Origin of the sequence: Alteromonas sp. W12 (assembly GCF_001924945.1) — a bacterium.
Lineage (GTDB): Bacteria > Pseudomonadota > Gammaproteobacteria > Enterobacterales > Alteromonadaceae > Alteromonas > Alteromonas macleodii.
Genome location: NZ_LQXH01000007.1, coordinates 230,686 through 288,356, shown reverse-complemented (window position 1 = coordinate 288,356; position 57,671 = coordinate 230,686). Strand labels below are relative to the sequence as shown.

51 protein-coding genes (2 of these 51 only partly in view) are annotated in these 57,671 nt (G+C 45.2%); 31 read left to right on the top strand and 20 right to left on the bottom strand.

The features are described from left to right. Both arcB and AWH61_RS08825 read right to left on the bottom strand, forming a co-directional pair. A protein-coding gene (gene arcB, locus AWH61_RS08830) for an aerobic respiration two-component sensor histidine kinase ArcB (RefSeq protein WP_014950541.1) crosses the window boundary here: on the bottom strand, positions 1-2,047 show its 5' portion. The gene continues 308 nt to the left of window position 1, outside the view; the window shows 2,047 of its 2,355 coding nt (coding positions 1-2,047); its start codon is at positions 2,045-2,047; its stop codon lies beyond the left edge, outside the window. Between the two features lie 99 nt (positions 2,048-2,146). Beyond that, a complete protein-coding gene (locus AWH61_RS08825; protein ID WP_075176849.1) occupies positions 2,147-3,082 on the bottom strand; it encodes an N-acetylmuramoyl-L-alanine amidase in 936 nt (311 codons plus the stop codon). Between the two features lie 662 nt (positions 3,083-3,744). Here AWH61_RS08825 and gltB point away from each other — a divergent pair. The 12 genes from gltB to AWH61_RS08765 all read left to right on the top strand — a co-directional run bounded on the left by gltB (position 3,745) and on the right by AWH61_RS08765 (position 17,340). Continuing rightward, complete coding sequence (gene gltB, locus AWH61_RS08820; protein WP_075176848.1) at positions 3,745-8,211, top strand: glutamate synthase large subunit; 4,467 nt, start codon at positions 3,745-3,747, stop codon at positions 8,209-8,211. Positions 8,212-8,224: 13 nt separating this feature from the next. After that, positions 8,225-9,640 (top strand): glutamate synthase small subunit GltD family protein, encoded by a 1,416-nt coding sequence (locus AWH61_RS08815; RefSeq protein WP_014950544.1) that lies wholly within the window; start codon positions 8,225-8,227, stop codon positions 9,638-9,640. A 200-nt stretch (positions 9,641-9,840) separates the two neighbouring features. Then, positions 9,841-10,290 carry a hypothetical protein gene (locus tag AWH61_RS08810; protein WP_039235270.1) on the top strand — a complete coding sequence of 150 codons (450 nt, stop codon included), beginning with the start codon at positions 9,841-9,843 and terminating at the stop codon, positions 10,288-10,290. Positions 10,291-10,499: 209 nt separating this feature from the next. Then, positions 10,500-11,087: a DUF2726 domain-containing protein gene (locus tag AWH61_RS08805; protein ID WP_075176847.1), complete on the top strand. Its 588-nt coding sequence runs from the start codon at positions 10,500-10,502 to the stop codon at positions 11,085-11,087. A 164-nt stretch (positions 11,088-11,251) separates the two neighbouring features. Beyond that, positions 11,252-11,953: a 5'-methylthioadenosine/adenosylhomocysteine nucleosidase gene (locus AWH61_RS08800; protein WP_014950548.1), complete on the top strand. Its 702-nt coding sequence runs from the start codon at positions 11,252-11,254 to the stop codon at positions 11,951-11,953. Position 11,954: 1 nt separating this feature from the next. Then, positions 11,955-12,902: a cobalamin biosynthesis protein CobD/CbiB gene (locus tag AWH61_RS08795; RefSeq protein WP_075176846.1), complete on the top strand. Its 948-nt coding sequence runs from the start codon at positions 11,955-11,957 to the stop codon at positions 12,900-12,902. Then, positions 12,899-13,822: a cobalamin-binding protein gene (locus AWH61_RS08790; protein ID WP_170870501.1), complete on the top strand. Its 924-nt coding sequence runs from the start codon at positions 12,899-12,901 to the stop codon at positions 13,820-13,822. Before AWH61_RS08795 ends, AWH61_RS08790 begins: the two co-directional genes overlap by 4 nt. 133 nt (positions 13,823-13,955) lie before the next feature. Further along, positions 13,956-14,360, top strand: coding sequence for a rhodanese-like domain-containing protein (locus tag AWH61_RS08785; protein WP_014950551.1), 405 nt, complete (start codon positions 13,956-13,958; stop codon positions 14,358-14,360). A 136-nt stretch (positions 14,361-14,496) separates the two neighbouring features. After that, positions 14,497-14,898, top strand: coding sequence for a DUF2721 domain-containing protein (locus AWH61_RS08780; RefSeq protein WP_014950552.1), 402 nt, complete (start codon positions 14,497-14,499; stop codon positions 14,896-14,898). Next, on the top strand, positions 14,895-15,500 hold the full coding sequence (locus tag AWH61_RS08775; protein ID WP_075176845.1) for a GNAT family N-acetyltransferase: 606 nt from the start codon (positions 14,895-14,897) through the stop codon (positions 15,498-15,500). The genes AWH61_RS08780 and AWH61_RS08775 overlap by 4 nt, the downstream gene beginning before the upstream one ends. A gap of 30 nt (positions 15,501-15,530) precedes the next feature. Continuing rightward, a complete protein-coding gene (locus tag AWH61_RS08770) occupies positions 15,531-16,889 on the top strand; it encodes an NAD(P)/FAD-dependent oxidoreductase (RefSeq protein ID WP_075176844.1) in 1,359 nt (452 codons plus the stop codon). Positions 16,890-16,986: 97 nt separating this feature from the next. Further along, positions 16,987-17,340: a DUF1428 domain-containing protein gene (locus AWH61_RS08765; RefSeq protein ID WP_075176843.1), complete on the top strand. Its 354-nt coding sequence runs from the start codon at positions 16,987-16,989 to the stop codon at positions 17,338-17,340. Positions 17,341-17,395: 55 nt separating this feature from the next. On the opposite strand, the gene tyrS is transcribed toward AWH61_RS08765, so the two are convergent. Then, on the bottom strand, positions 17,396-18,595 hold the full coding sequence (gene tyrS / locus AWH61_RS08760; protein WP_069944833.1) for a tyrosine--tRNA ligase: 1,200 nt from the start codon (positions 18,593-18,595) through the stop codon (positions 17,396-17,398). 316 nt (positions 18,596-18,911) lie between these two features. On the opposite strand from tyrS, the gene AWH61_RS08755 reads away from it, so the two are divergent. Together AWH61_RS08755 and AWH61_RS08750 are read left to right on the top strand one after the other, a co-directional pair. Further along, the gene (locus tag AWH61_RS08755) at positions 18,912-20,237 is read left to right on the top strand and encodes an OapA family protein (RefSeq protein WP_075176842.1); all 1,326 of its coding nucleotides are present in this window, start codon (positions 18,912-18,914) and stop codon (positions 20,235-20,237) included. A gap of 10 nt (positions 20,238-20,247) precedes the next feature. Then, positions 20,248-21,450, top strand: a complete 1,203-nt coding sequence (locus tag AWH61_RS08750; RefSeq protein ID WP_075176841.1) for an anhydro-N-acetylmuramic acid kinase — start codon at positions 20,248-20,250, stop codon at positions 21,448-21,450. A 63-nt stretch (positions 21,451-21,513) separates the two neighbouring features. Here the strand turns inward: AWH61_RS08750 and AWH61_RS08745 are convergent, their stop codons facing one another. Then, positions 21,514-22,767 carry an ArsB/NhaD family transporter gene (locus AWH61_RS08745; protein WP_075176840.1) on the bottom strand — a complete coding sequence of 418 codons (1,254 nt, stop codon included), beginning with the start codon at positions 22,765-22,767 and terminating at the stop codon, positions 21,514-21,516. 246 nt (positions 22,768-23,013) lie between these two features. Beyond that, complete coding sequence (gene fucP / locus AWH61_RS08740; RefSeq protein ID WP_049588118.1) at positions 23,014-24,351, bottom strand: L-fucose:H+ symporter permease; 1,338 nt, start codon at positions 24,349-24,351, stop codon at positions 23,014-23,016. A gap of 499 nt (positions 24,352-24,850) precedes the next feature. Between fucP and AWH61_RS08735 the strand changes: the two genes are divergently transcribed. Both AWH61_RS08735 and AWH61_RS08730 read left to right on the top strand, forming a co-directional pair. After that, positions 24,851-26,170: a carbohydrate porin gene (locus AWH61_RS08735; protein WP_075176839.1), complete on the top strand. Its 1,320-nt coding sequence runs from the start codon at positions 24,851-24,853 to the stop codon at positions 26,168-26,170. 211 nt (positions 26,171-26,381) lie between these two features. Further along, positions 26,382-27,503: an alkene reductase gene (locus AWH61_RS08730; RefSeq protein WP_075176838.1), complete on the top strand. Its 1,122-nt coding sequence runs from the start codon at positions 26,382-26,384 to the stop codon at positions 27,501-27,503. Between the two features lie 100 nt (positions 27,504-27,603). Here AWH61_RS08730 and AWH61_RS08725 read toward each other — a convergent pair whose 3' ends face one another. Both AWH61_RS08725 and AWH61_RS08720 read right to left on the bottom strand, forming a co-directional pair. After that, positions 27,604-28,050 carry an SRPBCC family protein gene (locus AWH61_RS08725; protein WP_014950566.1) on the bottom strand — a complete coding sequence of 149 codons (447 nt, stop codon included), beginning with the start codon at positions 28,048-28,050 and terminating at the stop codon, positions 27,604-27,606. Between the two features lie 201 nt (positions 28,051-28,251). Continuing rightward, complete coding sequence (locus tag AWH61_RS08720; protein WP_075176837.1) at positions 28,252-30,063, bottom strand: trans-sulfuration enzyme family protein; 1,812 nt, start codon at positions 30,061-30,063, stop codon at positions 28,252-28,254. Between the two features lie 155 nt (positions 30,064-30,218). Between AWH61_RS08720 and AWH61_RS08715 the strand changes: the two genes are divergently transcribed. After that, a complete protein-coding gene (locus AWH61_RS08715; protein ID WP_075176836.1) occupies positions 30,219-31,211 on the top strand; it encodes a D-2-hydroxyacid dehydrogenase in 993 nt (330 codons plus the stop codon). 72 nt (positions 31,212-31,283) lie between these two features. Here AWH61_RS08715 and AWH61_RS08710 read toward each other — a convergent pair whose 3' ends face one another. Both AWH61_RS08710 and erpA read right to left on the bottom strand, forming a co-directional pair. Further along, the gene (locus AWH61_RS08710; RefSeq protein WP_014950569.1) at positions 31,284-31,856 is read right to left on the bottom strand and encodes a glutathione S-transferase family protein; all 573 of its coding nucleotides are present in this window, start codon (positions 31,854-31,856) and stop codon (positions 31,284-31,286) included. A gap of 191 nt (positions 31,857-32,047) precedes the next feature. Next, on the bottom strand, positions 32,048-32,392 hold the full coding sequence (erpA, locus tag AWH61_RS08705) for an iron-sulfur cluster insertion protein ErpA (RefSeq protein ID WP_014950570.1): 345 nt from the start codon (positions 32,390-32,392) through the stop codon (positions 32,048-32,050). Positions 32,393-32,640: 248 nt separating this feature from the next. Between erpA and AWH61_RS08700 the strand changes: the two genes are divergently transcribed. Continuing rightward, positions 32,641-33,474, top strand: a complete 834-nt coding sequence (locus AWH61_RS08700) for a polyphosphate kinase 2 family protein (protein ID WP_075176835.1) — start codon at positions 32,641-32,643, stop codon at positions 33,472-33,474. 48 nt (positions 33,475-33,522) lie between these two features. Here the strand turns inward: AWH61_RS08700 and minE are convergent, their stop codons facing one another. The 5 genes from minE to AWH61_RS08675 all read right to left on the bottom strand — a co-directional run bounded on the left by minE (position 33,523) and on the right by AWH61_RS08675 (position 37,624). Then, on the bottom strand, positions 33,523-33,783 hold the full coding sequence (gene minE / locus AWH61_RS08695; protein ID WP_014950572.1) for a cell division topological specificity factor MinE: 261 nt from the start codon (positions 33,781-33,783) through the stop codon (positions 33,523-33,525). Next, complete coding sequence (gene minD, locus AWH61_RS08690) at positions 33,783-34,592, bottom strand: septum site-determining protein MinD (RefSeq protein ID WP_014977272.1); 810 nt, start codon at positions 34,590-34,592, stop codon at positions 33,783-33,785. The genes minE and minD overlap by 1 nt, the downstream gene beginning before the upstream one ends. Positions 34,593-34,622: 30 nt before the next feature. Then, positions 34,623-35,405: a septum site-determining protein MinC gene (gene minC, locus AWH61_RS08685; RefSeq protein ID WP_075176834.1), complete on the bottom strand. Its 783-nt coding sequence runs from the start codon at positions 35,403-35,405 to the stop codon at positions 34,623-34,625. 353 nt (positions 35,406-35,758) lie between these two features. After that, positions 35,759-37,132 (bottom strand): class II fumarate hydratase, encoded by a 1,374-nt coding sequence (locus AWH61_RS08680; RefSeq protein WP_075176833.1) that lies wholly within the window; start codon positions 37,130-37,132, stop codon positions 35,759-35,761. 153 nt (positions 37,133-37,285) lie between these two features. Next, the gene (locus tag AWH61_RS08675) at positions 37,286-37,624 is read right to left on the bottom strand and encodes a hypothetical protein (RefSeq protein WP_014980170.1); all 339 of its coding nucleotides are present in this window, start codon (positions 37,622-37,624) and stop codon (positions 37,286-37,288) included. A 190-nt stretch (positions 37,625-37,814) separates the two neighbouring features. On the opposite strand from AWH61_RS08675, the gene azu reads away from it, so the two are divergent. Together azu and AWH61_RS08665 are read left to right on the top strand one after the other, a co-directional pair. Beyond that, entirely contained in the window at positions 37,815-38,264 is a 450-nt protein-coding gene (gene azu, locus AWH61_RS08670; RefSeq protein ID WP_014950577.1) for an azurin, read from the top strand. A gap of 202 nt (positions 38,265-38,466) precedes the next feature. Continuing rightward, entirely contained in the window at positions 38,467-39,576 is a 1,110-nt protein-coding gene (locus AWH61_RS08665; RefSeq protein WP_249922622.1) for a putative manganese transporter, read from the top strand. Between the two features lie 58 nt (positions 39,577-39,634). On the opposite strand, the gene AWH61_RS08660 is transcribed toward AWH61_RS08665, so the two are convergent. Continuing rightward, positions 39,635-40,342 carry a DUF6776 family protein gene (locus AWH61_RS08660; protein WP_075177110.1) on the bottom strand — a complete coding sequence of 236 codons (708 nt, stop codon included), beginning with the start codon at positions 40,340-40,342 and terminating at the stop codon, positions 39,635-39,637. 106 nt (positions 40,343-40,448) lie between these two features. Between AWH61_RS08660 and AWH61_RS08655 the strand changes: the two genes are divergently transcribed. The 3 genes from AWH61_RS08655 to AWH61_RS08645 all read left to right on the top strand — a co-directional run bounded on the left by AWH61_RS08655 (position 40,449) and on the right by AWH61_RS08645 (position 42,943). Beyond that, on the top strand, positions 40,449-42,125 hold the full coding sequence (locus AWH61_RS08655; RefSeq protein ID WP_039235311.1) for a chloride channel protein: 1,677 nt from the start codon (positions 40,449-40,451) through the stop codon (positions 42,123-42,125). A 1-nt stretch (position 42,126) separates the two neighbouring features. Further along, positions 42,127-42,555, top strand: coding sequence for a CopD family protein (locus tag AWH61_RS08650; protein WP_014950581.1), 429 nt, complete (start codon positions 42,127-42,129; stop codon positions 42,553-42,555). Between the two features lie 196 nt (positions 42,556-42,751). Beyond that, positions 42,752-42,943, top strand: a complete 192-nt coding sequence (locus AWH61_RS08645; RefSeq protein WP_014950582.1) for a hypothetical protein — start codon at positions 42,752-42,754, stop codon at positions 42,941-42,943. 60 nt (positions 42,944-43,003) lie between these two features. On the opposite strand, the gene AWH61_RS08640 is transcribed toward AWH61_RS08645, so the two are convergent. Next, on the bottom strand, positions 43,004-43,705 hold the full coding sequence (locus AWH61_RS08640) for a UPF0149 family protein (RefSeq protein WP_075177109.1): 702 nt from the start codon (positions 43,703-43,705) through the stop codon (positions 43,004-43,006). A 253-nt stretch (positions 43,706-43,958) separates the two neighbouring features. On the opposite strand from AWH61_RS08640, the gene AWH61_RS08635 reads away from it, so the two are divergent. Further along, positions 43,959-45,155 carry an Nramp family divalent metal transporter gene (locus AWH61_RS08635; RefSeq protein ID WP_014950584.1) on the top strand — a complete coding sequence of 399 codons (1,197 nt, stop codon included), beginning with the start codon at positions 43,959-43,961 and terminating at the stop codon, positions 45,153-45,155. A gap of 206 nt (positions 45,156-45,361) precedes the next feature. Here AWH61_RS08635 and AWH61_RS08630 read toward each other — a convergent pair whose 3' ends face one another. From AWH61_RS08630 to typA, 3 genes are all read right to left on the bottom strand, one after another. Then, positions 45,362-46,537, bottom strand: a complete 1,176-nt coding sequence (locus AWH61_RS08630) for a MalY/PatB family protein (RefSeq protein WP_075176831.1) — start codon at positions 46,535-46,537, stop codon at positions 45,362-45,364. Between the two features lie 263 nt (positions 46,538-46,800). After that, on the bottom strand, positions 46,801-47,178 hold the full coding sequence (locus AWH61_RS08625; protein WP_014950586.1) for a response regulator: 378 nt from the start codon (positions 47,176-47,178) through the stop codon (positions 46,801-46,803). Between the two features lie 362 nt (positions 47,179-47,540). Next, positions 47,541-49,373 carry a translational GTPase TypA gene (gene typA, locus AWH61_RS08620; RefSeq protein ID WP_014950587.1) on the bottom strand — a complete coding sequence of 611 codons (1,833 nt, stop codon included), beginning with the start codon at positions 49,371-49,373 and terminating at the stop codon, positions 47,541-47,543. Between the two features lie 457 nt (positions 49,374-49,830). Here typA and glnA point away from each other — a divergent pair, with 457 nt between their 5' ends. The 4 genes from glnA to glnG all read left to right on the top strand — a co-directional run bounded on the left by glnA (position 49,831) and on the right by glnG (position 54,721). Continuing rightward, the gene (glnA, locus tag AWH61_RS08615; protein WP_014950588.1) at positions 49,831-51,240 is read left to right on the top strand and encodes a glutamate--ammonia ligase; all 1,410 of its coding nucleotides are present in this window, start codon (positions 49,831-49,833) and stop codon (positions 51,238-51,240) included. 239 nt (positions 51,241-51,479) lie between these two features. Then, positions 51,480-52,106, top strand: a complete 627-nt coding sequence (locus AWH61_RS08610; RefSeq protein ID WP_014950589.1) for a hypothetical protein — start codon at positions 51,480-51,482, stop codon at positions 52,104-52,106. A gap of 130 nt (positions 52,107-52,236) precedes the next feature. Further along, positions 52,237-53,322, top strand: a complete 1,086-nt coding sequence (gene glnL, locus AWH61_RS08605) for a nitrogen regulation protein NR(II) (RefSeq protein WP_014950590.1) — start codon at positions 52,237-52,239, stop codon at positions 53,320-53,322. Continuing rightward, positions 53,312-54,721, top strand: coding sequence for a nitrogen regulation protein NR(I) (glnG, locus tag AWH61_RS08600; RefSeq protein ID WP_014977284.1), 1,410 nt, complete (start codon positions 53,312-53,314; stop codon positions 54,719-54,721). The genes glnL and glnG overlap by 11 nt, the downstream gene beginning before the upstream one ends. Positions 54,722-54,783: 62 nt before the next feature. On the opposite strand, the gene AWH61_RS08595 is transcribed toward glnG, so the two are convergent. Then, entirely contained in the window at positions 54,784-55,923 is a 1,140-nt protein-coding gene (locus tag AWH61_RS08595) for an HD-GYP domain-containing protein (protein WP_075176830.1), read from the bottom strand. A gap of 205 nt (positions 55,924-56,128) precedes the next feature. Between AWH61_RS08595 and AWH61_RS08590 the strand changes: the two genes are divergently transcribed. The 3 genes from AWH61_RS08590 to AWH61_RS08580 all read left to right on the top strand — a co-directional run. After that, on the top strand, positions 56,129-56,854 hold the full coding sequence (locus AWH61_RS08590) for a 1-acylglycerol-3-phosphate O-acyltransferase (protein ID WP_039226140.1): 726 nt from the start codon (positions 56,129-56,131) through the stop codon (positions 56,852-56,854). Positions 56,855-56,886: 32 nt separating this feature from the next. Continuing rightward, entirely contained in the window at positions 56,887-57,285 is a 399-nt protein-coding gene (gene rraB, locus AWH61_RS08585) for a ribonuclease E inhibitor RraB (RefSeq protein ID WP_014950594.1), read from the top strand. Positions 57,286-57,401: 116 nt separating this feature from the next. Continuing rightward, positions 57,402-57,671: the beginning of a choice-of-anchor H family protein gene (locus AWH61_RS08580; RefSeq protein ID WP_075176829.1), read on the top strand. The gene runs 546 nt beyond the window's last position; only the first 270 of its 816 coding nucleotides appear in the window; it begins with the start codon at positions 57,402-57,404; its stop codon lies beyond the right edge, outside the window.

Here is a 57,671-nt window from a genome sequence, read left to right as displayed (position 1 = left end):
CTATGGTATCAACTAACATCTGTAACAAGTCCATATCTAAAATGTTACTTAATGTTTTGTTAGGTTCAGGGCGCTCTACTTCGCCATCAATTTCAAGCGGTGCAGGTGGTGCATGGAACAGCTCGTTAAACACCTCGATAACGCGAGATTTTTTAATCGGCTTCGCAATAACGTCATCCATACCGTTTTCTAAGTATTCATCACGCTTTTTAATGACGTTTGCTGTTAGCGCCACGATAGGCGTTTGCATAACCAGATCTTCTTCAATAATCGTACTTGCCACATCGAATCCTGTCATGTCAGGCAATTGAATATCAAGCAAGATAAGGTCGTATTGGTTTTCCCTGACTTTGTCTATGGCTTCTTGACCGGTCATTGCTACATCGACTTTCTGGCCAAGCTTCTCGAGCAAGGCTTTAGCGACCATTACGTTCAATTCAATATCTTCTACTAACAAGATATTGAGCCCTGTCACTTGAAGCTGCGCGACTTTCATCGGGCTATTAGAAATTTGAACAGGCAACACAATTTCAAAACGGGTGCCTTTACCCACTTTACTTGAAACGTGAATTTCACCTTTCATCAAGTCGACCATTTGCTTACAAATTGCCAATCCAATACCGGTACCTGTGGCCGATTGGTGGTCAGGGTGATCAACCTGATAGTACATGGCAAAAATCTTATCAATTTCGCTTTCAGGAATACCTACGCCCGTGTCTTCGATCACAAACGTTACGTACGCCTTATCACCATCGGGTTTGGTCGATGAAACCGTGAGGCTCACGTGCCCTTTTTGTGTGAACTTCACTGCGTTAAACAAGATGTTCCACAATATCTGACGAAGGCGCGTACCATCTATTTCAACAAGGCGGGGAAGCGGCTCGTTAATTGTCGTTTTAAGCTCTAGCTGTTTGTCGGCTGCAAGTAGACGAATAATGCTGCTAAGTTCTTCGGTAAAGTCTTTCAACGATATGGTTTTTAGACTCAGCTCAAGCTTATCTCTGTCTAACTTATCAAGGTCGATAATATCGTTAAAAATATTACCTAATGTTATAGCGCTGGCGTATATCGTACTTACCCAGTTAAATTGTTCTTCACTCAACTCGGTATCACGCAGCATACGGCTTAAGCCCACAATACCGTTTAGCGGTGTGCGTAGCTCATGACTTATGGTTGCGATAAAGCGAGTTTTGTCGGTACTTGCTTTTGCAGCAGCATTTTCAGCCTGCTTACGTTCAGTCATGTCTCGACCGAACGACAACAAGCCAAGGCGATTACCATCTTTGTCGAAGAAAGGTACACGCTTCATTTCGAAGTAACGACGACGTCCATCAGCAAAGCGAAGCCACAGCTCTTCTGTGATACTGGCGTTGGTTTCTAGAACTTCGTGATCACTCGCTACAATTTGGCGGGCAAGCTCTTCCTCATATACGTCTTTTGGCGTTAAGCCAAGCAGCTCTTGCTCGGTTTTGCCCGTCATAAGCTCCGCTATACGGTTACAACCAGCAAACCTGCCTTCTTCATTTCGGTAATATATTAAGTCTGGCGAGGCATCGATGATTGAACGTAACAAGGTTGATAAGCGGCGTGCTTGTGCTTCTTGTTCTGATTTATCCTGAATTTCTTTTTCTAAGTCTTTAAACAGCGCCTCACGCTCTTCTTGTGCTTGCTTGCGCTGCTCTATCTCGTGATTAAGCTGTCTGATGTTGCTTTGAAGTTCGCGGTTAAGAAAGACATCTTCTTCACGCAAACTTTCTAACTGGCTTACCACTTCCTTTAAGTTGGTACGTGAGTTTTCTAATTGCTTGATTAACTCACTAAAGAAATAAAGTACCCAAGGCGCAGATAACATGGTCAGTACTACAGCACTGATGAAGTCATCGGGCTGAACCTGGCTTCCCATGCTCACGCGAATTACGTATGAGCCCCCTAGCGTAAACACAAGCGAAAGAACAACAAACAATATGCTGAGCTTTAGAGTGCCAAAACGCTGAACAAATTGGGCAAAGCGAATTGCCCAAGAATCGTTTGGTGAATCTGAATGCATGTACGTCTAATTTAAGCTTATTTTGCGGTTATCCTATCAGGCTTTCCTCTTTTCGGGAATGCGGTTTGTCAAAGCATAACTCTGTGGCCCTGCTCAGAATTAGGATTTGAAAGGCGACTTTTCAGTAATTTCATTAATGTATTTGGTATTCACCCATCCCACCTTCGTGTAAGACACTTTCGCCCACTCCCCTCGCTTTTCCAGTATTTTTAGCACTTCGCCCTTATTCAAACCGTTCTCGACAGTTGGGTACGAAACATCTGGCCCTTTTCTCACATTCAGCGAATTGGCACTTACATTGGCCACCCGCTTTACAGGGCTAGCGAGATCCCGCTGAATTTGGTCATGCGCCTCTCGCTGTGAATTCGAATCACTTGACTCAGTTGCCCACGTTTCACTATCACTTTGCAAAACAGCGGCTTTGAGTCTTTGAAGGGGAAAAGCGGGGCCAGGATCGACCTTTCGTGACGGCGCTATTTCTTCATGCCCGACGATAGTAGAGATGTTGTAGTGGCTACACAACGCTTTACACAGCGATAGCGTCCTAACAATTTGTACGTCGGTGTACTTGTGCCAATAGCCCATAGACTGTTGGTTAATGTGCTGGGCAGCTAATACTTCATTCTCGCCAAAAATTTCGCCAAACCAACTTTCAAAGGTGCCGTCTCCTCTAGCCTTAAGCTGGCCGGCATTGTCTAATTCAATGCCGATAGAGTACTGATTCAAGCCACTACGCCCCTCGTAATAACTTTCTCCTGCGTGCCACGCTATTTTATTAGTCGGAAGCATTTGAACAATGTCACCATTGCGTCCAACGGCAAAGTGAGCTGACACACCGCTATCGGCATTGGTCAAGACATTCACCGAAGATGAAAGGCTACTACCGGCGGTAAAATGAATAACAATAGTATCGGGAGATCCTGATTGAAATCGCCCAGATGTGTTGGGAGAAAGCCTGAAGGTGATATTGTCGCCAGTTAGAATATGATCATCTATACTAAATAAAGGCCGTGGTGAAGCATGTAGTGTATTCATACAATAATCCTTATTGTCTTAACAGCACGCCACCACAGTGAATTTTTATTCTTCGCCTTCCACATAAGCGTACACTCAATTCACACACAGGGCTCTCTATCAACATCCTTCAGCGCACCACGAGCCTTACCTGTGGTTAATTTTCAACCAATATAGCAAACTACTTATATTAGTGGAACCATAGCTTTACAAATTAATAAAAATACACCGCAAACCGCTATTGACAACATAAAACATCAATTTCAAAGCATATTTATTCATTAATAAAACGCAAATGAGAAGTAATATCATTTATAAGGGGTGAGTTATTCACTTTGCAATACTGATAACATTTTTGTTACAAACATAAATGACGCCACGTAAACAACTGATTAATATACATTTAATTATATTTATACTAATTCACTATAAAGCTTATACTTTTAGCGTTTGATTTTAGTTTTTAATGTGGGTATTTTGTACGGCCCGCATCGCAATAATGCATAAAAATGCGGAAACGACTGGAATCCTCTAATAATAAAATAACGACAAGAAAGGCGCACGCCGCGAGCAATACCGCTCGCAGGCATAAAAGACGTCTAATAATGTTGTGATACGCAAACCTAGGCGCATCTACACGCAACGCATACCTTGCCCAGTCAAAAGGTTGAAGGAGTTAAGAGATGAGTTTATATAATCCCAATGATTCCCGGGACAACTGTGGGTTTGGCTTAATCGCTCACACTCATGGGGAAGCCAGTCATGAATTGGTAACTACTGCAATACACGGTCTTGACCGTATGCAGCATCGTGGCGGTATCGCCGCCGACGGGAAAACCGGTGACGGCTGTGGTTTATTACTACAGAAACCGGATGCGTTCTTCCATGCAATCGCCGAAGAAAATGGCTGGAAACTCAGCAAAAAATACGGCGTGGGCATGATTTTCTTAAGTCAGGACCCGGTACTTGCGCAAGCCGCGCGTGAAGTACTTAATGAAGAACTAGAAAAAGAAACACTTTCAGTAGTGGGTTGGCGCGAAGTGCCTGTCGACCACTCAGTACTGGGTGAATTAGCGCTAACGGGTGTTCCACAAATTGAACAGGTATTTGTGAACGCGCCAGCAGGTTGGAGAAAACGCGACCTTGAGCGTCGTTTGTATATGATCCGCCGCCGCGCTGAAAAACGTCTTGAGAAAGATCCCGATTTTTACGTAGCTTGTTTGTCGGGCTTGGTAACGATCTACAAAGGCTTGGTAATGCCAAAAGATTTACCCGCCTTTTATCACGATCTTGCCGATGAGCGTATGCAAAGCGCAATTTGCGTTTTCCACCAACGCTTTTCAACAAATACACTACCACGCTGGCCGCTTGCTCAGCCTTTCCGCTTCCTTGCGCACAACGGTGAAATTAACACCATTAAAGGAAACCGCGACTGGGCCATGGCACGTGCTGCTAAATTCGCAACGCCACTTATTCCAGATCTTAAAGATGCAGCCCCTTTCGTTAATACTGAAGGATCGGACTCATCCTCGCTGGATAACATGCTGGAGCTATTCTTAGCCGGCGGTATGGATTTATTCCGTGCTATGCGGTTACTTGTTCCACCCGCCTATCAAAACAACAAGACCATGGACGATGATCTTCGTGCATTTTACGAGTTCAACTCTATGCACATGGAACCATGGGATGGCCCAGCGGGTATCGTTTTAACTAACGGTCGCCACGTTGCCTGTAACCTTGATAGAAATGGTCTACGTCCTGCTCGTTACGTTATTACTAAGAACGGTTTCATTACCCTAGCCTCAGAAGTAGGTATCTGGGATTACGAGCAAGCTGACGTAATTGAAAAAGGCCGTGTAGGCCCAGGTGAAATGCTTGCTGTAGACACATACACAGGCAAAATCTGGCGCTCTACTGAAATTGATGAAGACTTAAAAGCACGTCACCCTTATAAAGAGTGGCTAGATAAGCATATTCGTCGACTTACACCAATTGAAAAGCTTGATGCGTCATTAATTGGTAAACGCGTGTTTGACGACGATGCCATGGCGGTGTACCACAAGCTACACGCCTACAGCTATGAAGAAATTCAACAAGTTGTAAAAGTACTCGCGAAAGACGGTCAAGAAGCCGTTGGTTCAATGGGTGATGACACGCCAATGGCGGTTATGTCCTCGCGTCAACGTACGGTTTACGACTATTTCCGTCAGCAATTTGCACAGGTAACTAACCCGCCAATCGATCCGCTACGTGAAAACCACGTTATGTCGTTGGCAACCTGTATTGGCCGCGAGCAAAACGTATTTAGCGAAACCTCAGGTTACGCTGACCGCGTATTGTTTGACTCGCCAGTGCTAATGTATACCGACCTTAAGCAACTGCGCGAATTTAACCCAGACAACTACTACTCAGAAGTCGTGGAGCTTCAGTATGCGCCGCAAGAAGGTTTGAAGAAAGCCATCGAGCGCGTGTGTAACGAAGTCGAGATGCTGGTTAAAAACAAGCGTGCTGCGTTCGTTATTCTGTCTGACAGAAACATTAAACAAAATCGCTTGGTTATCCCTGCAGCAATGGCAGTTGGTGCGGTACAACGTCGCTTAGTTGAAAAGTCATTACGCTGCGATGCTAACGTTGTTGTTGAGACAGCAAGTGCCCGCGATCCACACCATTTCGCGGTGTTGATTGGCTTAGGTGCCACTGCGGTTTACCCATTCCTAGCATATGAAACTATTGAGCAGCTTTGTGAAAAAGGCGAGCTAGATATTTCTCCTATGCAGGCCACGTTGAACTACCGTAAGGGTATCAACAAAGGCTTGTACAAGATCATGTCGAAAATGGGTATTAGCACTGTTGCTAGCTACCGTAGCTCTAAACTGTTTGAAGCAGTGGGTATTAACAACGAAGTGATGAAGTTATGCTTTAAAGGTGTGACCTCACGCATTCAAGGTGCGGGCTTCGATGATTTCCAGCAAGATCTTATCAACCTAAACCGTATTGCTTGGCTTAAGCGTAAATCTGTCGATCACGGCGGCTTGCTTAAATACGTGCACGGTGGCGAATATCACGCCTATAACCCAGACGTAGTCAGTACGCTTCAAAAGGCTGTGGTGTCTGGTAACTACGACGACTACCAGCAATATGCAAAGCTTGTTAACGAGCGTGCGCCTGCGCACATTCGCGACTTGCTAGCTATAAACCCTGATTGCGACCCTATTGATATTAGTGAAGTAGAAGCACCGGAAAACTTATTCCCACGCTTTGATACTGCGGCAATGTCAATTGGTGCACTAAGCCCTGAAGCGCACGAAGCACTAGCAATTGCCATGAACCGCCTAGGCGGTCAGTCTAACTCTGGGGAAGGTGGCGAACACCCTTCTCGCTTTGGAACTGAAAAGAATTCTAAAATTAAGCAGGTGGCTTCAGGTCGCTTTGGTGTAACGCCTCACTATTTGGTTAACGCAAACGTTATTCAAATTAAAGTGGCGCAGGGTGCAAAACCGGGTGAAGGCGGTCAGCTTCCCGGCGATAAGGTAAATAAATACATCGCACAGCTACGTTTCTCTGTGCCGGGTGTAACCCTTATTTCACCACCTCCACACCACGATATTTACTCAATTGAAGATTTGGCACAGCTAATTTTCGATTTGAAACAGGTTAATCCAACGGCACTTATATCCGTTAAGCTAGTATCTGAGCCGGGTGTTGGCACCATTGCAACGGGTGTAGCGAAAGCCTATGCCGACCTTATCACCGTTTCAGGTTACGACGGCGGTACAGGTGCAAGCCCGCTAACATCAGTTAAATATGCGGGTAGTCCGTTCGAGCTTGGCTTATCTGAAACTCAGCAAGCACTTATTGAAAACGGCTTACGTCACAAAGTACGCGTTCAAACCGACGGTGGTTTGAAAACAGGCTTAGACGTAGTAAAAGCCGGTATTTTAGGTGCTGAGAGCTTTGGTTTCGGTACAGGTCCAATGGTTGCGTTAGGCTGTAAATATTTGCGTATTTGCCACTTGAACAACTGTGCGACCGGTGTTGCGACGCAGGATCAAAAACTGCGTGACGACCACTTCATTGGCTTACCTGATATGGTAATGAACTACTTCAAGTTTATTGCGCAAGAAGTGCGTGAAATCATGGCGTCTATGGGTATTGCTAAGTTCGACGACCTTGTTGGTCGCACAGAGCTACTTAAAGTTTTAGATGGCATTACCGCTAAGCAAAACCGTTTAGATTTGTCTCCGTTGCTAGCGCAGCCTAAAGCAGGCGACCATACGCGCTTATTCTGCTCACAAACGACCAACGCACCTATCGATAAAGGTGAATTGAACGCGCAGATGCTTAAAGACGGCCAGCAAGCGGTTGTTGAAGGTAAATCTATTACCCTTAAATACCCAATCCGCAATACGGATCGCTCTGTCGGCGCATTGCTATCAGGTGAAATCGCTAAACACCACGGTAACCACGACTTTGAAGATACACCTATCAAAGTTGAACTTACCGGTACAGCGGGTCAGAGCTTCGGTGTGTGGAACGCTGGCGGCCTGCATATGCACCTTGAAGGTGATGCCAATGATTATGTAGGTAAAGGGATGACCGGCGGTAAGCTTGTTATTCACCCACCTCGCAATATCTCTTACGACGCCCACGACAGCGCCATTATGGGTAACACCTGCCTTTACGGTGCAACAGGCGGTAAGCTTTTTGCTGCTGGCCGTGCTGGCGAGCGCTTTGGCGTACGTAACTCTGGTGCTATTGCGGTAGTTGAAGGCATTGGCGATAACGGCTGTGAATATATGACAGGCGGTATCGTGGCTGTACTTGGTCCGGTTGGTGTTAACTTCGGTGCAGGTATGACTGGTGGTTTTGCTTATCTTATGGATGATGGCGACGACCTTGATAACCGTGTAAATGCCGAACTGGTCGATGTAATGCCAATTGAAGATAAAGCGATTCTTGCTGAGCACTTACGTGGCTTAATTAATCAGCATTACGAAGAAACAGGAAGCGAGCACTCGTTGTCGTTGCTTACTGATTTCGCCGCAACGCTGAAACGCTTCAAGCTTATTAAGCCAAAAACCAGTGATGTGAAAAACTTGCTTGGTCACATCAGTCGTTCAAGTGCTGAATTACGTATTCAGGCTCAGTAGGAGGATTTAGTTTATGGCAAAGAACGTATATCAATTTGTCGATGTTGAACGTATCGATCCGCCGAAAAAGCCGATCATGGTACGTAAACAAGAGTTCGCGGAAATTTATCAACCGCTGAGCCAATCTCAAACCGAAGGCCAAGCAGATCGCTGCTTGGACTGCGGTAACCCATACTGTGAATGGAAGTGCCCAGTGCACAACTACATTCCTCAGTGGTTAAGCTTGGCGAACGAAGGCCGCATTTTAGAAGCTGCGGAACTTTCTCATAAAACCAACAGCTTGCCTGAAGTATGCGGCCGCGTATGTCCACAGGACAGACTGTGCGAAGGTGCATGCACGTTGAATGATGACTTTGGTGCAGTGACCATTGGTAGTATTGAAAAATACATTACCGATACGGCATTCAAAATGGGCTGGCGCCCAGATATGTCTGACGTGGTATGGACCGATAAGAAAGTGGCGATTGTAGGTGCAGGCCCTGCTGGTCTTGCATGTGCTGATATTCTGGTTCGTAACGGCGTTAAACCTGTTGTTTACGACAAATACGAAGAAATTGGTGGCCTACTTACATTTGGTATCCCGTCTTTTAAATTAGAGAAAGACGTAATCAAGCTACGCCGCCAAATTTTTACCGAGATGGGTGTTGAGTTCGTACTTAACACTGAAATTGGTAAAGACATACAGTTCCAGGATTTGCTTGATAAATACGATGCTGTTTTCTTAGGCATGGGTACGTACAAGTCTATGCAAGGTGGCTTCGATAACGAAGAAGTTGAAGGCGTTCACGAAGCGCTACCTTTCCTTATCGCCAACACCAATCGCGTAATGGGCCTTGAAAAAGATCCTGCTGATTACATTGATATGAAAGGCAAGCGCGTAGTAGTACTAGGTGGTGGTGATACCACGATGGACTGTGTTCGCACGTCAATCCGCCAAGGCGCTGCCCAAGTTACCTGTGCATACCGCCGTGACGAAGAAAGCATGCCGGGCTCTCGCCGCGAAGTTGTTAACGCAAAAGAAGAAGGGGTTGAGTTTAAATTTAATCTTCAGCCGCTAGACATCGCAGTAGACGAAAATGGTAAAGCGTGTGGCGTTAAGCTGGTTAAAACTGAAATGGGGCCGCCTGACGCCAATGGACGCCGCCGCCCTGTTGAAGTAGAGGGTTCAGAGCACGTACTAGAAGCTGACGCGGTAATTATCGCCTTCGGCTTCCAGCCCAGCCCTGCGCCATGGTTTGCTGACTTCGGCATTATGCTTGATGAAAAAGGTCGCGTACGCGCGCCATCTGCTGGCAAATTTGCTTACCAGACCTCTCACCCGCAAGTCTTTGCCGGTGGCGATATGGTACGTGGTAGTGACTTGGTTGTTACTGCTATCGACGAAGGCCGTAAAGCCGCAGAAGGAATTATGGATTATATTGGCGTTTAACCTTCGCTAATTGAGGCCTATTGTCCATTCACGAAAAGCTCGATAGTTCTGCTATCGAGCTTTTTTATGCACACTTCGATGATACGGAAAACGCTAAAAGTATACGTTAATAGACCAAGGTTTAGTTGAAGCGGGAGCGTTACGACTCTACTATCGTTTAAGCAGTTAAAGACATCGCACATCGGGTGAAGAATCTATCTATGCAGCATTTAAACATTAAGAAACTTACATTGTGTCTAACACTGGCGATAGCAGCGAGCAATGCCAGCTTAGCTGATACCATTGCTGTAGACGCTTCACTAAATGCGCAAGTTAACAACCAAACCAAGAAACAGAGCGTCAACTCTTCACCTAGTAAGCCAAGCATCATGTCTTGCCCTTCTGATTTTCAGCAAGTTAAGATTTCTGATGATGCAAGACAATGCCAAGCATTTGACGAAAGCAAGACAGCAGTAATGGTTTACCACTCTCCTCGCTCCCCGAGTGAATTACTGAATGTTTACCAAACGGCGCACCCCGCTTTAAAAACTCACACGCCAGTTAGCGGCCGCACGTTGTTATCCTCAGAAGATAAAGGGGTCAGAGTAATAATCAGCCCAGATAATACTGGCTCTCAAGTGGATATTCTTGTTACATCCACAACGAAATAAGCCCTTTTAGCAAGACAACTACGAAATCTACTCATGTTGGCATCTGCTTTGCAAAATCATCAATAACTACTCCACGGTAACAGTGAGTGTCATTTTTATGACGCTCAAACTGCAAACGGAGCCCAAGCTTTTTTCGATATAAACACTTTAGCGGGCTTCTTTATTATGCATTCCGTGGGCTTTAACTATTGAAATTTGCGAGGGTTACGATGGAATTGGCAATTATTCTAATGATGTTACTTATTGTCGTTGCACTGGGTGCCATAAAGTTGTCAGACGGCGGTGTCGCATTTCCATTTAGGCGAAAGACGCAATTGTTCACCCCCGTTGAGCACTCTTTTTTAAACCTTATCGAACAGGCTATGGGAAGAGAGTTTCGCATAGTGTGCCGTGTGCGTCTTAACGATTTAGTGGCGGTTCGCCAGTCTGCAAATAAAAAGACGGCAAGCCAAGCCATCAGCAGAGCTTCTAGCAGACAGCTCGACTTTGTATTAGTAGATAAACACGACATGAGTCCTGTTCTTGCTATCGACTTAGTTCATAGCCAAGGCAAAGATGGTTATAAATCACAAAAAGACTGGTTTGTAACCGGAGCACTTGATGCTGCCGGCCTTCCTCATGCAAGAATTAAAGTGAAATCTGGTTATACCGTTGACGATATTCGCGAGTGTTTGGAAAACAAACTCATTCCTTATCGCCGTTTAAAGCAAAAAATGGCACAGCTGCCAACGCATAATCCAGAGCCACCAAAGCGCCCGACTCGCCCAGTGCGTTCAAGCAGACCAGCTGCAGCTTAAGACATAACCCCACTTCCCCTGGCCTTTGTTGCTTTGCTATTTTCTTACTCTCAAATAGCGGTAACAGAGGCATTTTTCTGTCAGTTTGCCCGTTTTCCTTATACAATTAACGCTTTCAGCAGCGTATTCACGCGTTAAATTCCCTCAACACCGTCGGTAAAGTTATGAAAAAAATTGGTATTTTAGGTGCAATGGACGAAGAAGTTGCGCTACTTAAAGCGTCACTTTGGAATGTAAAAGAAACCCAGTGGAAGCACCTGACGTTTTACGAAGGTACACTTAACGACATAGAAGTGGTGCTAGTAAAATGCGGTATTGGTAAAGTGGCTGCAGCAATTGCTACTACTGTACTTATCGAACAGTACGCCCCTGATGCTGTTGTCAATACCGGTTCTGCCGGAGGTTTCGACAAGAATCTAAACATCGGTGATTTAGTGATCGCCAGTCACGTTATTCACCATGATGCCGATTTAACCCATTTTGGCTACAAGCTCGGTCAATGCGCAGGTATGCCTGAAGATTTCCGTTGCGATACAAGGTTAATGGAAGCCGCTCGTAGTGCTGCCACAGGCATTACGTCGCTTCAGTCGACAACAGGTTTAATCTGTACGGGCGATGCGTTTATCGGTAGCGACGAAGCTGTAGCAGAACTGCGTGAAAACTTCCCAGACATGAAAGCGGTTGAGATGGAAGGTGCAGCTATAGGTCAAACTTGCCATATGCTCGACACGCCTTTCCTTGTCATTCGTTCATTGTCGGATATTGCAGGAAAAACGTCGTCAGTGAGCTTTAAAGAGTATCTAGACACTGCCGCTAAACACTCAGCACAATTAGTTATGGCAATGATTAAGGCTCTCGCAAAATAAGATGACAGAGGTAATTAGCGACCCGCAATACCAGTCGCTATTCGTACTTTGGCTGGCTATCGCCGTTGACGCATTATGGCGCTGGCCCCAAAGTACTCATCCATTAACGCTCATGCGCTACCTCGTTCAGCAAATGGGGCGCAAAGTGGTGCCCTCTCGCGAATACGGTAGGTCTCAGCACTATATTTCAGGCTCATTAGCCGCCCTAGTTCTTCTTGCGCCATTGGTAGTATGTGTTGCCATCTTGGTGTACATGGCCCAATACCCCGTATTCTTTGAGGCGATTATTCTTGTCGCACTGCTCGATTACGGTTACCAGCGTCAACAGTATAAAAAAGTGCTGGCGAGTGTGGGAAGAAATAAAAAATCCCTCGCACGTGAAATGGCACAAACCATTACCGCACGTCAATGCGCTTCACTTTCCGATATAGGAATTGCCAAAGCCGCGATAGAATCGCTATGGCTGAAGTTTCTTTATCTTTATTGCGGCGTCATTTTCTACTTTGTAGTGGCAGGCCCCATAGGCGCACTCATTTATCGATTGCTTTTGCTTACATCTTGGCAGTGGCATTACCGAACCCCTGCCATGACTTTCTTTGCCAAACCCGTACGCAAACTGGTTTACTTACTTAATGTGCCGCCCGCGGTCATTGGTGGTCTAGCAACACTACTGGTCAGCCATCCTATTAAAGGGTTTCGCGCCATAAAGCGCTCCCCATTGAAGGATAAAACGTCGCTACTGCTTGCGCTTATGGGCGGTGTGCTTGATATTAAACTCGGCGGACCAGCAATTTATGCCAACAAGAAGATTCGATACACCCGCGTGGGAGGCGCTAACGAGGTAAAGTACTCTCACATGTTGGCGGCCAAAAATACCGTCACTCACGCCATGATTGCGGTTAGCGCCTTCGCATCGTTAGCTATGCTGGCAATGGCCGTAGCCCAATGAAAACGGCAGTTATGATGAAAACCATTTTTTTTGTAATTTTAAGCTATTTACCTCTTCTCACATTTGCTAACTCAGAATCAGATGCCGAGACAATACACCTAGCTCATTCAGATCAATTTGCTTCTGCCGATGTTGCACCAAGCTCGGAATCAAGCGCCTTATCAAATTCCGTCGAGCTAAAGATAGTCAGCCTTGCGCCCCACCTTACCGAATGGGCATTTAGTTTGGGCTTAGGCCCTAACCTTGTAGGTGTAAGCGACTATAGCGACTATCCTGACGCCGCGAAAAATATTAAGCGGGTGGCGGATTTTCAAGGTGCCGATATCGCTACTATTGTGGCGTTAGAACCTGATTTAATTCTTGCATGGGATGGAGGCAATAAGCCGCAAGATATCCATAAGCTTTCCTCGATGGGTCTAAACGTATTTAGCAGTGAGGTCGAAAATATCACTGATATAGCCAGCGAAATTAAAAGGCTTGGGGCACTTACAAATACGCAAAAGCAGGCGACCCAGCTCTCCAATGATTTTCTCAACGAACTAGCCGAACTTCGAAGTAAATACGACAAATCCTCGCTTATACCAGTATTTTATTATTCGTGGACTGCTCCACTTATGACCATCGGTCCCAACGCGTGGGGTAACCAACTGCTGAATGTGTGTGGTGCTCAAACATTATTTGCAGACAGTCCTGTAGACTATCCTCAAGTCGCATTAAAAGATGTACTCACTCGCCAACCTCATGCACTCATTGCGGCATCTAAAAGTACGCATTCAGAACTTGAGGTATTCTGGCGTGATCATCGCTCTTTCCTCAAAGCCCCCTTAATTGTTGTGGATCCAGACGTCACCAGTCGGTTTTCATTGCGATTAATAAATGAACTAAAAGTACTCTGTAAAGGTATTAAAGAAAGCGCATAAGCGTTATACTTAAGTCTAGACCTGCTGGGCTGTTTTCAATTGATACACACCGACTTGGCTCAATTTAAGCGCCTTTGTGTAACAGAATAAGAGCAGGTTCTAATCTTCTATAAAAAGGTAAGAGTTTTTATTCATGCGGATTGTTGTTGCGGGTTTTCTAGTTGTTATCAGTGTTGCATTGTTTGTGTCGCTTCAGTGCACAGCGAAAGCGACCGCGCAAGCCTCTGTTGCCGCATCACCATACCTTATCGAGCGAGTTGCAAACAACGACTGGCTCCTTATTGATGTTCGCTCTCCGCAAGAATTCGCCGATGGTCACATTCCTGGCGCAGTAAATATGCCCCATGAAAATATCAATGACTACCTTAGCGAATTAGAAGGCCACAAAAACAAGCCTATTATCATTTATTGTCGTTCAGGCAGAAGAGCCAAACTGGCAATGAAAGTATTGGAAGAACTCGATTTCTCTGAAGTCATGCATTTAGAAGGCGATATGTTAGGCTGGAGTGCCGCTGGCATGACAGTTGACCGAATGTAGACTCAATATTCCGCCTTCTCCTTCGTATTAGTCTTTTGCACTAAAGATGTTGTAAGTTCAACCTCTTGGCTGATTACTGTGTGTAACTGAGCCCCTGTGATACACTCTTTTTACTCGACGATTGTATGAAACACCCATGAAAATAGATATTGCTACTCCGGCCATGTTATTTCCGGCGATTTCTTTATTGCTTCTAGCCTATACCAATCGCTTTTTAACGCTTGCAACTATTATCCGAAACTTTTCAAAAGAAGAGAGAGATGAGAATACTCAAGCACAAATAAAAAACCTTCGATTACGTATTCAACTTATTAAGCGAATGCAAATAGCAGGTGTGGGTAGTTTTTTTCTTTGTGTAGTATCCATGCTAGCGATATACCTCACCTATCAACAGGTAGGAAACTGGGTGTTTGCTGCAAGTTTAGTATCACTTCTATATTCATTATGGATGTCGGTAAGAGAAATATTGATATCAGTTGAAGCCTTGGATGTGCACCTTGACGGGATGAAAAACGCCCCGCGTAAAGAAAAAGTATGAAGCCCACAAATCATTTGAGCCACATAATTCAAAGTGATATCAGCTACGAGTCTCTAGCGCCTGAGTTTTTTGCAGGGGTGATTGCTCTTGGCAATCACGTGCACGGTGATAACTACCTAACCAACAAGCTACTTGCTGATTACTATGCAAAGAGCTTTGTTGGCAACACTAATGCTAGCTGGGTAGCCCTATACAAACAAAAAGTTGTTGGTTTCAGGCTCACCTTTGCGCATACGCAATGGGAAGCAGATGAGTGGTGCAGCCCTTCCCTTTGGCCAGTAGATCCAAATACCGTGTGTTATTTCAAATGCAACACGGTAGACCCCGCAATGCAGGGCTGTGGAATTGGCAGCAGACTATTAAGTAAATCGATTGAATGTGCGCAAACTCAAGGCGCAGAAGCGGGTTTAGCACATATTTGGTTGGCAAGTCCGGGCAACAGCGCATTTAAGTACTTCACCAAAAATGGGGGGCAGCTCATCAAGAAACACCCCAATAAATGGCGCTACGCATCTATTCACGAAGGCTACGATTGCCCTGTATGCGAGGGTTATTGCGAGTGTGAAGGTGCGGAAATGCTACTTCAATTTCAAGCCCCATAAGTACGCCAAAGGTAAAAACGTTTTTATTCTATGACCTACGATCCTCTTATTTCACGCGGCGTTTCATCAATGTTACCCGCGGCAAACAGCTACTGGCATGCCACACACAAACCACCAACACTGCCGCCTTTAAACAAGAATGTAAACACTGAGTACCTCGTCATTGGTGGTGGTTATACCGGTCTTTCAGCTGCCATCACACTTGCTCAAGCGAAACAAGAAGTCACGCTACTTGATGCGAATTCACCGGGATTTGGCTGTGCGGGCCGTAACGGAGGCTTTATCCTCTCGGGTAGCGGCCGATTGAGCTTAAGCGCCATAGAGGACAAGTGGGGTCGTGACATCGCCAAAGCTATGCAGGGCGAGTTTGATGACGCGGTACACCTGCTTAACCAACGTATTGCAGACTTTGATATGCAGGTCGATTTGGTAGAAGGACCATATTTAAAACTGGCGCATAACCCAAAGCAAGCCGAACTACTCTGTGCCAGTGCTAAGCATCTTGAGTCACACTTCAACGTAACGAGCTCTCCACTTAGTGAAAAAGACCTTACTGCGCGCTTTGGTATTGAAGGGGCGTATGGTGGCGTTGAGCTAAAGGGTGCATGCTTACACCCACTAAAATTAGTAAGCGAATATGCAAGAGTAGCAAAGGAGCTTGGAGCAACGCTTTTTTACGACTCGCCAGCCATTCGCATTGAAAAGCACAAAACCGGATATGTTGTCGCAACACCCAGCGGGTCAGTTTCGGCCAAACACATACTCATTGCTACTAATGCTTATACCCCTAAGCGCTTTCATGACAGCGTAGACAATAAGCAATTTCCTGTTCAGTCGAGCATTTTTGTCACTGCGCCATTGAGTAGCGAACAGCGCGCAAAGTCTGGCCTAACCACGCCAATGAGCTTTATGGATACACGGATGATGAAATACTACTACCGTGTTTTGCCAGATGGCAGATTATTATTCGGCGGTCGTGGTGCCGTAAAAGGTAAAGATGCAGATAACGCGTCAGAGAAACAGCGACTATACCGCGCTATGGTAAAAAGTTTCCCTTCACTTAGCGGTATAGCCATGGATTATTTTTGGAGTGGTTGGGTAAGTGTATCGTTAGACAGCATGCCCCGGATATTTATCGACAATGAGGTTAGCGGCAACAATTCTAACCGCTCTAGCGGTAATATCGGTTACGCCATGGGGTATTGCGGTTCGGGCGTATCTTTTGCCGCGTTTGCAGGGCAGCGACTCGCTCAACGTATGATGGGTAACAATGACGTCGATTTATCGCTTCCCCTTTATCGTTCTCCTTTGAAAACCTACCCCTTTGCAAAAGCAAGAAGGCTAGCACTGCATGGCTTGTACCAATGGGCGAAAATAGCAGAACGCTAGTAATGGTTATAAATTACGATTCACCTTAATGTTAAGCATTGCATACTGGCTATAAATTAGGCTATTTTAGGTATCTATTCTTTGACGGAGTCACCTCATGTCATATATCGATGCCTTTGCTGTAGCCGTTCCCACTGAAAATAAAGCGTTATACATTGAGCACGCCAAACTCGCCGGCGATATTTTTAAAGAGTATGGTGCGACTAAAATACTTGAAGCTTGGGGTGACGATGTCCCTGAAGGGGAAGTCACGTCTTTCCCGATGGCTGTTAAAGCCAAAGAAAATGAAACCGTGGTGTTTTCCATTGCATTTTGGCCTTCAAAAGAAGTACGAGATACTGCATGGAAAAAGGTGATGGAAGATCCCAGAATGCAGGAAAACGAAAACCCCATGCCTTTCGACGGTAAGCGCCTTATTTATGGTGGCTTCGTACCTATTCTTGAATTATAAAAGCAAAAAAAAGCCCGCTTAACTAAGCGGGCTTTCAAAAACTATCAGAAAAACATTAGGCTAGCGTAATACGCGCAAACTTGCGTTTACCCACCTGATACACATTTTCACCTTTTTCGGTGATTACTAAGCGGGTGTCTTCCACTTTATCGCCGTTAATTTTAACTGCGCCTTGCTTAATCATGCGCATAGCATCTGAAGTCGAACCTACAAGGTTAGCTTCTTTCAACAAATTACCAATGGCAATACCTTCATCGCTCAATGCAATTTCAAGCTCGGGCATGTCGTCAGGAATAGCGTTTTTCTGGAAACGTTGAATAAAGTCCTGATGCGCGCCTTCTGCCGCTGCGTCGTCATGGAAGCGTGCAATAATTTCTTTCGCCAGCATGATTTTAATATCACGTGGGTTTTCACCGTTAGCAACGCGAGTTTTAAGCTCAGCAATCTCTTCTAGCGGTCGGAAGCTTAGAAGGTCATAGTAACGCCACATCAAATCATCAGAAATAGACATCACTTTACCAAACATATCGTTTGGCGCATCTGTAATACCAATGTAGTTGTTCAAAGACTTAGACATCTTCTGAACGCCGTCTAGACCTTCTAGAAGCGGAACCATTACAATAGATTGCTGCTTTTGGCCTTGCTCTTTTTGAAGCTCACGACCCATTAGCAAGTTAAAGCGCTGATCAGTACCACCTAATTCAACGTCTGACTCTAGCGCAACAGAATCCCAACCTTGCACTAACGGATACAGAAACTCGTGAATAGCAATTGGCTGACCGTTGTTATAACGCTTTTTAAAGTCATCGCGCTCTAGCATACGAGCAACCGTCTGACTTGCAGCAAGTTTGATCATGCCCGCCGCACCAAGGTCGTCCATCCACTCTGAGTTAAAACGTATTTCCGTTTTATCTTCATCAAGGATCTTGAACACCTGTTCTTGATACGTTTTCGCGTTCTCTAATACCTGTTCTTTACTTAAAGGCTTGCGTGTTACATTTTTACCTGTAGGATCGCCAATTAGGCCAGTAAAATCGCCAATAAGAAAAACAACTTTGTGGCCTAGTTGCTGGAATGTACGCAACTTGTTGATCAACACAGTGTGACCAAGATGCAGATCAGGCGCAGTTGGATCAAAACCCGCTTTGATGGTTAGGGTTTTGCCGGATTTTAGTTTTTCAATTAAATCCTCTTCGGGGAGTATTTCATCAACGCCCCGTTTAATCTCAGCTAGCGCTGTTTGCCAATCTTTCATTTGTACGTCACACTCTTAAAAAAACTGTATATTCAATATTGGCGGGCATTTTACGCGTACAACGGAACCATTAAAAGGTTTGCGCGTCAAAAAACGGATTACAAACAGTCATGTTGTTAAACCCAACAGCTTTTAACGTGGAAATAGAGTGCTGAATTAACGTGGACTGTATTCAGTAAACTCAAGAAATAGTCTTCATGATAAGAGCTATTGGGTGTAACAATTTGCGCTAACAATATAATGAGAAAAGTTGCATTTTTAAGCAACGTATGTGAAATAGTGTTGTGCACATAACATTTCTCAGGTGGGCAGTAGTATGAGAAAGAAATTAGACGCTTCTAAAGCGCTCAATTTATTTAAAAAATTACCGAAACAGCACAGAACTGGGTTAGCAGTAGCTAGCTTATTTCTGGGTGGGCTTATTCTTTTTCCAAGTGAACCAGTAGAAGCCAGTCGCCATCAAGAAGCACACATTCTGGATGCGGGTGTCCGCTATCCGGTGGAGCTTCATATTGCGCCGTCAACCAACGTATTTTCTGGTGAAGAAGAATCTTCATGGCAGACGTACAAGGTGCGCAGTGGCGATACATTAGCAAAGCTATTTAAGCGTGCTGGCTTCACTTCGCGTGACGTATATAACGTAACGCAGGCAGGAGAGCTAACAAAAACGCTGGTTACTTTATTGCCCGGCGATGAACTATCGTTTAAAGCGAATAAAGACGGCAGCTTCGGCGAGCTAAAGTACAAATTGTCTTCGACTGAAACCCTGTTTGTACGTCCAGAATCGTCGGATGAGAACAGCGCCTTAACCGCTGAGCTTGAAAAGCGAGATGTAGACATTCGCTACAACTTCGCCCAAGGTGAAATTCACTCAAGCTTTTGGAACGCCGCCAGTGATGCAGGCTTAACCAGCAACCAAATTATGAATTTGGCGGGTATTTTCGGCTGGGATATCGACTTCGCCATTGAGATCCGTTCTGGCGATACGTTCAACGTAGTATTCGAAGAGCAATACATCGACGGTGAATTTGTCGGTTACGGCGACATCGTTGCAGCGGAGTTTACCAACCAAGGCGAGCATTTTAGCGCTATTCTTCACGAAGATGGCACATACTTCACGCCTGAAGGGCGCAGTATGCGTAAGAGCTTCTTACGTGCGCCGGTGAATTTTAGATATGTAAGCTCTAACTTCACAAAAGCTCGCTTCCACCCCGTGCAAAAGCGTTGGAAAGCGCACCGCGGTACAGATTACGTTGCTGCGGTTGGTACGCCAATTATGGCTGCGGGTGACGGTAAGGTAATTAAAGCCGGATACGATAAATATAACGGTCACCATGTATTCATTCAGCATGGCGAGAAATACACGACCAAATATCTTCACTTTAAAAAGCGTGCAGTGAAAGTGGGAGATACGGTTAAACAAGGCCAAACCGTGGGCTATTTAGGTAGTTCAGGTATGGTTACTGGCGCCCATCTTCACTATGAGTTTTTAGTGGATGGTGTTCACCGAAACCCACGAACGGTAGAACTACCGAAGGCGCTTCCTATTGCTAAGGAAGAGAAAGAAAGGTTTATGGAAATTGCCGCAATACGCCAAGAGCAGCTAGATAATAACAAGCGCATTATGCTTGCAATGAAATAGCGACGACTAAATGGCAAAATATATTGGCCTGATGTCAGGTACTAGCATGGACGGCGTCGACGCCGTCCTGTGCGACATCTCGCAAACGTCTTGCACCACCCTCGCCGCCCATTCAATTCCTTATTCTGCCGAATTACTTACTGCACTCAATGCACTTTGTAGTGAAGGTCCTGATGAACTTAACAGTTTGGCCATCGCTGATAGACTGGTTGCTGAAACCTTTGCAAAGGTCACCTTAGCGCTGCTTGAGAAAAACAACCTACATCCTTCGGATATTACGGCTATTGGCTCGCACGGCCAAACCGTACGTCATCATCCGAATTCCGATGTATTGTCAGCACACTTTGCAGAATCATCCATACGCGGCTTCACCTGTCAAATAGGCGATCCTAATACCATCGCTGTTCTTACCGGCATTGATGTTATTGCCGACTTTAGGCGCAAAGATATTGCCCTTGGTGGTCAAGGAGCTCCCTTAGTGCCCGCTTTTCACAATGCAGTATTTGCCAGTGATGATAAACACCGAGCACTCGTTAACATTGGCGGTATAGCAAACGTTTCACTGCTTGCGCCAAAACAAGATGCTTCGCCACCTAAAGGGTTTGATACCGGACCCGGTAACACCTTGATGGATCAGTGGATAAGTCTTCATTTAAATAAAAGCTTTGATAAAGATGGAGCATGGGCTGCGTCAGGGCATTGTCACTCAGGTCTGTTAGACAGGCTCTTACTGGATGATTACTTCGCTTTGCCTGCGCCTAAAAGTACTGGCAGAGAGTATTTCAATATTAATTGGTTAAGCAATGCGCTCGCCGATTACTTCCCTTCTAGTGCAGAGCTGCAAAGCGAAGAAAAGAACAATAATTTAGCCCCTAAAGACGTGCAAGCATCCTTACTTTCGCTAACAGGTAGCACTATCGCTCAGGAAATTGTGAAGCATTTTCCTAAAACAAATAAAGAAGGCGCAAAAAGCGAAGTTATAGTGTGTGGCGGTGGCGCTTTCAATAAAGCATTAATGCATAACTTGAGCAATGCTTTAAGTGATTATGTAGTAACAGACAGCCATGCTCTGGGCATCCATCCACAGCACGTTGAAGGCGCAGCATTTGCGTGGTTTGCACATGCGTATATGAATGATATTCCAGGCAACGTGCCTGAAGTCACAGGGGCTTCGAAAGCCACGGTACTCGGAGCGTTATATAAAAAAGCATAAGGGCGACAGGCTATCACCCTCAAACGCTTTATTGGTTCTGTTTATAAAAGCAACGTCACCACCTTAACTTGCCGTAACAAACATATTCGCCATTACCAATACCAATGCGTAACCCACGCTATACGCTGCAAGAAGAAGCAACACGAACTTGCCGTATTTGGCGAACGTCAGGCCCTTAACCTTACTCATGGTAACAATACCTGCTGATGAGCCAATAATAAGTAACGAGCCCCCCACACCTACTGCATACGTGAACGCCATCCACTCAGCTGTCGACATGGCAATGTCCGCTTTTAACAACGCAGCTGTTAATGGCACATTATCTATAATGGAAGACAACACCCCCATCACAAAGTTGGCCCCTGTTGAAGGCATTACGCTATATACATGTAAAAGTGCGCCCAATGCGTCAATGTGATCGAGCATACCGACAAGCAGCAACACCCCAAGGAAAAACAGAAGCGTGTCGAATTCTATTAGGCGAATATAGTCCAAGATAGGATCATCATATTTTTCTTCTCCCATAAAGGTTGCCACTAGAAACATAACCGCCATACCCGCTAAAAACGAAAGCATAGGTGGAATAGCAAAAAGCACATTGGCAATTAACGTCAGTACAATAGTGGACAGGAATATTCCCGCAATTACGTAATCAACCGGCCTAAGTTCATGGCGTGTTTTTTTTATTTTAACCTCCCCCTTCATACCTATACTCAACAGTAACGCTAGAAATAGTACTGCTGTGAGTGAAGGAATAATAAGTAAGAGCAGCTGAGTTATAGTGACCTTATCATCCAAGAAAATCATAAGAGTGGTGACATCCCCGGTTATTAGCGACACGCCCCCAGAGTTCACCGCAAATACCACTAGCACGGCAAATCGCATGGTTTGGTTGAAGGGCAAACCCAAGGATAAAACCATGGCAATAGACACCAAAGTCGCTGTGATGTTGTCAGCTAATGAGGAGAAGCAAAAACTAAAAATAGCGGTAAAGAAAATGAGTTTTTTAAGGGTTATTTTTTGCGGCATGATAATGTTTAACATGTTTTCAATCATGCCTTTGCGGTTAAGGTAAGCAACGAAAGTCATTGCCGCTACAAGGAATAACCAGAGGGTGGATATTTCGCTTATGTTTTCTATGAGGTGTTCATTGAGCTCTGCTAGGTGAGGGCCCCTATTCGCATCTATGAAAAGAAGGATCCATGCGAATGTTCCGAAAAATAATGTGGTTTTGGCCTTATTCACGTGAAGCACTTCTTCAAATACCACACCCAATAATGCCATTACCGCTATGCCAATGAGCACATAGTCCAGCATACGTTTTACTCCCAAATTGTCAGGGGTGAATTATACGATTGCTGTTCATGCTTTAGCAGGTGTTCTGCGCTATACAAGGGGAAAAATCAGTTATATTCAACATGCACTAAACTGATGAAAATACGGTGAAAAAATGCTGTTAACTAATTGAGTGCATTCCTCAAAAAAGTGGAATACATAACGTATTCAATATACAAAAAAGGCCAGTGATAGAATCACTGGCCCGTACACGTTTCTGAAGAAATACTATTTAGCTATTCCCATTTCCATCTTTTTAAGGGCATCTGCGTCTATTTCGGACTGAGGCTTAGCGCTGCTCTTTTTGGCGCGCATGTCGAAGTAGCCATAGCCACCTACTAGCAAGAAGCAAATAGCTGGAACAATATATGACACAACAACACCTGCGCTATCAATAATGGCGGCTTGGAACAGCGGCATAATAGCTCCACCAAGAATGGCCATTACAAGGCCTGCTGCGCCTAGCTTAGTGTCTTCCCCCAGACCTTCAAGCGCAATGCCGTAAATCGTTGGAAACATGAGTGACAAACAGGCAGAGATAGATACCAATGCGATTACGCCTGCTAAATTAGGAGACTGTGTCATGAAGATACATAGCGCCATGGCAATCAGTGACATGATCATTAGCAGTCTAGCTGGATAGAGGTACTGCATAACCCACGTCATCACGAAACGAGAAATTAGAAATACAATCATGCTGTATTGTAAAATTTCACCACCACTCACTTCGTTACCACCTGTCGCTTTCATTGCATATTGGATGGTGAAGGTCCACACGCACGTTTGTGCTCCGACATTAAAAAACTGAGCCAAAACGCCAAACCGATAATGCTTGTTGGCTACTAACCGCTTAAGCGAAGCGCCCAACTTAACGTCTTCCACACTAGACTCAACCGATTCTTGAATTGGCGCTTTGATCAGGAAGATTGCAACCCAAACCAAAACGAGTACACATGCCATACCTACATAAGGAAGCATTACCGCATCAAGCTCAGCCCCTATCACGTTTTTAAGCTCGCTTACCGACATGGCGGCACGCTCTTGTGCAGATGCCTGATTCAGGTTTGGTAATATAAGCGTTGCAGCCAAAAACACACCTAAATTAGTACCAACGGGATTAAATGCTTGAGCTAGATTTAAACGGCGTGTCGCACTTTTTTGATTTCCCATCGCCATGACGTAAGGGTTCGCCGACGTTTCCAGAATGGATAATCCACCAGCCAATACAAAAAGTGCAGCAAGGAAAAAACCGTAAGTCATGGTTTGACTGGCTGGATAAAACAGAAATGCCCCCGCGGCCGCGCAGCCCAGTCCGGTCAATACACCTGTTTTATAAGAAAAGCGCTTGTTGATAAAAGCAGCAGGAATGGCTAAGCAAAAATACGCGCCATAATAGGCAAATTGAACCAATGCCGATTGCAAAGACGACATGGTAAATATTTTACTAAATACCTTTACCAAAGGGTCTGTCATGTTCGCAGCCACACCCCATGCAGCAAAGCAAATCGTTAACAATACAAAGGGAATCAATGTGTCTTTGGAAACCAAAGGGGCGTTGTTTTTCATAAGAACGGCCTTTCGCTTGTAAAAAATTAGTTAACCAATTTAAGCATTGCTCTTTACCCCTGTCAATAAATCAATTTGATTTACTTATTTCAAATTGCGTTAAAAATTAGACTTTATATGTAGACGACCGTTAACAGAAAATGCGTGACTATTATTAAACGGATAAAACCGCCTTTGAAAATTTCTTAATAGACAATGACATAACCTAGATAGCACGCCTCACTGAACGCTTTCTACTCACCTTGAAATATTGCCATCGCATCTCCCCACTATTAACGAAAAACACACAAATGTAGCAAAAGAAATAAATAAACAAGGTTGATTTAATAGCAAAGGTTAGTTAGATTTCGTTCAAAACAAGCATATGTTAACGCGTTGTAACGTTAGCTAACTCTGATTTATCTTGCGTCAACAAGGAGTTAGCAACAAATGCGTAGATGTCATCAGTCACACGCTTATAACAAGCTGCGGTTGATAAACATTTTTAATTGAGAGAATAATGATGAAAACACCTACAGTTACCCGTCGCTTTTCTGGATGTAAGACAGGCTTGCAAACAGCGCTCCTCGCAAGCACCGCCATTGTTGCCGCCACTGCGTCAGCATCACAAAGTAAGTTTCAAGACGCGTTTGACTTTCAAGCAAGTTATACGGGTGAGTCAGCCACCAATATTGAAGGTGGTGAACGCAGAGGCAGTGCCTATGCTGGTCAGCTCTTTGTAGGTGGGGAATTAGATTTAAATACGCTAGCGGGCTGGAAAGACACCAAAATCCATATTGCCATGACAAACCGACACGGCAAAAACTTAGCCGAGCACTACATTGGGAACAGTACGTCCGTACAAGAAATCTTTGGCGGCCAAAATACCCGTCTTGCACGGTTTACGATTTCTTCCTCGTTTTTAGATGGTGATTTAGAACTGGAAGGTGGCCGTACAGTAGCGAATATCAGTTTTTTAGGCTCTGAACTTTGTCAGTACTTTCAAACCAATGCTGCTTGTGGGAACCCAACCTTTGTATTTAGAACCAGTAACTTTACTTGGTGGCCGGTTTCGAGTTGGGGTGGCCATGCGAAATACTGGCTTTCGCAAAAAACGTACTTTCATACCGGCGTCTATGAAGATAACACCAGTCATCAAGACTTAGGCGATCACGGCTTCGATTGGGCGACTAATGAGGCTACAGGTGTTGTTGTGCCCTTCACTCTGGGATATCAAACTACGTGGGACAATGACGAACTTCCAAGACGCTACGAAATTGGCGGTTGGTACGATGGCGCAGACTACACCGACCCAGTCTTTGATGAGGAGGGCAACTATGCGGCGCAGTCAGGCAATGATTACGCTGTTAGAAACGGTCGTTCGGGTATATTCGCACGTTTTGAACAAACTGTTACTCGTCCTAACCCACTAACGAAAGAAGGGTTAACACTATTCGGAGCCGTGCTAACCGGTACATCGGGCGAGCTGATTGAAGACTACTATATAAAAGCGGGCTTTGTATTGCGAGGCACACTGGCCTCACGCCCTGACGATACCATTGGCTTCGTATTTACCCGTCAACAGTACAGTGACGAAGCGCTAGAGGATCAGCGTATATTAAGAAGCATAAACGGCGGGGTTGGCACACCAGCAAGCAGCCAAACCATGTTAGAGCTAAGTTATGGTTATCAACTCAATGACCACGTAAGAATTCAGCCGAACGTTCACTACATTATCAACCCCGACCAATTCGCACAGCGCGACAGAGTCATGGCACTTGATGATGCGATTGTTCTGGGCCTAAGGTTCGACGTAAACCTAGCGGCTTTGATACTTTAAATCTCCCTGCAATACACTTTACAGCGCCTTCGGGCGCTTTTTTTCAAACCGATGCCATTCCCTGCCGTTGAGTTTAATTAGTTTCAAGGACAACTTTCTACCAATCCAACTTCTCGCTATCTCTGTATTCACTACTATCTTATAGCGTTTTGAGCACCAATACGCTTAGCGCTTCAACATCAATCTATTCTACGTTGAATAAGGAATAAGAATGACAGACTCAGTACTTTTTAGCTCGTTTGATTGGGCAGAGAATACATTGCAAAACCGCATGGTATTAGCCCCTATGACGAGAGGTAGAGCTGGCGCCGATCGCATACCCAATAAAATTATAGGCGATCACTATGTACAACGCGCAGATGCAGGGCTCATTATTACTGAAGCAACGGCCATTTCAGAAGAAGGCATAGGCTGGGTTGATACCCCTGGAATTTATACCGACAAAATGGTCGAGGGCTGGCGCTCGGTGGTCAATAGAGTGCACGAGGCAGGGGGAAAAATCGTTTTGCAGCTCTGGCATACTGGACGCGCATCACACAGCGATTTCCACAATGGAAATTTGCCCCTGTCTGCATCAGCAATAAAAATTGAAGGGGACGAAATTCACACGCCTAAAGGCAAGAAGCCCTACGAAGTGCCGAAGGCGATGACCTTTGACGATATAAAACGCACAGTACAAGACTATAAAAAAGCGGCCATTAACGCCAAGGCAGCCGGATTCGACGGTGTGGAAGTTCATGCTGCAAATGGCTATCTCATCAATCAATTTTTGGATAGCCGCAGCAATCAGCGCACCGATAATTATGGTGGTAGTGTCGATAACCGCTACCGCTTTTTGGCCGAGGTGATGGATGCAGTATTGAGCGTGTGGGATAAAGAGCACGTTGGCGTGAGATTATCGCCAAACGGGGTGTTTAACGATATGGGGGCCGATGATTTTCGTGAAACCTTTACCTTTGTTGCTCAACAGCTAAACAAATTGGAGATAGGTTATTTACACGTAATGGATGGCTTGGCCTTTGGCTTCCATGAACGAGGCGAAGCCATGACCCTTGCTGAATTTAGAGCACTATTCGACGGTATGATCATTGGAAACTGTGGCTACACCAAAGAAGAAGCCGAGAAACGTTTATCTGATGGCGATGGTGACATGATTGCGTTCGGAAGACCTTGGATCACGAATCCAGATCTTCCGACACGATTTAAGCATAATTACCCTCTCGAGTCCTTTGACGATCCATCATCATGGTACGGAGGTGGTGTTGAAGGCTACAACGATTTTGAAACCTACCGCGAGAAGAGTGGGAAAGACGCGATGACTTCGCTGACCTGATTGTCTTTGGGCAGAGCCTAGCGCTCTGCCCTTTTCAAAAGCGTTATTTGAAATAACACGATGCGTAATGCTAACGCGTTCTCACTATTTAAATATGGCCTTAGTTAAACGACTTTTTCTTAGCGGCTAATACGGCAAGTTTTTCTAGGCACGACATCCACGCGTAGTTGTGCTGATCGCACTCTTGCTTATTGAGAAAGCCTTGCTGAATGAGAACCAACCTTACATTCCCCTCTTCAGTCTTTTCGAAGTGAATGTCCACTGATGTCATCACCGACTCTTCCATATCATCTTCCCACGCCCAAGAGAACGACAGCTGCTCGTTCGCTAAAATAGTCACGTACTCACCAGTCAATGACATTTCAATACCGCTGGGATCCATCATCTTTATGCGATAGCGACCGCCTTCCTTGAAATCACTCATGATTTGTGTGACCGAACAATCGCCCGGCGCAAACCACTCACTAAGATATTCAGGCTCGTGAAATGCTGCAAAAACAAAGGGCAATGATGCATCTAGCGTTACATCAATTTTAAACTCGTGCATAAGGCTGCCTTAGATATTCTTTGACGTTAAAGATCTGTGTCTATCTTACCTTATAACAAAAGTTAGGCGCTCTAGCGTCATTTACCTTTGCTATAAATAAAAAAATCCCGAGCCCGCGTAAGGAAAGGCCCGGGAGAAGGAGAACATCCTCAATATTTTTTATCGACAGCTCAAAGCAACTTCTTGAGCTAAAAAATGAACCTACGCACCTTTCATCAGTGAATCCATACTGGCCTTGCTGCCAAAGTGCTGTGAACTTACTCTTTCACTTACCGACAAATACAGATTGTCGATGTCGGCATTTGCCATAAACTTTTCACAAAATCCTGGAACATGAGGCTCGATAAAATGTTTGGCGGCTAGCATAAAGTGGGCAATGAGCTGTTTAACGTTGTCGGTACCCATGGCGATACGCATAGTGGTCAGTTCTATCCCTGCTTTCTTCTGCTCGTCTGAGCTGAGCTCAGAGTGAGAGGTCAGCGCCGGGCATAAAATTATCGTATTATTCTGGCCAATACTCACTTGGTGGCTGAATGCAGGCTCTAGGGCATCGAAGAACCGCACAAATACATCGCGAGGAAGGTTTGCCGGCGCCATATCAACCGTGAATAAAGTACACGGCCAGCCGTGTGTATGCTGCTTTTCACGCAAACCGGCATTACTGTGTTCAGGCAGTGCGTGACAGTTAACGCGAATTTGATCGTGGGCATTCAAAAATGCAGTAAACACTTGCGTATTGATGACCTTGGTCATCATGCGCTGCTCTAAGGTCTTCATGCCGTTTAATACATCAAAGGCCTTTTCAGAATCTAAGAACGCACCTTTGATGTAGTACACATCCCAAAACATGGTCTGTGACCAATCAACACCATTTGCTGAACTGCCTTTTGGCTGGAACATGCGGTGCCCTTCGCCAATAACTACGCCTGCTGTGGTAGCACCGCTACCACACAAATCTTTAGTGTAGCTGTGGATCACATAGTCAGGTCGTGCAGCTTTGTTTTTATGCTGAAGTGGCTGGTGCAGTACAGGTGTCGCAAGGGTGGAGTCCAACATCACCAACGCATCTTGTGCATGCGCTAATTCACAGATCCCAGGCACATCCAATACGTAACCATGTGGGTTACAAGGCGACTCTAAATACACGTGCATTTTCGCACCATTGTTCAAGCGCGACGCATGTTCAGTTTTAGTTTGCTGCATGAACTCTGCAAAGCTCTGTGCGTCATAACCGTCAAACCACGCGATCTGTATGTCCATTCGGTTGCTGCGGGCGAAATAATCATGAAGTAGCTGGTACACTCCGCCGTACACGTTCCTCGAAACAATCAGTACATCGCCATGACTAAGAACATTTGATAAACACGCATCAATGGCAGCCATGCCCGAGTTGAAGTTCCAGGCTAGATATTCGGCAGCGTAAGGACCCGCTTCCATATCCACAATGGCGTTAGCAAGGGAAATATTCGTTGGGTTCAACAGACGTGAATAAATTTGGTGAGTAAATTCTTTGCCTTGAAACGCGTCGTCGACCCATTCAGTACAGGCATACACATATGTCGCTGTTCTTACCACCACCGGTGTTGCAGAAAAAAGTGCCGTGACATTGTCGAACAGTGGATAGTGCCCTTGCGAGCCATTGCCACTCGACAAACTTTGGTACGTGGCACGAAATGGGTTTTGCAACGTATCCAGTATCTTCGCAATTTGAAAAGACAGAAACTTTTTAGCGTTGAAATAAGCCAGTCTGTCTTCTTTATCAAGTCCTTGTAGCGTATTACTCGTAATATCCCATAGCTGCATAACGCTGGCTTGAGCACCATATAAGTGATGAGCGGTGTTGGCGAGTGCCCTACCGTAGTCGCTCTCAGCATTTATACCGAAATGAGATAATTGTTCCTCAACTAAAGCCTGCGTTGTTTCGGCTTGGGTCGTGTTACGCTTAGGTGAAAGCACCTTAGCGTGCGTTACATCAACATCTGTTGAGTTTTGGAATTTGTTTTCTGACTGCATAGCGATTCCGTTGCAAATTGACTTCAGGTGCATGTACATGACACCAACACTGTTTACAAAAATGTAAAACTTAAATCACATTTTTAGAACAATTGGCATTACGATTATGCAGTCAGACAGAGGAAAGAAAAGTTTACTTTAGGAGTGTTAAGCAAATGACAGCAAGGAGTTCAAAGAGGATTGAACTGACTATTTTGAGCGATGAGTCGAATGATATTGCCGAAGCGATTCGCCAAAGAATAGCAGATAATAACGACTTCATAGGCGCTGATGGTCTCCCGCTTTTAACGCTTAAAAAAATTGCTCAATGCCCAGAAGATGTAAATCCAGAAACCGTTACGGTACTGCTTGCAGACCCCGACCTTGCGTCTCGAATCATTGATACATGTTCAGCACTCACCTGGTGTCAGTCTACCTGGGCAGGCAATGCTCCCCTTCTAAATGCCGATAAGAAGAACTACATACTTACCGGACTAAAGGGAATTTTTGGTAAGCTAATGCGGGAATATGTTTTTGCTTACTTGCTTGGGCATGCCAGAAACGTAAAGGCTTTTGAGCAAAACCAGCGTGCCGCCCAGCCAATTTGGGAAGCATCAAAGCGTATGCCGCTAAATGGACAAACACTTGGCATTGCTGGACTGGGCAGTATTGGGCAAGCATTGATTCCCGTTGCTCACGCATTGGGTATGAGCGTTGTGGGTTTAACCCGAAGCGGGCAAGCAGTTAAAGGTGCCGATGCTGTTTATACACCCGACACTATCGAAGCGTTTGCCAGAGCATGTGACCACGTGGTGAATTTAATGCCCGACACGCCATCTACGCAAAACATGCTTTCTCACGAATTTTTTAGTGCGCTGAAACCCCACAGTGTATTTATTAACGCAGGGCGAGGCAGTGCGGTTGACGACGATGCGCTCTTGCAAGCTTTAGACAACGGCGCATTGGCCCATGCAGTATTGGACGTCTTTCGTAACGAGCCTCTCGACCCCGCTCATTCGTTTTGGCAGCACCCTCGTATTTCAGTAACCGCTCACACTGCAGCGGAATCACAGCCAAGCGACGTAGCCGACGTGTTTTTAGAGAATGCGCTGCGTTACATCAACGGTGAATCGCTTAATTATCAGTTTGATTTTGCAAAGGGCTATTAGTGTTTAAATAGCCCTTCTCGTCATCCATTCAAGGCTAAAATACAGCCTGTCTGTAGCTAGTTACGCTGACGCTTAAATTCTAGGGTCAGTTGCCGTTATCTCAATGCGATCATGGTGCTTTTCATGAAACGATAACAGCTGAGGATAATCCTTCATGCTGTGTAGCTCACGGAAAAGTACCCAGTCAATCATGCTGTACAAACAGATTTCGGGATAAGTCCAACCACTAAATCCACCCGCATCAAGCTGGTTTGACAGCGCATCTAACACAGCTTCAATTCGCTCGTTTTGAAGACGGTAATACATTTTGTCTTCGCTAATATCAAAGTCTGAACGTTTCAGCAGCATAAGCTGAACAAAGGAGTCGTTAGCTGCATCAATCAGGGTTAGTTGATTCTCTTCTTCCCAACTTAACCCTTCGTGATCAAGCTTATCGGCAAGGTAGTTATAAATAATGCGAGAGTCGAAAATCATTTGGCCGTCATCTTCAAGACAAGGCACTTTAAGCGTAGGGTTGCGAGAGGCGAGCAACTCGCGATCTTCACCTGAAAAAATTTGAAGATTAAGAAATTCATGTTCTGTAGACGCAAGTACGATGCGAATGCGGCGCACGTAGGGAGAAGTGGTGGAGCCATATAATTTCATAAACGCTGTCCTAAACCGTAGTCGTTCTATGAAATCAGTGTAGCCGGAATTTGAAAATAAAAGGAAGTGTTGAGAACAAGACAACCGACAGGCATACAAAATGATGCGATGTATGCCTATCGTATTAACATCAAGCGCTCAAAGCTGAACGTTCAACGCTTAAAAAGCGTAGTAGTGTATAGCTTAAGCCCTTAAACGCTAAAGCTTGCACCACAGCCACAAGTCGTCGTGGCATTTGGGTTTTGAACTAAAAACCGTGAACCTTCCAGACCATCTACATAATCGACAATGCCACCAACCAAGTATTGTAAGCTCATCGGGTCGACAACCATAGTTACGCTGTCTTTTTCAATGGTCATATCGCCTTCGTTCACCTTCTCATCGAACGTGAAACCATATTGGAAGCCAGAACAACCACCACCTGTTACGTATACACGTAATTTCAAATCAGGATTTTCTTCTTCTGAAACAAGGGCTTTCACTTTCGCTGCTGCAGCGTCTGAAAACTCAATTGGCAACGCCGTTTCTACAGACATACCCACCTCTACATTAACCTCGTGCTTTCGCACTTTGTGCTTGGTCGCAATTATCTAATACTTGCGGATAGTTAGCAATTATTGGGGCAAAACTTAACGATTCAAGTTACTGCACATTAACGGCATTTCTGTTAAGTGACACGTTGAGATAGAAAAGTTAAGTAAACTAGTTAACACTAACAGATAGAAAATAGCGGTGTGGTCAACGTATCTAAAATATTGACGATACACGAATAAAGGGGCGGCATATGAGTACAACCGACAACTCCCAATTACCTTCTTCCACCCCAGTGCTGTTTGACGATTTCGGACAGTCTCGCTTTACGAGCAAAGAAGAATACAAAAACGCGTTAGTGAAACAGCAAGAAAAACTCTTTCACGTTCAGCAATCTTACTTTCATCAGAAAAAACGAGCACTCATTGTGTTTGAAGGATGGGATGCGTCAGGGAAAGGCGGCGCTATAAGGCGTATTACTGAGAAATTAGACCCTCGTGGCGTGAGTGTATTTCCTGTGGCAAAGCCCGCAAAGGAAGACCAAGACAAACACTTTCTCTATCGCTTTTGGCAACACATCCCCTCCCCTGGCACACTTAAAATATTTGACCGCTCACATTACGGAAGAGTGCTTGTAGAAAGAGTAGATAAGTTGGTTGATAAAGAGGTATGGCAGCGCGGTTATGAAGAAATAAACGCATTTGAGAAAACGCTCAGTGACAGTGGGGTTCGTATTATCAAACTCTTTATGCATATTTCGTCAAGCGAGCAGCGCGAGCGATTTGAAGAGCGGCTGCACAATCCTTTCAAGCGCTGGAAGTTAACCGAAGAAGACTTGCATAACCGCAAGATGCGAAACGCCTACGTAGAAGCTACAAATGACATGTTCAAGCACACCCACACGCGTTATGCGCCATGGCATGTAATTAACGGAGAGTTTAAGTGGCAAGCAAGGGTTAACGTACTTGACGCCGTTATCGACAAACTCAGTGAAGGCGTAGATATCTCTCCGCCTCCACTTGATGAGCGTTTAATCGCGCTAGCCTCCAAACAACTAGATGTCGATGAGGATCTAATGAGCGGCTAAGGTGAAAGAACGCTGGCAGGCAGCCATAACTAATTAAGCGATTAAGCCTTAGTTATTGCTGTCTGGCAAAGTCACGTTCAATTCAAGTACGCTGCAATCATCGTTATTGTCTAGCTGTACTGATACTTGATCGTCAGCAATCGTCACGTATTTGCGAATTACCTGAATAATTTCCTGCTGCATCATTGGCAAGTAATCAGGCTCTGTCCGCTTTTTACGTTCGTGCGCAACAATGATTTGTAACCGCTCTTTGGCGACCGCTGCGGTGCTTGGCTTTTGCTTCTTTTTGAGCAGGTCGAAAATTCCCATTACTTCCCTCCTAGCAGACGCTTAAAGAACCCTTTCTTCTCTGCTTCTAGGAAACGATGTGGAACAGTTTCGCCTAGCAGACGTTTTACAGCGTCAGCATAAGCTTGTCCTGCATTAGCTTCTTCGTCAAGAATAACCGGCTGACCTTGGTTAGATGCTTTCAGCACCGATTCAGATTCTGGAATAACACCCAATAGTGGAATCGCCAAAATTTCTTCAACGTCTGCAACACTTAGCATTTCAGCACTTTCAACACGACTTGGGTTGTATCGGGTTAATAAAAGGTGTTCTTTAACCGGTTCGCCCTTTTCTGCGCGCATCGATTTACTTTGAAGAATACCCAAAATACGATCTGAATCACGTACAGACGACACTTCAGGGTTAGTAACCACAATGGCTTCATCAGCGAAATACAACGCCATCTGTGCGCCTTGCTCAATCCCCGCTGGCGAATCACAGATAATAAACTCAAAGTCTTTCTTAAGCTCATCTAATACGGCCTGCACACCATCAACGGTAAGCGCGTCTTTATCGCGAGTTTGTGATGCCGGAAGAATGAAAAGGTTTTCCGTTCTTTTGTCTTTAATTAGTGCCTGTTTAAGTGAGGCCTCTTTATTAATGACGTTTACAAAATCGTAAACGACGCGGCGTTCACATCCCATGATAAGGTCAAGGTTTCGCAAGCCCACATCGAAGTCGATCACTACCGTTTTATGGCCTGCTAACGCAAGTCCCGTACTTATTGCTGCACTCGATGTAGTTTTGCCTACACCACCTTTTCCTGAGGTTACTACGATAATCTTTGCCATCTATTCTTTCCTATTAGTGCGTACAAAGCATTAAGCCAACGGCTCTATACGTAATGTTTCGTCTTCTAAATATACTTGTGCAGGTTTCTTCCAACATTCACCTTTCACGGTTTCGTGCATAATGAATTGCCCTGCAATTGAAATAAGTTCCGCGTCTAACGACTGGCAAAATACACGGGCTCCCGTATTGCCTTTTACGCCTGCCAACGCGCGGCCGCGCAGGGTGCCGTAAACATGAATATTACCATCGGCAAGCAGCTCAGCCCCCTCGCTTACAGAAGCCGTTACCACCAAGTCTCCGCCTTCGGCATAGACTTGCTGACCAGAACGTACCGGACGGTTAATTACTTTGGCAGGTTTGAGCGTGGTTGCGGCTGCAGGAGCCGGTTCACTTTTTGGCGGCGCTGAAACGGTTTGATCTTGTTGTGCGGTTTGAGACGGGTTTTCGCCGCTTCCGTTATTGTTTTCACTTCCGCTCGCTTTGTTCGAACGAAGTGCGCTGTCTGTAAATTTGCTTTGGCTTACATCGGCTAACCCCAAATCATTGATGGTAGGCTTCAGCTCTGCCACCTCACCTTTCACGGCCATGGGCTGTAATTGCAATCGACGACATAGCGCCACCAGCAGCTCGAACTCTGTCGCAGATAAAGGCTTTATCAAATGTAAAATCAGTGAGGAACGGGTAAAGAACTGCGGCGCGCTCGCGACCTTCTGAGATAACTGAGCTTCAAAATTATCTGGCTCAAAATCTATTACTTCTAACACAATACTGGTGAGCGTAGTGCCCTTCATGCGAAAGCAAGTTTCTGTCATTTTTTCTTCCCGAAAAGGCGTCACTTTCCTCATAGCAATTAGCCATGACAATAAGCAAAACCTATTAGCGCTAGTGTCTGTTGCTGTCTTACGCAGCTATACAATTTATTTATTGCGTCACTGTATCAAAAATCCCGTTCGCATACAGCAACTGTATACCGGTTAAAACACGTTTTACCCTGATAATAACCCTAGAACAAGCCAAGAACGTGCCAATCGTTGAGCAGTTTTTAATCAAGCGTGGATCATGCGAGTTTTTAGTGCGTCCTGTTTGTATACAAACATCTCTTTCACCACAAAAAAAGTGCGATCGTAGATCGCACTTTTTATCATCTTCGTTCTCTCACAGCGCTTTAAGGTGTGGTAAGTTTTTTCGGGTCTAGTAGTGATTCTAGCTCGCCTCTGGGGATATCTGTCATCGCTTCAGCCACATCAATAACAGGCTTGTTTTCTTTGTAGGCTGTTTTTGCTATTTCTGCGGCTTTAGCATAGCCAATAACAGGGTTGAGCGCGGTGACGAGCACGGGGTTTCTGTAAAGCGCAGCTTCAATGTTATCTTGATTTACAGTAAAGCCCTCGATCGCCTGCTCGCCGATTAGCGTCGCACTGTTGGTCATTAGCGACAGACTTGAAAGCAAATTGCTGGCAATCATTGGTAGCATTACATTTAACTCAAAATTCCCAGACTGCCCACCTACGGTAATCGCCGTATCGTTACCTATTACCTGTGCTGAAGCCATCGCCACTGCTTCCGGAATAACCGGGTTTACCTTGCCGGGCATAATCGATGAACCTGGCTGTAGCGCAGGCAGCGCAATCTCACCTAAACCAGCCAAAGGCCCAGAATTCATCCAGCGCAAGTCATTAGCAATTTTCATGAGGGTGACGGCTAAACTTTTTGTCGCACCGGAAAGCGTCACTGCTGTGTCTTGAGAGCCAATCAATGCAAAGAAATTGTCAGCGGGCTTAAACGCAATGTCGGTCAGCTCCCCTAGCGCATCTGAAAATGTCGTAGCAAAATCCGCATGGGCGTTTACACCTGTTCCCACGGCAGTGCCTCCTTGGGCAAGGGTTTGAATAGCTGGCTGCACAGCGCGCAGGGTTTTAATCTGCTGCTTAAGCTGAGAAGCCCAAGCCAGTAAGCTTTGATCCATGCCTACAGGCATCGCATCCATGAGATGAGTGCGTCCGGTTTTGCAGTATTGCGCTACCGACTTTGCTTTAACTTCAATAGTACGAACTAAACTTTCAACGGCCGGTATAAGCTCGTTTGACAATGCAATAGCCGCGCTAACATGAATGGTGGTAGGGATCACATCATTTGAACTTTGCCCGTAATTTACATGATCATTCGGATGAACCTCTTCGCTAGAATAACGAGAGGCTAAGCGAGCAATGACCTCGTTGGCGTTCATGTTTGTGCTGGTGCCTGAACCAGTCTGAAATATATCAACGGGAAAATGCTGCATCACATCATCAAGTGCCAACAGCTCATCACAGGCTTTAACTATCGCTTGGCCGCGATCTTTATCCAGCACTTTGAGTTTCATATTGGCTTGTGCTGCGGCCTTTTTTACTGTAATCAACGCGCGTACGAAGGCTTCGGGCATGCGCTGCCCGCTTACAGGGAAGTTTTGAATGGCACGCTGAGTTTGCGCGCCGTAGAGTGCATTTTCGGGGACCTGTAGCTCGCCCATACTGTCGCGTTCTGTGCGTGTTGCTGTCATGACTCGTATCCTTGTGTTGATATAGCTAGTTTTTCGGCGTGGTTGCCACGCTTTTATCAGAATCCTATTAGGGCTAGTGGCATTAGAAAACTAGGCCCTAGTAAGTGAATTATAAAAAATGGTGCACTAGCGCTTGCAGACCTTTGCTATACATCAAAGATCAACAGGCTCTCTGGTGTTCATGTCTATTTTTATTCTCGCAAGCGCAATTCGATCACTCTCGTTACACGCGTAGCGCTCAGCTTTAAGCAACGGCTTGTACAAATGCTCTAAACAACTATGCCGCCATTGCTGACTGACCTGCGGATCGCACAGGGTTTCATAAAGCACCTCAACCGCATTTTTATAGATAGAAAATTTGTCTCTATCACTTGGCAATAAGTTGGCAACGAAAGTTACGCCATCTAGATAGTTTCTTAAAAGCGTTGAGTTCAGCTCATTGTCGTTGTATCCAAATCGAACGTGTTGAACTGCATTTCGTATCGAAGACATGTGCATCCCTTGTGCGTGAAAAAACAAAAAAGCTCGATAAACATAAAAGCGCTTTCTTTATATACCACTCAATATAAATGATAATCGTTAGCATTTACAATGATCCAGTGCTATTCTTTTTCGTAAAGAAAATTGGATCTTCCAATTCCACCGATAGGTGAAGTTAACCAAAATTCAAAGGACATTATTTATGATCAAGAAGTTACTTGGTGGCACAGCCCTTTTTCTTATGGCCTCTGGTGCATTTGCTAACGAATGCGAAGTGACTGTGGAATCAAACGACGCCATGCAATTCAATACGTCGAACGTTGTTATCCCGGCGAGTTGTAGCGAGTTTACCGTGACTTTGAAGCACACAGGTCAGTTACCTAAACAAGCCATGGGCCATAACTGGGTGATGACAACAAAAGCCAACGGACAAGCAGTGGCAACAGACGGTATGAGTGCGGGTTTAGACAACAATTACGTTAAGCCAGACGATGAGCGTGTAATTGGTGCGACTGACATTATTGGCGGCGGTGAACAGACTTCTACGACCTTTTCTGTTGAAGGATTAAGCAAAGATGAAGAATACATGTTTTTCTGCTCGTTCCCTGGTCACATCGGCATCATGAAAGGCACAGTTACGCTTTCGAGCTAAGGCGTTGCGAAAACTAGGCGTGCTTAACTAGGCACGCCTTAAACATGGATAACAGTAGGTCGAGGGTGTAGTTGTAATGGATACGGCGTCTCACACATCAAAAAGCGCTAAGGCGGTGGTCCGGTATAAGCACTTACCTTCTTTTACTAGCGCCCTATTAAAAAACGTTTTTTTTCCTCACTTAACCAATAAACGGCTGTTGATGCCGCTGTTTATAGCCATTCTTCTTACTTATAACAGCACCCGTGCGGTTACCTTATCGGTGTTGTCAGATGCATTTTTTCAAGTGGCAGCGTTTGTATATGCATCGCTTGCGCTTTATTACGTCGCCACATTGCGCGTTTCGGCCGAAGCCATTGGTAATTATATGAAAGCGCACCCTGTACATGAGGTAGGATTATCTGCCCTACTTGGTGCTCTGCCTGGCTGCGGCGGTGCTATTATCGTTGTCACTCAGTACACGCGAGGTGTGACAAGCTTTGGAGCTGTGGTAGCAGTGCTAACCAGCACTATGGGCGATGCCGCATTTCTGTTACTCGCCCAAGCACCGTTAGATGCCTTAACCGTAATGGCCGTCAGCGTCACGGTGGGTGCAATGACGGGGCTAGTGGTCAATAAATTTCATAATTACCAGGCTCCTGAAGCCGATGGTGCGCTCCAACAATCGCAAAACTGTGATAAACCCAAAACAGTAAGCCACAAAGCCATATCACTTTCTAAAGTATTCTGGATGATTGCGAGCTTACCCTCGTTGGCGATTGCGCTTGGTTTGGCCTTTCAACTTCCCGTACACAGTCACCTTGCTATCAGTGAAAGTACGCTAACGCTGATTGGTGCCGCGTTATGTATTTCGAGCCTTGGACTATGGTCTTTGTGTGGTTCGGGAAGCGGATACGCTTCGATTACGAAAGAGGATTTAATTCCGCCTCCGCCTAAATGGCAAGAGAAAGCCGCACTAGACACGCAGTTTGTATTGGCATGGGTAGTACTCGCTTTTCTTATGTTCGAGCTGTCTGTTGTCTGGTTTGGGCTAGACATTGCAGGGCTGCTTCAATCCATGGGTCCCGGCTTAGTTGGCCTGGCGATCATCATCGGGTTCTTACCTGGCTGCGGTCCGCAGATATTGGTAACCAGCTTATACCTTAATGGCGCAGTTCCATTTTCAGCACAACTTGGCAATGCAATAAGTAATGACGGCGACGCGTTGTTTCCCGCCATTGCGCTTTCACCCAAAGCAGCGCTTATTGCCACAGTGTACTCTGCTATTCCTGCATTTCTTGTGGGTTATGGCTACTGGTATTTGTTTGAATAAAGCTTTCGATGCGTTAAAAGGTTGAATTAACGGATAGGCTAGCGCTGCCCCACAGCGATTACTCTATTTCGACAGAAAGCGCTTCATTCCACGGCACGCTTATCTCATAGTTGCCTTTACGGGTTTTGTATTGGTAGACCGTTGTAGAAAAACTAATGGATTCGGGGTTTATATCTTCCTCGATAGTGAGAGTTACGTTAACGGCTTGGAAAAAGCGAAAGCGGTAATTGATATCTTCTGCCAGCAGGCTCGATTCGCCCGATTTCAGCGTGATCGCTTCACTGTTTCGCTGACCGACTACGGCGATATCTAAATTGCCATTTATCACTGCTTTTTGCTGTTTAGACTGCAGCAGAACCAACCTAAGTTGATAGGTATTGTCACTTAACTTAAAAACTTCTACCCCTTCAATGGCAAAACCTTCGTCGGTTTTCTCAGGCGCCACGACGCGTTCATAGAAACTCAGTAATTCCTGTTGCGCCTCTAGTTCTTTTTTCTGTTCGCCTAATGTATTGGTAATGCTCTCTGTCTCGAGCGTGGCAAGCTCCATGGCGACTTCCAGCTGATTCACTTTGGTAGTAAGCGCATGGTTTTCTTCAGACAAAATAGCAATAGTTTCTTGCTGAGCCTGTACTTTCTTGCTGTCGCCTTCGTCAATAATTCGCGCTAGCTTATAGCCGAACCCAACCATGGCAAACATAATAAGCGCCACTAACAGTGTCCACTTGTAGTTGCCTAAAACTTCTTTTAACTGATCTGTCGTCATGATATCTACATCAACAAAAAACACCGTGCGCTAAGGCGCTCTAAACATTATGAATTTTAGGTGTTTATGGTAAGCTTCTTTTTACGTTAATCTACTGTACCACAACATGCGCTTGCAGGCTTTAAGAGAGGAAGTAGCTCATCCACGCACATCCATTCAGTTGTGCATGCTGGGCATTGTAGGGGGAACCTGCGCGGCGCTTATCATTATACTGTTTCGGCTGTGCGTAGAATGGCTACAAGAGACAGGTGTTTCGTCGCTTCAGTCGGTGCTTACCTATGACTGGTTGGTTTGGCTTATCATGCCATTTATCAGTGTAGGGTTAATTCTATTTATCGCCTTTCTTACGGGCTTCAAGCACTACCGTTTAGGTATTCCCTTCGTTATTCATCGAGTGAAGTACTATTACGGTCATATTCCATTTAGAACCACCATTAACCAGTTCTTTGGGGGCATGCTAGCCCTGGCCGGCGGTTTCGTTGTTGGTCGAGAAGGCCCTTCCGTTCATTTAGGCGCGTCAGGCAGTAGTTTCTTAGGGCAATGGCTTCGCTTGCCTTATAACAGTATTCGAATACTTGCAGGCTGCGGCATTGCGGCAGGGATATCGGCATCATTCAACACGCCGTTTGCTGCCGTAATATTCGTGATGGAAGTGGTACTTAGGGAATACAAAATACATATTTTTGTTCCTGTCATGCTGGCTGCTGCCTGTGGCTCGGTGCTCACTCGCATTGTATTTGGGGAAGTAAACGAGCTTTCGTTTTTATCGTTTAATGCATTTAGCCAGTGGATGTATTTTTACTTGGTGCTGCTAGGCATTCTGTTAGGCATGCTGGCCGTTTTATTCAATAGCCAGCTCATGCGGGTGATGACGTGGTTCAGGCCGGTTTCCATGGTGTGGCGTTTAATACTTGCTGCGCTAATTACCGGTACCATTGGTATGTTTATACCTGAAGCCCTTGGCGCCAACTTTATCGATGTTGAGCACTTATTTGATAGCTCCCCCGGCGCGCTGCTGTTGGTTTCTACTTTGGTGTTTAAAGTTATCTTAGCGGTATTTGCTATTGGCCTCGGTATTCCAGGAGGGATCATTGGCCCTGTGATGGTTATTGGCATGCTCGCTGGCGCCGTACTTTTATTGCCACTGTCGTACTTTATTGACGTACCCGAATTTACCAACAGCTTCGCCCTGTTAGGCATAGCAGGCATGTTGACCGCAGTATTGCACGCGCCTCTTGCAGCGCTTTCCGCGGTTATGGAACTATCGTACAGCCCGCAAATTATTCTACCAGCCATGTTGGTAATTGTGCCTGCTTACGTGACTTCTACGCAGTTCTTTGGCAACCGCTCTATTTTCATACGCCAGCTTGATTATCAAAATCTCCCTTACGCTATCTCGTCTATTCGTGAAGCGCTTGAGAAAACGGGCGTACTTGCAGCGATGAATACTGAGTACAAGCTATTTCACGATGCGCCGGAGCAAGCGTTAATTAACTACTTAGAAAGCGATCCAACAAAAATTGTCATTCAGAAGTTAAAATTTGAAATAGATGTGCAGTATAAGCTGGTCCAATACAATGTGAGTTTGGAACACGATGCAACAGCGTTAAACTATTACGAAATGGAAGGTATTAGCGCGCAGTCTACGCTGCACGAAGTATACGAACACCTTAAAAATTCGCGCTCTGGCGCAGTTTATATTTACGATCAGGAGCTAAACGATATTATTGGCGTAGTAACGTGGAATATCTTACAAAGCTTCTTACAAAAGGCTCATTATTAGTATGTACATTTTATGGTTTAAAGCGCTGCACATCTTTTTCATGCTGGCTTGGATGGCAGGACTTTTCTATTTACCGCGACTTTTCGTGTATCACGCGACAACGAAATCTCAAGTGGTAAAAGACGAATTTAAGGTCATGGAGCGCCGCCTGTGGTTCTTTGTTACTCCATTCGCCTTGTTAACTCTGGCATTCGGCGTTGCGCTTATTGTCAGCTATGGTGGAACTTGGTTTAAAATGTCGGGGTGGCTTCATATAAAGTTGCTGCTGCTTCTTGCTATTTACGGCTATCACTTCTATTTGTTTAAGTTAATGAAGCAATTTGCACGCGACGAAAATAGACACTCTCCGCGCTTTTATCGCTTTTTAAATGAAGCGCCGGTGCTTATCATTCTCGCCATCGTTTGCCTGGCTGTGGTAAAACCTTTATAAAAGTTTCAGCCAAACTAAATAGTAAAGGCGCACGTACAAAGTTTTTGAAAAGTCAGTACTCAAGGAACCAGTACTGCTGTGTAGTGTGAGAAGTAATTTTAAGCTTGTTGTTGAGAGTGTTGTAAGCATTGCACATAGTCGCCCAGAACCTGCTGTTTCTCGGGTTTAACGAATTGTTTTTATCGGAATGCTATACATGGATGACAGTAATCAACACCTCAAGCATTTGCTCAAACAGACAGACATTGCCTTTAAGGCGCTCATGAGGGAGCCTGCTTCACGGCTTCTTAACGAGCAATACGAAAAGGCAAAACTTGAACTAGACAGCTATACCGCTTCGCTTAAACACACGTTGAATCAACGGCATCAACAACAAAGACAGCGCTAATTTTGAATTAGCGTTTTTGTTTTTTGCTTCTCCTGCAGCTCCCAGTTATCAAGTTTTCCCCTAGGTTACTTTGTTGAAGGTTTCAAATTGATTGGGTAACGCGCCTGCTAGCTCCCCTGACAACTTAGTGTAATCTGCCAGCACCGAAGGAAGCTGTTTAACAAGCATGTTTATATTACTTTCAAGCTGAGCAGCTTGTTTGTCGTTTCTGTAAGACAAGGCTAATTCAATATTAGCAAGCGTTGAGAAAAGCTTTAAACATCGAGACAGGCGAGCTTCTGCAGGTTCTGTTTTCTCAGGCTCGTTATCGTCACAGTCTTTCTTGTTCGCCTTACTTTTTTCTAAATGCTTTTCCCAATGGTTCCACGCATTTTGCCACACAGGTTCTAATTGCTTGTGCACGTGTAAAAGCCCATTTAGCCAGCTTTCGAGTTCTTTCGAAGGCCTCGTCGTTCCTTGCACCTCTATCGCAACGTTCAATTCACTAGGCATGGGCGACTTTTCCTGACGCATAAAATCCAAATGCGCCCGCAGGCCATTCATTAATGTATCAGCAAGCTTATCTACATCTTTGTCTACAAGGTGGCTGTCACTAGACTGTATGAGCCACGGCATCCACTGTTCGGGCATGGGAATTTCTGGTGCGGAGGCAACGGCAAAGATCATTCCATCTACGTAATAAGCATCCGGAAGCACATTTTCGAAACTGGGAAGCGAAACAATATCGCTGATTGTGTTTATTGGAAACCCATCTTGCACCATTACCATCCTATTTTAATTTGCGTTCTCTTTTATGAAACGGTAGTCTGCGCGGCCACTTTGTAGAGGGCATGTTTTGTAACCTTTTATCTACCCAAAATAATGGGAAATAAGGTAAAGAGTAAACAACAAACTTCTACACTGGGTACGCGACAATAGGTTTAAAACCAATCTGTTACTGTATTGGTTTAGCGGTACTGTTGCGTGCTCGCCTACCTATTGTCATGATAGCAAAACTTAACTAAGAGTCGTTGCAATGGCAAAAGATAAATCAGGATACATCATCGCGGCCGCCTTTATTGGCCCTGGAACAGTAACTACGGCAAGTCTGGCAGGTGCAAACTTTGGCTTTCACCTAGTATGGGCGCTCCTTTTCTCCATATTCGCAACCATAGTATTGCAAGACATGGCTGCGCGTTTAGGTGTGGCCAGCGGCCAAGGCCTAGCCAGTGCAATGAAAAACATGGCTTACAAGCCATGGCTAAAGAATCTTTTTATCGTGCTTATTGTCAGTGCTATCGGCATTGGCAACGCAGCCTATGAATCGGGCAACCTAACCGGCGCTGCAATCGGGCTAGACGCATTTATCAGTATAGGCATTGGCCCCTGGGCCAGTATTTTGGGCACGATCGCTATAGTTTTACTCTGGTCGGGCAGCTACAAGTGGATAGAGACAGTACTGGTTTATCTCGTCTTTATTATGGCTGGCGTATTTCTTATCACGCTGTTGGTAGCCAAACCTGATATCGCCGCGATGTTTAGTCAGTTAATGTCTCCGCGGCTGGACGCTGACGCCATTACCACGGTGCTGGCGCTTATTGGTACCACCATCGTACCTTACAACTTGTTTCTTCACGCGAGCCTAGTTGCAAAATCATCGAAAGGCCAAGATAAACAAGACGCGGTCGTTGCGTGCCGAAACCAGTCTGCTAGAGCTATTAGTATGGGTGGGCTTATTACGCTTATCGTAATGGCAACAGCAATGATGGCGTTCTTCAATCAAGCTGCCACTATGGACGCTTCAAACATGGGCGAACAGCTTAAACCGGTTTTAGGTGACAAAGCTCAGTGGTTCTTTGCACTAGGGTTATTCGCCGCAGGCTTAACCAGTGCTATCACTGCGCCGCTAGCAGCCGCTTATGCGGTAACAGGAGCGCTGGGGCTTTCTGACGATATGCAAAGCAAGAGCTTTAAAGCGGTATGGTTTATCATCATTGTAGTGGGTGTCAGCGTTGCAGCACTTGGCTTTAAGCCCCTACCCGCCATCCTGTTTGCTCAAGCGACTAATGCTCTTTTACTGCCAATTATTGCCATATTTCTATTGGTCGTTATGAATAAAAGCACCGCACTGGGTGAATTTAGAAACACATGGAAAAGTAACCTAGCAGGCTTTCTAGTTGTGGGTACTGTGATTGGTTTAGGCCTGTATAAACTAATCGGCGTATTTAGCTAGCTGCAAAAATGGGGTCAGAGTAATTTTCTCCCTTTGTATGTCGTTGTAGTGTGCACTCGCAGATAGCAATGAAATTACGTGACTAACAAACTTACTGCATATGAGAAGGGCCAAAGTAATACTTTGGCCCTTTTTAATAGAAAGCGTAGCTGCAAAAAGTACTCTGACCCCATTTGGGGGCTGAAAAAGTACTCTGACCCCAATTTTTAGCTGGCGAGGCGTTGCAGAATATCTTGGAGCATCGCTTTGCTGCAGCCAAAGTTAATTCTGAAATGGTCCGCCTTGTGAAAATCGATGCCTGGTGACGGGCCTACGCCTTTCTCTTCGGCCCACTGCTGGACGTTCTCTACACCTAGTCCACTGGCGTCTACCCACGCAAGGAACGTCGCATCGGCTTTGAGCATTTTAAGCCCGTCAATACTGTTTACTGTGTTAAACACCATATCTCTGTTTTCACGCAAGTAGGTAAGTTGCTGCTGATGCCACTCATCACATTGAGTGAATGCTGCTTCTGTAGCCGCTAAGCCCAATACAGTAACCCAAGGTACGATGCCCGCGGCGGCGTTGGTAAATGCCTGACGCAGTTGGCGATTAGGGATGATGGCAAAAGACGTTCCCAAACCAGCAATATTAAATGTTTTACTGGCAGCCATTAGCGTAACGCTATTTTCAGCAAGGTTGGACTCGCGGCCTGCCGGTATGTGCTGTTTGCCTTCTTCTAGAATAAGGTCGCAGTGGATTTCATCAGAACATAGCTTAACGTTGTTCGCGTTACAGATCTCAGCAATGCGATCTAATTCAGCTTTAGTAAGCACCGAACCTACCGGGTTCATTGGGTTACAAAGAATAAACAGCTTACATTTAGGATCAGCCGCTTCTCTTTCTAATGCTTCAAAATCTAACGTATAGCGCGCACCTTCAACACTCGAGATAGTTTCAGAACTTGTGCCGTCGTCATTTTGCACTACCGTGCCTATATCTACCCGTTCGAGACCATTTAGCATTGGGGCAGCCAGTAGAGGCGGATAATTAGGTGTTTGAATAAGTACTTTATCACCGGGTTCACAATAGGCTTTACACGCTACGTTAAACGCTGGCACAACGCCTGGTGTCCACACTAGCCACTCGGGTTGAATTTCCCAATTATGCTTATCTTTAAGCCATCTCACTACAGCCTGAATGGCGCCTTCGTGATGTGCAGGCAGTATGTAACCCATGTTGCCATGCTCAACCTGACCCGAAATGGCGTCTAGAATTGGCTGCGCGCAACGAAACTCAGTATCGGCAACCCACGCAGGAATGATGTCTTTCCCTTTGTACTTTTGCCATTTAAACGAAAACGTGTCTTTTCTGGGAGGGGTATTATCGAATAAGGCGCTCACATTACATCCTGTTGCATAAAAACTTATGCCAACAGTGTAGAATTTTAGCGCCTCATAAACTAGGGGCGTGAGATGAATTAACCCGAATTTTCTATATCGAAATGTACTTTAATAGAGATAAATTAACACGTTAAAGCCAAAGGTAAATTACGCTTTGCTGTCCTAACCTGTTTTACGTTGCCATCGTTAACCACGAAGTAGATTTTTGGCTCGCATGCACACCTTTAGCGTGCGATACATAAAATGAAAAACAACCTACAGGCTTAGCTGGCCTGCGACACCGCCTCTCTCGATTTTTGAACTAGCTCTTCCATATTGAGTGGCTTAGCAAGAAAACCGGTAACCTGAAGTTTACGCGCTTCTATCACTAACTCTTTGTTAGGGTCGGCAGTAATGAGTAAAAATGGAACGTCCAAACCCGAAGACTGGCAGGTTTTTAGAAGACTTAGTCCATCATAATCCGGCATTACTTGGTCACTGATGATCAAGCTGATAGATTCCGCAGTTTGTTGCAGCAAAAAATCCCTTGCAAATTTACTACGTGTAAATGGATACACGGTAGCGTCTAACTGCGTTTCCAACGCGTCAGTAATTAGGTCAAGCGTGATAGGATCATCTTCAACTACTGCTACAGAAAACACTACCCTTCCCCTTTTTGTTAGGTCATTAGCCGTAAATATTACAACGACTTAGCTCACGTGTTAAGACGTCAGTCAATTGTACCAATCCGCATAGATAAATGCTCGCTGGGTATTGATCTATGCGGACTGATATTTTCAAGGATAGAATCTCTGAACGCTTTTGACCACTAACCTTTGGTCGATATTTAAACTTTTTCTAACGTTTTAGTGATAATGCTAGAAAGCAGCTTTTCTGATGGGAAGTGACGGTGTGTAAGTTGAGACACGATTTGAACGATTGCAGGCCAAACTCATCGGCAAAATGGAAAAAAAATGCCAGCTGACGCTGGCATTTTCAAAATCAATGTAAGTCTTAGAAGCTATTAAGACTTAGGTGCACGTGATGCACGCTTACGCTCGTTTTCTGTAAGAAGCTTCTTACGAATACGGATAGATTCAGGCGTTACTTCTACTAGTTCGTCGTCATCGATGAACTCAAGCGCTTGCTCAAGTGACATTCTGATTGGTGGAACTAGTGTTTGCGCTTCGTCAGTACCTGATGCACGAACGTTAGTAAGCTGCTTACCTTTAAGGGCGTTTACAGTAAGGTCGTTGTCACGGCTGTGAATACCGATAACCATACCTTCGTACACTTCAACACCGTGACCGATGAATAGGCGACCGCGTTCTTGAAGGTTAAACAAGGCGTTAGTTAGTGCTTTACCGTTTGCGTTAGCGATTAGAACACCGTTCTTACGCTTACCAATGATACCGCCTTTGTACGGGCCATAGTGATCGAACGTGTGATATAGCAAACCAGAACCCGACGTTAACGTCATGAATTCTGTTTGGAAACCAATTAGGCCACGGCTTGGAATGATAAAGTCGATACGTACACGACCTTTACCATCAGGAGACATGTCAGTCATTTCTGCTTTACGCAGACCAAGCTGTTCCATGATTGAACCCTGGTGCTGTTCTTCACAGTCAATAGTCAAGGTTTCGTATGGTTCTTGCGTTGCGCCGTCAACTTCTTTCAGAATTACTTCTGGACGAGACACTGCAAGCTCGTAACCTTCACGACGCATGTTTTCGATAAGAATACCTAGGTGAAGTTCACCACGACCAGATACGCGGAACTTGTCCGGATCAGGCATTTCTTCAACGCGCAGTGCAACGTTGTGTACTAGTTCATCTTTAAGGCGCTCTAGAATGTTACGTGACGTTACATACTTACCTTCTTTACCTGCAAATGGCGAGGTGTTTACCTGGAACGTCATGGTTACTGTAGGCTCGTCAACCGTAAGTGGAGGAAGTGCTTCTACAGTGTTGATGTCACAAATGGTGTCAGAGATCTTAAGTTCGCCAAGACCTGTGATTGCAATGATGTCGCCCGCGTGAGCAGATTCAACTTCGTGACGAGCAAGGCCAAGGTAGCCGTAAACTAGGCCTACTTTGCCGTTGCGCTTTTTGCCATCAGCAGTAACAACCGTTACTTGTTGGTTTGGCTTAACAGAACCACGCTTAACACGACCTACGCCGATAACACCCACGTATGAGTTGTAGTCAAGCTGAGAGATCTGCATTTGGAATGCGCCGTCGATATCTGCATCAGGAGGAGAAACCTGGTCAACGATAGTTTGGAACAATGCCGTCATATCGTCTTCTTTAGTATCTGCATCTAGTGATGCCCAACCGTTAAGTGCAGACGCATAAACAACTTGGAAATCTAGCTGTTCGTCAGTTGCACCTAGGTTGTCGAATAGGTCGAAAACTTGATCCATAACCCAGTCAGGACGCGCACCAGGCTTGTCGATTTTGTTGATAACAACAATTGGCTTAAGACCTTGAGCAAATGCCTTTTGCGTAACGAAACGGGTTTGTGGCATCGGGCCTTCTTGCGCATCTACAAGTAGAAGTACAGAGTCAGCCATCGACATTACACGCTCTACTTCACCACCGAAGTCAGCGTGTCCTGGAGTGTCTACGATGTTGATACGGTAGTCGTTCCAGTTAATCGCTGTGTTCTTAGCTAGGATGGTAATGCCACGTTCTTTCTCGATGTCGTTCGAGTCCATTACGCGCTCTTCTTGCTCGCCTCGAGATTCAAGGGTGCCAGACTGCTGTAACAGTTTGTCTACCAGGGTGGTCTTACCGTGGTCAACGTGGGCGATGATTGCGATGTTACGCAATTTATTAATATCAGTGGTATTCATGCTTATATAGAGCCTGTGTAAATCAACGTCTACTTCAATTCAGTGGAAAGGAGTATGCGTTAGATTTGTTGCAAAAAAATGCAGATAGAAAAATTTGCGCGGATTGTACAGAAAAACCACGACGTTTGCGCATCTTTTTTTTGATGGAAACGAGTTTTATTGGTTTTCAAACACTTGTTCAACAAATAACCAGCCCCGTTGCACCTAATTGATCATATTTGGTGGCTATACGCTACAAAGTAATCTAGGCTGATTGACGTACAAATGAGCACAAAACGCCATATTGGTGCAACATTGCACCAATATAATGCAATTTAATTCAAACGGAAGTGATAGATGCCCGTCTATGCCACAGAAATCGGTATACATATAGATGGCATGATAATCGCTTTCACTTTTGCCACTGTTGGAGTGAAGCTGATCATTCCGCATTTTTACATTAAACCTGGAGGACACGATGTCAGTAGAAAAGGCATTAGAGCTGATTAAAGAAAGTGAAGCGAAGTTTGTAGATTTACGTTTTACCGATACAAAGGGTAAAGAACAACACGTATCTATTCCTGCGAGCGTTGTTGATGAAGAGTTTTTCGAAGAAGGTAAAATGTTCGATGGTTCTTCTATCGCTGGCTGGAAAGGCATCAACGAATCAGACATGGTTCTTCTTCCAGACGCAACAAGCTGCGTAGTTGACCCTTTCGCTGAAGAGACACAAGTAAACATCCGTTGTGACATCGTTGAACCTTCAACAATGGAAGGTTATGAGCGTGACCCTCGTTCAGTTGCTCGTCGTGCAGAAGAATTCCTAAAATCAACTGGCATCGGTGACACATGTTTCTTCGGCCCAGAGCCAGAGTTTTTCCTTTTTGATGACGTACGCTTCCACACTGACATGGCGGGTTCTTTCTACAAGATTGACTCTTCTGAAGCAAAGTGGAACTCTGGCGAAGAGTTTGAAGGCGGCAACATGGCACACCGCCCTGGCGTTAAAGGCGGTTACTTCCCAGTACCACCAGTGGACTCTGCTCACGATATCCGTGCTGCAATGTGTCTAGTTATGGAAGAGATGGGCCTTGTTATCGAAGCGCACCACCATGAAGTAGCAACTGCTGGCCAAAACGAAATTGCTTGCCAATTCAATACGCTAGTTAAGAAAGCTGACGAAATTCAAGTTTACAAGTATGTTGTTCACAACGTTGCACACGCATACGGTCAAACAGCTACCTTTATGCCTAAGCCGCTTGTTGGCGATAATGGTTCTGGTATGCACTGTCACCAATCTATCTCTAAAGATGGCGTAAACATCTTTGCAGGTGACAAGTACGCTGGTCTTTCTGAGGAAGCACTTTACTACATTGGTGGTATCATCAAGCACGCGCGCGCAATCAACGCGTTTGCTAACGCTTCTACTAACTCATACAAGCGTCTAGTTCCTGGATTCGAAGCACCGGTAATGCTTGCATACTCTGCACGTAACCGTTCTGCATCTATTCGTATTCCTCACGTAACTAGCGATAAAGCACGTCGTATTGAAGTACGTTTCCCTGACCCAACAGCTAACCCATACCTAGCGTTCACTGCTATGCTTATGGCGGGTATCGACGGTATTAAGAACAAGATCCACCCTGGCGATTCAATGGATAAAGACTTGTACGACCTACCGCCAGAAGAAGCTGCTGAAATTCCAACAGTTGCAAGCTCGCTAGAAATGGCACTTGAAGCTCTTGATAACGACCGTGACTTCCTTAAAGCTGGTGGCGTTATGACTGACGACATGATTGATGCATACATCGATCTTAAGTCTGAAGAAGTAACGAAACTTAACATGACTACTCACCCTGTTGAGTTCGACATGTACTACAGCGTGTAATTTCGCACTGTATAGCAATTTATACTAAAGCCCGCTCTGCGGGCTTTTTTTATGCGTACGATTTATCTACTATGTTTTTATAGCTATGCTAATAAATACTCTTTCATGCTGTATCAACTGCGCACAGGGCTTTGCCCGCTTGCATCTGCATACAACTAGAAAGGTTATCCATAAGCCAAACATAGCAAGCTATATGAATTAGCCAGCTAGCCAAAACCACATTGATTAGGTAACGACACGTGCACTACATGACGCGACACATTTGCTTAATTTCGCTATTACTAAGTAGCGGCAATGGCTTACTGCCTGTGCAAGCGGAAATGCTGAGCCAAGAAAGTACCCAGCAAGAAGCACAAGAAAGCGAAACCGGACAAAGCAGCAATGCAACATCAGCCGCAGCTACCTCTCCAATGACCATATACAAGGTGGTAGGTAAAGACGGCTCTGTGACTTACACCGACAAGCCGCAGCAAAACGCAGAACCCCTAGCTTTCGATGTAAAAACGCAAAACGTAGTAACCGCGGCAAAGGTTACCCCACCTCCCCCTGCGAAGCCGGCTGCCCCCAAGCCCAACTATCGCGTAGTCATTAAGTCACCTGCACCAGAAGCGACAATTCGCAATAACTTGGGTGAATTCACTATTTCTGCCGCACAACCTGGTGCACCCAAAGCGCCAATCTACCGATTAATCTTTGACGACGCCCCATTAGCTAGCAATAGTTCAGGCGTCTTTAAGCTTACTGGTATCCATCGTGGGGCACATACTTATAAAGTTGAACTCACGAACAATACGGGCAAGACTCTTGCATCGTCTCCATTACAAACCCTTTACCTGCATCAGGCATCGGCGTTAATTAATAACTAATAGCGTGCAACCACTGTTATGTATGCGCACCATAGAGGTTCAGTGAACATTTCTTCTTGAGCTCTTTATTCGCGCAACGCATCATTGCAAGCTACAATGCACAATTATGGTGCAAAGGAGACGAGCTCGGATGCATTCCACCGAGTTAGAAACACAACAGCTAATCAATAGCCTAAATACCGCACTGGTAATGGTAGACAACAAACTTACGATTGTTTATGCCAACCACGCTGGTGAAGCTTTGTTTGAGACTGGATTAAAACAACTTATTGGGCATCCACTTCAAGATTTTTTCTTGCCGGGCACAATAGAAACCACCCGACTTAAAGCTGCCATCAGAAAAGGTGAAGATTTCACCGAAAACGAAATTAAGTTGGCTTTTCGAGATAACCGCTATGTATCTGCCGACCTAACCGTTACCAACTTGCACTTCGAAGACGGCCCACGACTGCTATTTGAAGTTAAAAAGATTGACCAGCAAAAGCGAATTTCTCGAGAAACTTTACAAAACGCGCAGCATTACGCAGCACGGGAATTGGTTCGCGGCCTTGCACACGAAATCAAAAATCCTCTTGGTGGTATTCGCGGTGCAGCACAGCTATTAGAAAAAGAGCTGATTGACGAGCATAAAGAATTTACAAGCATGATCATTGAGCAGTCTGACCGTCTGCGAAACTTAGTTGATCGATTGCTTGGACCAAATTCACTACCTCGATTTGAAGAAAGCAACGTGCATCAAGCGCTTGAAAAAATACGCAGCTTAATGCGCTTTGACTCAGACAATCCCATTACCATAGTTCGCGACTATGACCCCAGCATTCCACCGCTTATGTTAGACCCTGACATGATTCAGCAAGCGGTGCTCAACATTGTGCGCAACAGCGTTCAGGCATTAACCGAGAGCCAAACCCCCAACCCACAAATTAGGTTAATTACGCGAATAGAGCGCCAAATGACAATTCAAACGAAGCGTCACGCGCTGGTAGCAAAAATAAAAATTATTGATAACGGCCCGGGTATTCCGGCTGAAGTAAAAGACACACTTTTCTACCCCATGGTCACAAGCAAGCAAAATGGCTCTGGGTTGGGTTTGTCTATTTCACAGACCCTTATAAACCACCACGGCGGCAAAATAGATGTAGATAGCTACCCTGGTCACACTGAGTTCGTAATTTACATACCAATAGATCGTAAGGAGACAGACGATGACGAATGAGTCTGTGTGGATTGTCGATGATGACAGTTCTATTCGTTGGGTGCTGCAAAAGGCCTTACAAGCAGCAGATATCAGCTGCTTAAGTTTTGAAAACCCTGAAGATTTATTGCTTCAACTTCAAAGCGGCCAAGCCCCTGAAGTCATCATTTCAGACATAAGAATGCCACAAATGGACGGCATGACGTTACTGAACGAAGTGCATGCCTCGCACCCTATGCTCCCCGTTATCATTATGACGGCGCATTCGGATTTAGACAGCGCAGTTAACGCATATCAAAAAGGCGCCTTTGAATATTTGCCAAAGCCATTTGATATCGACGAGGCAGTAACCTTAACCCAGCGGGCGCTGGCACATGCCAGAGAGCAGTCCACCGTATCTAAAGCGCAAGTTGAAGACGTAGTAACGGAAATTATTGGCGAAGCACCTGCCATGCAGGAAGTGTTTCGTGCCATAGGTCGCTTGTCTCGCTCTTCAATTAGCGTGCTAATTAACGGGCAATCAGGAACGGGTAAAGAACTTGTGGCGCACGCCCTTCATAGGCACAGCCCAAGAGCAAGTAAACCTTTCATCGCCCTTAATATGGCCGCCATTCCTGCCGACCTTGTAGAATCAGAACTATTTGGCCATGAGAAGGGCGCATTTACCGGAGCCCAGGCAGCTCGTCAAGGCCGCTTCGAACAAGCCGACGGCGGAACATTGTTCTTAGATGAAATAGGCGATATGCCGTTAGATGTACAAACCCGCCTTTTACGTGTGCTTGCAGACGGCCAGTTTTATCGTGTCGGTGGCCATCAGTCAGTGAGTGTGGACGTACGCATCATCGCTGCAACTCACCAGAATTTAGAACAAAGGGTTGCTGAAGGTAAGTTTAGGGAAGATTTGTTCCACCGCTTAAACGTTATCCGAGTGCACCTTCCTTCACTTAACGAGCGCCGCGAAGATATTCCACTACTGACCCGTCACTTCTTGCGCCGAGCAGCCAAAGAACTTGATGTAGAAGCTAAAAGCATATCGAAAGACGCTGAGCGCGTAATGTCTCAGCTACCATGGCCTGGAAACGTAAGGCAGCTAGAAAACGTGTGTCGCTGGTTAACGGTAATGGCGAGTGGTCAAGAAGTGCTGCCCAGCGATCTGCCACCGGAAATTCACAGCGATAGCAGTATTGAAAAACCTAGCGCTGAATCGGGTGAGTGGCCAGATTTGTTGGCAAGCTGGACCGATAAACAGCTTCGCGACGGCCATCACAATATTCTTAACGACGCGATGCTGACGTTTGAGCGTATTATGCTTGAGCGAGCACTTCAGCACACTCATGGCCATAAACAAGATGCGGCCAAACGCTTGGGTTGGGGAAGAAATACCCTAACAAGAAAGTTAAAAGAACTGGGTGTGAACTAACCCTAATGACTACGCCGAAAGCTAGCAGGGAACTCGCTGCTAGCTTATAAGCGGCTTGCGATCTAATGTCCTTTCGTCAGTAACGCCGTCATTCCCTGATTGAAATGCCTTACCCACTTCATACTAAACTGGCCTTTGGCGCTTCGATTTATTTCTATTACCGCTTCTTTTTTAGAAAGTACGTTATCTTCATTGTGCGCTCTTGGGTGTGTCATTGCATCGTAGGTATCAACAATGGCAAGTAACTTCGCACCTTCACATATATCGTCTTCTTTTAGCCCCAATGGATAACCTGTTCCATCAGTGCGTTCATGGTGCTGCATCACAATTTTGCGCGCCATATCCCATTGGTCTAGGTGCTCTAACAAACGGGCACTTTTATACACATGAGAGCGCATAAGATTAAATTCGATATCGCTTAGCGCATCGCCTTTGTGCAGAAGCTTCAATGGCATGAAGGCCATTCCGAAGTCATGTACATAGCTGGCTACGGCAAGCTGATCTTCGTCGATAGGGTTTTCGGCCACATCGTTAATATACATAGCGAGTTTGGCAATGCGATCACCACGACCAGACCAGTAGTTAGAGCGGCGTTCAATGGTTTGCATTAAGTCGCGGAAAAATAGAATATCTTGCTTCTTTTCACTACTAATATCTTTAGGGATACCTGTAGCCGCTAACGTAGGGGGCTTTATCTGAACGTTTTGTGGGTCGTCTTCATCCGCAACAATATCTAACGCTGGGTTAAGTAATAAGACCGCTTCGGTAAGGCGTTTTTCATGCTCAGCAGTATTTTCAGGTGTCACACGACCGATAGCTAAAACCAGCTGATTGTGAAGATTGTCATCGTACTCGGCTTTGCCATTGGCCATTACAGCCTCTACAAAGGCTTTTACTCTGTCCATAGTAAGCAATACCAAGTCACTCATAGTACTTGTGTACGCCACCTGCCCTTTGCGCAAATAATCTAGCAAGTCTTCTACATGCTGCAAAAGCGGGATCATGGGAGAGAAGTTAACCAGGCCTAAATCACCTTTAATGGTGTGGATTGAGCGAAACAGAGCACGCTGCAATTCGTTGTCTTCCGGACGAAGCTCTAATTCAATCAAGGTTTGTTCACTTGATTCATAGAGTTCGTTTATTTCCTCCATAAGGTCAGCAAGAATATCTTCTTCTAGGTCGTCTGGAGTAAATGTCTGCATATAGTGGTTACCGAGTTAGGTTCGATTGCGCTTTTTATTATTGTAATTGGGTATCGGCAAAATTTCCTCATACTAAAGGTGAGAAACATAGCCACTTTTCCAACTTATTGCTCAACTATACCTTCCGCACTGTAAAAACTCATCGGACAAGTGTACGCTGAAACTTCATCTATACTGCGCGCGTCAATTGTATCTAGGAGTTGTTTTGATCGCTTTATTCCGCATTCCGGCACTTTTTATCGCCTTTTTACTCATTAACATCGTTCTGCTAATTGTTTGTATCGCACGACCTTTTCACAAAGATAACGTGCATATTGCGGGTAGTATGTATTCACTTATGGCTAAGGTCGTAGGTCTCAAAATTATTATAAAGAAAGATCCTGCGGTTAAAATAAACGAGCCCTACGTTTACATCGCCAATCATCAAAACAGTTTCGACGTTATCACTATCTGTAAAGCTGCACTGCCTGGCGTGGTAACCATTGGCAAAAAGAGCTTAAAGTGGATCCCTATTTTCGGCCAAATCTATTGGTTGTCAGGCAATATCATGATTGATAGAAAGAACTCAGGTAAGGCCCGTAATACACTCGACATTGCTGCAAAACGCATTGCGAAAAAGAAAACGTCGGTATGGCTATTCCCAGAAGGTACACGAAGCTATGGCAGAGGCATATTACCTTTTAAGCAAGGTGCATTTCGCTTAGCTAAGGCCACCAACGAACCGGTTGTTATGGTAACCGCCAGCAATTTGCACAATAAAGTAAAATGGAACCGTTGGGATAACGGCATTGTGCTTATTGATATTGCCGCCCCTCAGGCTTTGAGCGAGGACAAGACAATTAAAGAGTGGATGGTGCATTTTAACGATGAAATGAAACAAAAGTTTGATGCGCTTAATACACAGGTCGATGAACTGGAAAAAAGCAGGTAAACTTGCGTCAAAATTGCTAACGAGTGTTTATTATGACCCAGTTCGATGAAAGAGAAGAGTGGTACGAGTTTAACCAAGAAACTATTGATGCCCTTCTAGAAGACGGCAGCCAAGCCGATGCCGACTATACCATTGAGCACCACTTCGCCAGCACTGACTTCGACGTGCTAGAAAAGGCAGCTGTTGATGCGTTTAAAGCTGGTTTTGAAGTCACCGACGCAGAAGAGCTTATTCTTGATGATGGCGAAACCATTTTCTGCTTCGACGCGGTTGCAGAGCGAAAGCTAGATATTGAAAAACTCAATGCGGACTCTGACACCTTGCTTAAAATTGCCGACAAGCATGATGTAACCTACGACGGTTGGGGTACTTACTTCGAGCCGCGTGAAGAAGGTGAATACGAAGAAGAAGATCACTACTTCGACGACTGATCTCTAAGGCACCCTCACCGCTTTAACTGAGAAGGCGTTAAGTTCCCCTTCAGCTTTTGTTCATCTTTTTCCGTCAACAATGACACTGTCATTATCGATTGGAAAAGGATGGACAGATGAAAAAGCTACTTTTCTCACTTACTACATATTCTGCTATTGCAACATTACAGCTTGCGCTTATGTCACCTGTGCATGCCAGTACCGAAAATAGCGCACAAAACAAAAACGTTACCTCTAACGAATACCGTTACAACAAACCATTTGTTGCAGCTCAATCGCTGCTGCCTAAAACCTCAGGTGCATTGACAAGCGAAGAAACAATCTCTCAATCTGTTGATGACGTTGAGACTGATCAACAGTCCCTTGCCAAGGCGGGTAAGCATCAA

Excerpts from the sequence above, each read along its gene's own strand:
- AWH61_RS08825 (WP_075176849.1), bottom strand. The coding sequence starts at position 3,082 with ATGAATACACTACATGCTTCACCACGGCCTTTATTTAGTATAGATGAT.
- gltB (WP_075176848.1), top strand. The coding sequence starts at position 3,745 with ATGAGTTTATATAATCCCAATGATTCCCGGGACAACTGTGGGTTTGGC.
- AWH61_RS08815 (WP_014950544.1), top strand. The coding sequence starts at position 8,225 with ATGGCAAAGAACGTATATCAATTTGTCGATGTTGAACGTATCGATCCG.
- AWH61_RS08810 (WP_039235270.1), top strand. The coding sequence starts at position 9,841 with ATGCAGCATTTAAACATTAAGAAACTTACATTGTGTCTAACACTGGCG.
- AWH61_RS08805 (WP_075176847.1), top strand. The coding sequence starts at position 10,500 with ATGGAATTGGCAATTATTCTAATGATGTTACTTATTGTCGTTGCACTG.
- AWH61_RS08800 (WP_014950548.1), top strand. The coding sequence starts at position 11,252 with ATGAAAAAAATTGGTATTTTAGGTGCAATGGACGAAGAAGTTGCGCTA.
- AWH61_RS08795 (WP_075176846.1), top strand. The coding sequence starts at position 11,955 with ATGACAGAGGTAATTAGCGACCCGCAATACCAGTCGCTATTCGTACTT.
- AWH61_RS08790 (WP_170870501.1), top strand. The coding sequence starts at position 12,899 with ATGAAAACGGCAGTTATGATGAAAACCATTTTTTTTGTAATTTTAAGC.
- AWH61_RS08785 (WP_014950551.1), top strand. The coding sequence starts at position 13,956 with ATGCGGATTGTTGTTGCGGGTTTTCTAGTTGTTATCAGTGTTGCATTG.
- AWH61_RS08780 (WP_014950552.1), top strand. The coding sequence starts at position 14,497 with ATGAAAATAGATATTGCTACTCCGGCCATGTTATTTCCGGCGATTTCT.
- AWH61_RS08775 (WP_075176845.1), top strand. The coding sequence starts at position 14,895 with ATGAAGCCCACAAATCATTTGAGCCACATAATTCAAAGTGATATCAGC.
- AWH61_RS08770 (WP_075176844.1), top strand. The coding sequence starts at position 15,531 with ATGACCTACGATCCTCTTATTTCACGCGGCGTTTCATCAATGTTACCC.
- AWH61_RS08765 (WP_075176843.1), top strand. The coding sequence starts at position 16,987 with ATGTCATATATCGATGCCTTTGCTGTAGCCGTTCCCACTGAAAATAAA.
- tyrS (WP_069944833.1), bottom strand. The coding sequence starts at position 18,595 with ATGAAAGATTGGCAAACAGCGCTAGCTGAGATTAAACGGGGCGTTGAT.
- AWH61_RS08755 (WP_075176842.1), top strand. The coding sequence starts at position 18,912 with ATGAGAAAGAAATTAGACGCTTCTAAAGCGCTCAATTTATTTAAAAAA.
- AWH61_RS08750 (WP_075176841.1), top strand. The coding sequence starts at position 20,248 with ATGGCAAAATATATTGGCCTGATGTCAGGTACTAGCATGGACGGCGTC.
- AWH61_RS08745 (WP_075176840.1), bottom strand. The coding sequence starts at position 22,767 with ATGCTGGACTATGTGCTCATTGGCATAGCGGTAATGGCATTATTGGGT.
- fucP (WP_049588118.1), bottom strand. The coding sequence starts at position 24,351 with ATGAAAAACAACGCCCCTTTGGTTTCCAAAGACACATTGATTCCCTTT.
- AWH61_RS08735 (WP_075176839.1), top strand. The coding sequence starts at position 24,851 with ATGATGAAAACACCTACAGTTACCCGTCGCTTTTCTGGATGTAAGACA.
- AWH61_RS08730 (WP_075176838.1), top strand. The coding sequence starts at position 26,382 with ATGACAGACTCAGTACTTTTTAGCTCGTTTGATTGGGCAGAGAATACA.
- AWH61_RS08725 (WP_014950566.1), bottom strand. The coding sequence starts at position 28,050 with ATGCACGAGTTTAAAATTGATGTAACGCTAGATGCATCATTGCCCTTT.
- AWH61_RS08720 (WP_075176837.1), bottom strand. The coding sequence starts at position 30,063 with ATGCAGTCAGAAAACAAATTCCAAAACTCAACAGATGTTGATGTAACG.
- AWH61_RS08715 (WP_075176836.1), top strand. The coding sequence starts at position 30,219 with ATGACAGCAAGGAGTTCAAAGAGGATTGAACTGACTATTTTGAGCGAT.
- AWH61_RS08710 (WP_014950569.1), bottom strand. The coding sequence starts at position 31,856 with ATGAAATTATATGGCTCCACCACTTCTCCCTACGTGCGCCGCATTCGC.
- erpA (WP_014950570.1), bottom strand. The coding sequence starts at position 32,392 with ATGTCTGTAGAAACGGCGTTGCCAATTGAGTTTTCAGACGCTGCAGCA.
- AWH61_RS08700 (WP_075176835.1), top strand. The coding sequence starts at position 32,641 with ATGAGTACAACCGACAACTCCCAATTACCTTCTTCCACCCCAGTGCTG.
- minE (WP_014950572.1), bottom strand. The coding sequence starts at position 33,783 with ATGGGAATTTTCGACCTGCTCAAAAAGAAGCAAAAGCCAAGCACCGCA.
- minD (WP_014977272.1), bottom strand. The coding sequence starts at position 34,592 with ATGGCAAAGATTATCGTAGTAACCTCAGGAAAAGGTGGTGTAGGCAAA.
- minC (WP_075176834.1), bottom strand. The coding sequence starts at position 35,405 with ATGACAGAAACTTGCTTTCGCATGAAGGGCACTACGCTCACCAGTATT.
- AWH61_RS08680 (WP_075176833.1), bottom strand. The coding sequence starts at position 37,132 with ATGACAGCAACACGCACAGAACGCGACAGTATGGGCGAGCTACAGGTC.
- AWH61_RS08675 (WP_014980170.1), bottom strand. The coding sequence starts at position 37,624 with ATGTCTTCGATACGAAATGCAGTTCAACACGTTCGATTTGGATACAAC.
- azu (WP_014950577.1), top strand. The coding sequence starts at position 37,815 with ATGATCAAGAAGTTACTTGGTGGCACAGCCCTTTTTCTTATGGCCTCT.
- AWH61_RS08665 (WP_249922622.1), top strand. The coding sequence starts at position 38,467 with ATGCCGCTGTTTATAGCCATTCTTCTTACTTATAACAGCACCCGTGCG.
- AWH61_RS08660 (WP_075177110.1), bottom strand. The coding sequence starts at position 40,342 with ATGACGACAGATCAGTTAAAAGAAGTTTTAGGCAACTACAAGTGGACA.
- AWH61_RS08655 (WP_039235311.1), top strand. The coding sequence starts at position 40,449 with ATGCGCTTGCAGGCTTTAAGAGAGGAAGTAGCTCATCCACGCACATCC.
- AWH61_RS08650 (WP_014950581.1), top strand. The coding sequence starts at position 42,127 with ATGTACATTTTATGGTTTAAAGCGCTGCACATCTTTTTCATGCTGGCT.
- AWH61_RS08645 (WP_014950582.1), top strand. The coding sequence starts at position 42,752 with ATGGATGACAGTAATCAACACCTCAAGCATTTGCTCAAACAGACAGAC.
- AWH61_RS08640 (WP_075177109.1), bottom strand. The coding sequence starts at position 43,705 with ATGGTGCAAGATGGGTTTCCAATAAACACAATCAGCGATATTGTTTCG.
- AWH61_RS08635 (WP_014950584.1), top strand. The coding sequence starts at position 43,959 with ATGGCAAAAGATAAATCAGGATACATCATCGCGGCCGCCTTTATTGGC.
- typA (WP_014950587.1), bottom strand. The coding sequence starts at position 49,373 with ATGAATACCACTGATATTAATAAATTGCGTAACATCGCAATCATCGCC.
- glnA (WP_014950588.1), top strand. The coding sequence starts at position 49,831 with ATGTCAGTAGAAAAGGCATTAGAGCTGATTAAAGAAAGTGAAGCGAAG.
- glnL (WP_014950590.1), top strand. The coding sequence starts at position 52,237 with ATGCATTCCACCGAGTTAGAAACACAACAGCTAATCAATAGCCTAAAT.
- glnG (WP_014977284.1), top strand. The coding sequence starts at position 53,312 with ATGACGAATGAGTCTGTGTGGATTGTCGATGATGACAGTTCTATTCGT.
- AWH61_RS08595 (WP_075176830.1), bottom strand. The coding sequence starts at position 55,923 with ATGCAGACATTTACTCCAGACGACCTAGAAGAAGATATTCTTGCTGAC.
- rraB (WP_014950594.1), top strand. The coding sequence starts at position 56,887 with ATGACCCAGTTCGATGAAAGAGAAGAGTGGTACGAGTTTAACCAAGAA.